50 protein-coding genes and 1 riboswitch (2 of these 51 cut by a window edge) are annotated in these 56335 nt (G+C 73.9%); of the genes, 29 read left to right on the top strand and 21 right to left on the bottom strand.

Features of this window, described 5'->3' with window-relative positions:
• Together ACFUK0_RS04490 and ACFUK0_RS04485 are read left to right on the top strand one after the other, a co-directional pair.
• Window positions 1-26, top strand: partial view of an aminotransferase class I/II-fold pyridoxal phosphate-dependent enzyme gene (locus ACFUK0_RS04490; RefSeq protein ID WP_380246540.1) — the 3' portion only. The gene continues 1327 nt to the left of window position 1, outside the view; only the last 26 of its 1353 coding nucleotides appear in the window; its start codon lies beyond the left edge, outside the window; its stop codon occupies window positions 24-26.
• 236 nt (window positions 27-262) lie between these two features.
• Window positions 263-1402, top strand: a complete 1140-nt coding sequence (locus tag ACFUK0_RS04485) for a GDSL-type esterase/lipase family protein (protein WP_380246539.1) — start codon at window positions 263-265, stop codon at window positions 1400-1402.
• 54 nt (window positions 1403-1456) lie between these two features.
• Here the strand turns inward: ACFUK0_RS04485 and ACFUK0_RS04480 are convergent, their stop codons facing one another.
• Entirely contained in the window at window positions 1457-2815 is a 1359-nt protein-coding gene (locus tag ACFUK0_RS04480; protein ID WP_380246538.1) for an NAD(P)/FAD-dependent oxidoreductase, read from the bottom strand.
• Window positions 2816-2956: 141 nt separating this feature from the next.
• Here ACFUK0_RS04480 and ACFUK0_RS04475 point away from each other — a divergent pair, with 141 nt between their 5' ends.
• The 4 genes from ACFUK0_RS04475 (at window position 2957) to purB (ending at window position 6193) form a co-directional block, all read left to right on the top strand.
• Window positions 2957-3712 carry a HipA family kinase gene (locus ACFUK0_RS04475; RefSeq protein WP_380246537.1) on the top strand — a complete coding sequence of 252 codons (756 nt, stop codon included), beginning with the start codon at window positions 2957-2959 and terminating at the stop codon, window positions 3710-3712.
• On the top strand, window positions 3709-4116 hold the full coding sequence (locus ACFUK0_RS04470; protein ID WP_380246536.1) for a DUF3037 domain-containing protein: 408 nt from the start codon (window positions 3709-3711) through the stop codon (window positions 4114-4116). Before ACFUK0_RS04475 ends, ACFUK0_RS04470 begins: the two co-directional genes overlap by 4 nt.
• Before the next feature lie 116 nt (window positions 4117-4232).
• Window positions 4233-4682, top strand: a complete 450-nt coding sequence (locus ACFUK0_RS04465; protein ID WP_380246535.1) for a MarR family winged helix-turn-helix transcriptional regulator — start codon at window positions 4233-4235, stop codon at window positions 4680-4682.
• An 80-nt stretch (window positions 4683-4762) separates the two neighbouring features.
• Entirely contained in the window at window positions 4763-6193 is a 1431-nt protein-coding gene (gene purB / locus ACFUK0_RS04460) for an adenylosuccinate lyase (protein ID WP_380246534.1), read from the top strand.
• A gap of 18 nt (window positions 6194-6211) precedes the next feature.
• On the opposite strand, the gene ACFUK0_RS04455 is transcribed toward purB, so the two are convergent.
• Window positions 6212-7750, bottom strand: a complete 1539-nt coding sequence (locus ACFUK0_RS04455) for an MFS transporter (protein WP_380246533.1) — start codon at window positions 7748-7750, stop codon at window positions 6212-6214.
• Window positions 7751-8053: 303 nt separating this feature from the next.
• Window positions 8054-8230: riboswitch (cyclic di-AMP (ydaO/yuaA leader) on the top strand.
• Window positions 8231-8233: 3 nt separating this feature from the next.
• On the opposite strand from ACFUK0_RS04455, the gene ACFUK0_RS04450 reads away from it, so the two are divergent.
• Window positions 8234-9265: a peptidoglycan DD-metalloendopeptidase family protein gene (locus ACFUK0_RS04450; protein WP_380246532.1), complete on the top strand. Its 1032-nt coding sequence runs from the start codon at window positions 8234-8236 to the stop codon at window positions 9263-9265.
• A 131-nt stretch (window positions 9266-9396) separates the two neighbouring features.
• On the opposite strand, the gene ACFUK0_RS04445 is transcribed toward ACFUK0_RS04450, so the two are convergent.
• The 4 genes from ACFUK0_RS04445 to ACFUK0_RS04430 all read right to left on the bottom strand — a co-directional run bounded on the left by ACFUK0_RS04445 (window position 9397) and on the right by ACFUK0_RS04430 (window position 14138).
• Window positions 9397-11517 (bottom strand): MDR family MFS transporter, encoded by a 2121-nt coding sequence (locus ACFUK0_RS04445; RefSeq protein ID WP_380246565.1) that lies wholly within the window; start codon window positions 11515-11517, stop codon window positions 9397-9399.
• 144 nt (window positions 11518-11661) lie between these two features.
• Window positions 11662-12150: a RidA family protein gene (locus tag ACFUK0_RS04440; RefSeq protein WP_380246531.1), complete on the bottom strand. Its 489-nt coding sequence runs from the start codon at window positions 12148-12150 to the stop codon at window positions 11662-11664.
• Between the two features lie 117 nt (window positions 12151-12267).
• On the bottom strand, window positions 12268-13029 hold the full coding sequence (locus tag ACFUK0_RS04435; RefSeq protein ID WP_380246530.1) for an IclR family transcriptional regulator: 762 nt from the start codon (window positions 13027-13029) through the stop codon (window positions 12268-12270).
• Complete coding sequence (locus ACFUK0_RS04430; RefSeq protein WP_380246529.1) at window positions 13026-14138, bottom strand: sugar kinase; 1113 nt, start codon at window positions 14136-14138, stop codon at window positions 13026-13028. The genes ACFUK0_RS04435 and ACFUK0_RS04430 overlap by 4 nt, the downstream gene beginning before the upstream one ends.
• Window positions 14139-14359: 221 nt before the next feature.
• On the opposite strand from ACFUK0_RS04430, the gene ACFUK0_RS04425 reads away from it, so the two are divergent.
• The 4 genes from ACFUK0_RS04425 (at window position 14360) to ACFUK0_RS04410 (ending at window position 19644) form a co-directional block, all read left to right on the top strand.
• The gene (locus ACFUK0_RS04425; RefSeq protein WP_380246528.1) at window positions 14360-15676 is read left to right on the top strand and encodes an alanine racemase; all 1317 of its coding nucleotides are present in this window, start codon (window positions 14360-14362) and stop codon (window positions 15674-15676) included.
• Entirely contained in the window at window positions 15676-17286 is a 1611-nt protein-coding gene (locus ACFUK0_RS04420; protein ID WP_380246527.1) for an amidohydrolase family protein, read from the top strand. Before ACFUK0_RS04425 ends, ACFUK0_RS04420 begins: the two co-directional genes overlap by 1 nt.
• A complete protein-coding gene (locus ACFUK0_RS04415; protein ID WP_380246526.1) occupies window positions 17283-17927 on the top strand; it encodes a bifunctional 4-hydroxy-2-oxoglutarate aldolase/2-dehydro-3-deoxy-phosphogluconate aldolase in 645 nt (214 codons plus the stop codon). Before ACFUK0_RS04420 ends, ACFUK0_RS04415 begins: the two co-directional genes overlap by 4 nt.
• Window positions 17928-18060: 133 nt before the next feature.
• The gene (locus ACFUK0_RS04410) at window positions 18061-19644 is read left to right on the top strand and encodes an alpha-amylase family glycosyl hydrolase (RefSeq protein WP_380246525.1); all 1584 of its coding nucleotides are present in this window, start codon (window positions 18061-18063) and stop codon (window positions 19642-19644) included.
• A gap of 126 nt (window positions 19645-19770) precedes the next feature.
• Here the strand turns inward: ACFUK0_RS04410 and ACFUK0_RS04405 are convergent, their stop codons facing one another.
• The gene (locus tag ACFUK0_RS04405) at window positions 19771-21351 is read right to left on the bottom strand and encodes a collagen-binding domain-containing protein (protein WP_380246524.1); all 1581 of its coding nucleotides are present in this window, start codon (window positions 21349-21351) and stop codon (window positions 19771-19773) included.
• 199 nt (window positions 21352-21550) lie between these two features.
• Here ACFUK0_RS04405 and ACFUK0_RS04400 point away from each other — a divergent pair, with 199 nt between their 5' ends.
• A complete protein-coding gene (locus tag ACFUK0_RS04400) occupies window positions 21551-22591 on the top strand; it encodes a hypothetical protein (protein WP_380246523.1) in 1041 nt (346 codons plus the stop codon).
• A gap of 3 nt (window positions 22592-22594) precedes the next feature.
• Here the strand turns inward: ACFUK0_RS04400 and ACFUK0_RS04395 are convergent, their stop codons facing one another.
• Window positions 22595-23503: a LysR substrate-binding domain-containing protein gene (locus ACFUK0_RS04395; protein ID WP_380246522.1), complete on the bottom strand. Its 909-nt coding sequence runs from the start codon at window positions 23501-23503 to the stop codon at window positions 22595-22597.
• A gap of 223 nt (window positions 23504-23726) precedes the next feature.
• Here ACFUK0_RS04395 and ACFUK0_RS04390 point away from each other — a divergent pair, with 223 nt between their 5' ends.
• Window positions 23727-24224, top strand: a complete 498-nt coding sequence (locus ACFUK0_RS04390) for a cupin domain-containing protein (RefSeq protein ID WP_380246521.1) — start codon at window positions 23727-23729, stop codon at window positions 24222-24224.
• Window positions 24225-24296: 72 nt separating this feature from the next.
• Here ACFUK0_RS04390 and ACFUK0_RS04385 read toward each other — a convergent pair whose 3' ends face one another.
• From ACFUK0_RS04385 to ACFUK0_RS04375, 3 genes are all read right to left on the bottom strand, one after another.
• Entirely contained in the window at window positions 24297-25304 is a 1008-nt protein-coding gene (locus ACFUK0_RS04385; RefSeq protein WP_380246520.1) for a Gfo/Idh/MocA family protein, read from the bottom strand.
• Between the two features lie 209 nt (window positions 25305-25513).
• Complete coding sequence (locus tag ACFUK0_RS04380; RefSeq protein WP_380246519.1) at window positions 25514-25951, bottom strand: nitroreductase family deazaflavin-dependent oxidoreductase; 438 nt, start codon at window positions 25949-25951, stop codon at window positions 25514-25516.
• Window positions 25952-26037: 86 nt separating this feature from the next.
• A complete protein-coding gene (locus ACFUK0_RS04375) occupies window positions 26038-27117 on the bottom strand; it encodes an endonuclease/exonuclease/phosphatase family protein (protein ID WP_380246518.1) in 1080 nt (359 codons plus the stop codon).
• Window positions 27118-27277: 160 nt separating this feature from the next.
• Between ACFUK0_RS04375 and ACFUK0_RS04370 the strand changes: the two genes are divergently transcribed.
• Both ACFUK0_RS04370 and ACFUK0_RS04365 read left to right on the top strand, forming a co-directional pair.
• Complete coding sequence (locus ACFUK0_RS04370; protein WP_380246517.1) at window positions 27278-27973, top strand: response regulator transcription factor; 696 nt, start codon at window positions 27278-27280, stop codon at window positions 27971-27973.
• A 10-nt stretch (window positions 27974-27983) separates the two neighbouring features.
• Window positions 27984-29084, top strand: coding sequence for a sensor histidine kinase (locus tag ACFUK0_RS04365; protein WP_380246516.1), 1101 nt, complete (start codon window positions 27984-27986; stop codon window positions 29082-29084).
• Between the two features lie 28 nt (window positions 29085-29112).
• Here ACFUK0_RS04365 and ACFUK0_RS04360 read toward each other — a convergent pair whose 3' ends face one another.
• Both ACFUK0_RS04360 and polX read right to left on the bottom strand, forming a co-directional pair.
• Window positions 29113-29871, bottom strand: coding sequence for a (2Fe-2S)-binding protein (locus ACFUK0_RS04360; protein WP_380246515.1), 759 nt, complete (start codon window positions 29869-29871; stop codon window positions 29113-29115).
• Between the two features lie 302 nt (window positions 29872-30173).
• The gene (gene polX / locus ACFUK0_RS04355; protein ID WP_380246514.1) at window positions 30174-31952 is read right to left on the bottom strand and encodes a DNA polymerase/3'-5' exonuclease PolX; all 1779 of its coding nucleotides are present in this window, start codon (window positions 31950-31952) and stop codon (window positions 30174-30176) included.
• A gap of 263 nt (window positions 31953-32215) precedes the next feature.
• On the opposite strand from polX, the gene ACFUK0_RS04350 reads away from it, so the two are divergent.
• Window positions 32216-32713 (top strand): hypothetical protein, encoded by a 498-nt coding sequence (locus ACFUK0_RS04350; protein ID WP_380246513.1) that lies wholly within the window; start codon window positions 32216-32218, stop codon window positions 32711-32713.
• A 55-nt stretch (window positions 32714-32768) separates the two neighbouring features.
• Here the strand turns inward: ACFUK0_RS04350 and ACFUK0_RS04345 are convergent, their stop codons facing one another.
• Window positions 32769-33605, bottom strand: coding sequence for an SAM-dependent methyltransferase (locus ACFUK0_RS04345; protein WP_380246512.1), 837 nt, complete (start codon window positions 33603-33605; stop codon window positions 32769-32771).
• A 169-nt stretch (window positions 33606-33774) separates the two neighbouring features.
• Window positions 33775-34953 (bottom strand): FHA domain-containing protein, encoded by a 1179-nt coding sequence (locus ACFUK0_RS04340; protein WP_380246511.1) that lies wholly within the window; start codon window positions 34951-34953, stop codon window positions 33775-33777.
• A 172-nt stretch (window positions 34954-35125) separates the two neighbouring features.
• Here ACFUK0_RS04340 and ACFUK0_RS04335 point away from each other — a divergent pair, with 172 nt between their 5' ends.
• A complete protein-coding gene (locus ACFUK0_RS04335; RefSeq protein WP_380246510.1) occupies window positions 35126-36565 on the top strand; it encodes a phytoene desaturase family protein in 1440 nt (479 codons plus the stop codon).
• On the opposite strand, the gene ACFUK0_RS04330 is transcribed toward ACFUK0_RS04335, so the two are convergent.
• A complete protein-coding gene (locus ACFUK0_RS04330; RefSeq protein WP_380246509.1) occupies window positions 36516-37211 on the bottom strand; it encodes a DUF6629 family protein in 696 nt (231 codons plus the stop codon). The two genes, ACFUK0_RS04335 and ACFUK0_RS04330, sit on opposite strands and share 50 nt — an antisense overlap.
• 103 nt (window positions 37212-37314) lie before the next feature.
• A complete protein-coding gene (locus ACFUK0_RS04325) occupies window positions 37315-38202 on the bottom strand; it encodes a DMT family transporter (RefSeq protein ID WP_380246508.1) in 888 nt (295 codons plus the stop codon).
• Window positions 38203-38433: 231 nt separating this feature from the next.
• Between ACFUK0_RS04325 and ACFUK0_RS04320 the strand changes: the two genes are divergently transcribed.
• The gene (locus ACFUK0_RS04320) at window positions 38434-38697 is read left to right on the top strand and encodes a dsRBD fold-containing protein (protein ID WP_380246507.1); all 264 of its coding nucleotides are present in this window, start codon (window positions 38434-38436) and stop codon (window positions 38695-38697) included.
• Window positions 38698-38786: 89 nt separating this feature from the next.
• Here the strand turns inward: ACFUK0_RS04320 and ACFUK0_RS04315 are convergent, their stop codons facing one another.
• The 3 genes from ACFUK0_RS04315 to ACFUK0_RS04305 all read right to left on the bottom strand — a co-directional run bounded on the left by ACFUK0_RS04315 (window position 38787) and on the right by ACFUK0_RS04305 (window position 42603).
• Window positions 38787-40790, bottom strand: a complete 2004-nt coding sequence (locus ACFUK0_RS04315; protein ID WP_380246506.1) for a fructose-specific PTS transporter subunit EIIC — start codon at window positions 40788-40790, stop codon at window positions 38787-38789.
• Window positions 40791-40900: 110 nt separating this feature from the next.
• A complete protein-coding gene (gene pfkB / locus ACFUK0_RS04310) occupies window positions 40901-41845 on the bottom strand; it encodes a 1-phosphofructokinase (protein ID WP_380246505.1) in 945 nt (314 codons plus the stop codon).
• Complete coding sequence (locus tag ACFUK0_RS04305; protein WP_380246504.1) at window positions 41842-42603, bottom strand: DeoR/GlpR family DNA-binding transcription regulator; 762 nt, start codon at window positions 42601-42603, stop codon at window positions 41842-41844. Before ACFUK0_RS04305 ends, pfkB begins: the two co-directional genes overlap by 4 nt.
• 286 nt (window positions 42604-42889) lie before the next feature.
• Between ACFUK0_RS04305 and ACFUK0_RS04300 the strand changes: the two genes are divergently transcribed.
• Both ACFUK0_RS04300 and ACFUK0_RS04295 read left to right on the top strand, forming a co-directional pair.
• Window positions 42890-43201 (top strand): HPr family phosphocarrier protein, encoded by a 312-nt coding sequence (locus tag ACFUK0_RS04300; RefSeq protein ID WP_380246503.1) that lies wholly within the window; start codon window positions 42890-42892, stop codon window positions 43199-43201.
• Complete coding sequence (locus ACFUK0_RS04295) at window positions 43198-44883, top strand: phosphoenolpyruvate--protein phosphotransferase (RefSeq protein ID WP_380246502.1); 1686 nt, start codon at window positions 43198-43200, stop codon at window positions 44881-44883. Before ACFUK0_RS04300 ends, ACFUK0_RS04295 begins: the two co-directional genes overlap by 4 nt.
• Before the next feature lie 151 nt (window positions 44884-45034).
• Here the strand turns inward: ACFUK0_RS04295 and ACFUK0_RS04290 are convergent, their stop codons facing one another.
• Window positions 45035-45529, bottom strand: coding sequence for an N-acetyltransferase (locus ACFUK0_RS04290; RefSeq protein ID WP_380246501.1), 495 nt, complete (start codon window positions 45527-45529; stop codon window positions 45035-45037).
• A gap of 103 nt (window positions 45530-45632) precedes the next feature.
• On the opposite strand from ACFUK0_RS04290, the gene ACFUK0_RS04285 reads away from it, so the two are divergent.
• The 9 genes from ACFUK0_RS04285 to araA form a co-directional block, all read left to right on the top strand.
• Window positions 45633-46100: an HD domain-containing protein gene (locus tag ACFUK0_RS04285; protein ID WP_380246500.1), complete on the top strand. Its 468-nt coding sequence runs from the start codon at window positions 45633-45635 to the stop codon at window positions 46098-46100.
• A gap of 143 nt (window positions 46101-46243) precedes the next feature.
• Window positions 46244-47233, top strand: coding sequence for a LacI family DNA-binding transcriptional regulator (locus tag ACFUK0_RS04280; protein WP_380246564.1), 990 nt, complete (start codon window positions 46244-46246; stop codon window positions 47231-47233).
• 407 nt (window positions 47234-47640) lie between these two features.
• On the top strand, window positions 47641-48630 hold the full coding sequence (locus tag ACFUK0_RS04275) for an ABC transporter substrate-binding protein (RefSeq protein WP_380246499.1): 990 nt from the start codon (window positions 47641-47643) through the stop codon (window positions 48628-48630).
• Window positions 48631-48719: 89 nt separating this feature from the next.
• Window positions 48720-50240 carry a sugar ABC transporter ATP-binding protein gene (locus tag ACFUK0_RS04270; RefSeq protein ID WP_380246498.1) on the top strand — a complete coding sequence of 507 codons (1521 nt, stop codon included), beginning with the start codon at window positions 48720-48722 and terminating at the stop codon, window positions 50238-50240.
• A complete protein-coding gene (locus ACFUK0_RS04265; RefSeq protein ID WP_380246497.1) occupies window positions 50237-51283 on the top strand; it encodes an ABC transporter permease in 1047 nt (348 codons plus the stop codon). The genes ACFUK0_RS04270 and ACFUK0_RS04265 overlap by 4 nt, the downstream gene beginning before the upstream one ends.
• Window positions 51280-52269 (top strand): galactofuranose ABC transporter, permease protein YjfF, encoded by a 990-nt coding sequence (yjfF, locus tag ACFUK0_RS04260; RefSeq protein ID WP_380246496.1) that lies wholly within the window; start codon window positions 51280-51282, stop codon window positions 52267-52269. The genes ACFUK0_RS04265 and yjfF overlap by 4 nt, the downstream gene beginning before the upstream one ends.
• Window positions 52270-52796: 527 nt before the next feature.
• Window positions 52797-54506, top strand: a complete 1710-nt coding sequence (locus ACFUK0_RS04255; RefSeq protein WP_380246495.1) for a ribulokinase — start codon at window positions 52797-52799, stop codon at window positions 54504-54506.
• Window positions 54507-54512: 6 nt separating this feature from the next.
• Window positions 54513-55184, top strand: coding sequence for an L-ribulose-5-phosphate 4-epimerase (locus ACFUK0_RS04250; protein ID WP_380246494.1), 672 nt, complete (start codon window positions 54513-54515; stop codon window positions 55182-55184).
• Window positions 55185-55195: 11 nt separating this feature from the next.
• On the top strand, window positions 55196-56335 hold the 5' portion of the coding sequence (gene araA, locus ACFUK0_RS04245; RefSeq protein WP_380246493.1) for an L-arabinose isomerase. The gene runs 366 nt beyond the window's last position; only the first 1140 of its 1506 coding nucleotides appear in the window; the start codon lies at window positions 55196-55198; its stop codon lies off the right edge, out of view.

The following is a 56335-nucleotide window of genomic DNA, read 5'->3' as shown; positions in this document are numbered from 1 at the left end:
GCGGCGGCGACTCGCGGCCGGCCTGACGGGGGGCGGCGCGGTCACCCGGTGAACGGACCGGTGACGGAGCGCGAAAGGTGCTGCAGATACCTAGCGGTAACAAGCGCGGGCATGTCATGTTCTCTGCGCCACCGGCCGGCGGCCCACCCTCACCCGCGCGTCCCCCTGCCCCCACAGCGCAGGCGGGACCGACCGCAGGAGTTCCGCCGTGCCCGAGAGTTGTCACCGCCCCACGAGAACGCCCCGCAGAACCGCCCGCGGAGTGCGACGGCTGCTGGCCGCGCTCCTGTCCCTGCCGCTCGCCGCCACCGGACTGCTGGCCGTCGCGGCCCCGGCCCGTGCGGCCGCCGGCCCGACCGCCAGTGTCACGATGGGCGACAGCTACATCTCCGGCGAGGCCGGCCGATGGGCCGGCAACAGCGACACCGCCGCCGGCAGCCGGGCCGGCACCGACCGGGCCTGGACGGGCAGCGGCTACGACCCGGCCCGGGTGTACCGCGCCACCTACGCGAGCGGGTGCGACCGCTCGGACTCCGCCGAGGTCGACAGCGCCCCCGGCATCGCGCAGACCCGGATCAACCTGGCCTGCTCCGGCGCCACCACCGCCAACGTCTTCCGGACCGGCCACGGCGGGCAGCCGTACAAGGGCGAGGCCCCGCAGGCCGACCGGCTCGCCGCCGTCGCGGCCGCGAACGACGTCAAGCTGATCACGCTGTCGATCGGCGGCAACGACCTCGGCTTCTCGGACGTCATCACCACCTGCGTCAAGGACTACCTGGTCTGGTACTCCTACTGCAACGACGACCAGCAGGCGGTGATCGACGCCCGGATGCCGGCCGCGACGGCGGGCGTCGGCAAGGCGATCGACGAGATCCGGGCGGTGATGTCCGCGGCGGGGTACGCGGCCGGCGACTACCGGATCGTGCTGCAGTCCTACCCGTCGCCGGTCCCGCGCAGCAGCGAGATGCGCTACGCCGAGAGCGGCTGGTCGCGGGCGGACACCGGCGGCTGCCCGTTCTGGGACGGTGACGCCGACTGGGCCCGGGACTCGATGGTGCCGCAGATCTCCGGCGCGCTGGCGGCGGTGGCGGCAGGCCGGGGCGTGCAGTTCATGGACCTCTCCGACATGCTGCAGGGCCGCGAGGTCTGCGCCCGGGGCGCCGCACTCGCCACGCCGTCCGCTCCGCCGTCCGCCGCCACCAGCGAGTGGGCGCGGTTCGTGGACGCGGGCCTGAGCGCCTCGCAGGGCGCCGTCCAGGAGTCGATGCACCCGAACCACTACGGGCAGCTCGCCCTCGGCCGCTGCCTCACCCTGCTGTACGCAAGGCCCACCGGGAACTTCTCCTGCCGCAACACACCCGGCCGGGACGCGGGCGGGATGTACCTGACCGCGCGGTCCTGACGCACCGCCGCCCCCGCCCGGTGACCGGGCGGGGGCGGCGCACCTCGGCGCCGGTCAGCCCTTCGCGAGCAGCGCCTGGGCGTGCGCCTTGACCTGGTCCTTGGTCAGGTACGCGTCGGTGTACTCGAAGTCGCGCAGCCGGGCGGGCTGGCGGGCCAGGAAGCCCGTCCGGACGAAGTCGTCGCCGGCCGTCGCGTTGAGCAGCCAGTTCGCGCCGACCCGGAACTTCGCGGCATTGGTCCGCATCGCCATCAGGTGGTAGCCGCGCGCCACCACCTGGGCGGGCAGGCCCTCCAGTTCGACCCCGACCGGCTTGGACACCGCGTCCGTGCCGCCCAGATCCACCACCAGGCCCAGGTCCTTGTGGTAGTACGGCTCCAGCGGCTGGTTCCGGAGCGAGGCGATCAGGTTGTTCGCCACCACCTTGCCCTGCCGGGCGGAGTGCTGGGCGGTCGGCGGGCAGACCGCGCCGTCGCCCTTCGCGAGGTCCGGTACGGCCGCCGCGTCGCCGAGCGCGAAGACGCCCTCGAACTGCGGTACCCGCATCTCCGCGGTGACGGCCACCCGCCCGCGCACCGTCTCGGCGTCCAGCGTGCCGATCAGCGGGCTGGCGGCGACTCCGGCCGTCCAGATCAGCGTCCGGCTGGGGAGCACCCGGCCGTCGGTGAACTTGACGCTCTCGGCGCCGACCTCGGCCACCGAGACGCCGAGCGACACCTCGATGCCCCGCTTGCGCAGCACCTTGAGCGCGGTCTCGCCCAGGGTGTCGCCGAGTTCGGGCATCAGCTTCGGCGCGATGTCGATCAGGTGCCACTTGATCTGCCGGGCGTCCAGCCGGGGGTAGCGGCGGGCCGCGGCGGTGGTCAGCCGTTGCAGGCAGGCGGCCGTCTCGGTGCCCGCGTAGCCGCCGCCGACGACCACGAACTGCAGCCGCGACTCGCGCTCGCGCTGGTCCAGGCTGGCCGAGGCCAGGTCGAGTTGGGCGATCACGTGGTCGCGGACGTAGGTGGCCTCGGCGAGCGTCTTCATGCCGCGCGCGTAGTCCGTCAGGCCGGGGATGTCGAAGGTGCGGGTGACACTGCCGGGGGCGAGCACCAGGAAGTCGTAGCGTTCGGCGACCACCTCGTCGGTGATCTTCCGCACCACGCACACCTTGGAGCGCGGGTCCACACCGATCGCCCCGCCCGGGATGATGTGCGTGCGCCGCAGGGTGCGCCGCAGTGAGACGGCCACCGACTGCGGGGTCAGCACGCCGGCCGCGACGTGCGGCAGCAGCGGCAGGTACAGCTGGTAGCTGAACGGCGTGACCAGGGAGATCTCCGCCTCCGAGGGCGCCAGCTTGCGTTCCAGGCGGCGGGCGCATTCCAGTCCGGCGAAGCCGCCGCCCACGATCAGGATCCGAGGACGTTCCATCGTTCATCCTTACAGTGCTGGTCCGAGCCGTACCAGGACAACTGTTCGCCACACTCGCACGGTCCAACGCGCATTGCCACCGCTACGGGCGCGCGGCCGGACCTGCGCCGGGCGGACCTGACAGATCGGTAGGCTGTCCGAGTGCTCTCCCAGGTGACGGCGGTCCGGTATGTGACGCCACTACGTGAAGGCGGCTCGATGCCGGGCCTGGTCGAGGCCGACGACCACCGGCTCTACGCGCTCAAGTGGGCCGGGGCCGCGCAGGGCCGCAAGGCGCTGGTGGCCGAGGTGCTGGCCGGTGAGCTGGGCCGCCGGCTCGGCCTGCCGGTGCCCCGGCTGGTCACCGTGGACCTCGACCCGGTGCTCGCCCGCAGTGAGCCCGACCCGCAGGTGCAGGGCCAGATGCGCGCCAGCGGCGGCCTCAACCTCGGCATGGCCTTCGTCAGCGGGGCGCTCAACTTCGACCCGCTCTGCTTCGACGTGGAGCCGGAACTCGCCGGGCAGGTGCTCTGGTTCGACGCGCTGATCGGCAACGTCGACCGCTCCTGGCGCAACCCCAACCTGCTGGTCGCCACCGGGGGCCTGCGGCTGATCGACCACGGGGCCAGCCTGATCTTCCACCACCAGTGGACGGGCGCGGCTGGCTGGACCCGCCGCCCGTACGACGCGGCGGACCACGCGCTGCTGCGCGCCCGGCCGGACGTCGCCGCCGCCGACAAGGTCCTCGCTCCGCTGGCGGCCGACGCGCTGGCCGGCGCCGTGGCGCAGATCCCCGACGTCTGGCTGACCGACGAACCGGGCTTCGACTCGCCCGAGGCGGTGCGCGAGGCGTACCGCGCGCAGCTCACCGCACGGCTCGCGGGCCCCCGCGACTGGCTCCCGGAGGTGTCCGCGTGAGCGGTACGCACGCTGTCCCGCAGGACGCTCTGCACGACTACGAGTACGCGGTGATCCGTGCCGTGCCCCGGGTCGAGCGGGGGGAGTGCGTCAACGTCGGCGTGCTGCTCTACTGCCGGCAGAGCGCCCATCTGGGCGCCCGCACCCACCTGGACCAGGGGCGGCTGCTGGCCCTCGACCCGGTGGCCGACGTCGCCGGCGTCCGGCGGGCGCTGCACGGCATCGAGGCGGTCTGCGCGGGCGGGCCCGAGGCGGGGCCGGCCGCGGCCGACAACCCGGGGCAGCGCTTCCGCTGGCTGACCGCGCCGCGCAGCGCCGTCGTCCAGCCGGGGCCGGTGCACACCGGGCTGACCGCCGACCCGGAGGCCGAGCTGCGCCGGCTGTTCGACCAGCTGGTGCTGTGAAGCCGCTGTGACGGTCTCCGGTACCGCCCTGACCTGGGGTGCTGCGGTTGTGCGGAAAGTCCTTTGCCGTGCTTGAAGCTGGAGTTGCTGAACCTTTTATGCGTACCCTTACGACCATGGGTTCGACACCGGCGACGACCGCCAACGCACCGACCACCGCCGAGCTGATGGAGGCCGTGGCGGCCGTCGGAGCGGCGTACTTCCAGGACTTCGCGGGTGCGGCGGCCAGGCACGGTCTCTCCTCCTCCCAGGCCAAGGCGCTCGGCGCCGTGCACGAGCCCGTCCCGATGCGGGCGCTGGCCGGGCGGCTGGGCTGCGACGCCTCCAACGTGACCGGCATCGTCGACCGGCTGGAGGCCCTCGGGCTGGCCCACCGGGAGGCCGCCGCGGGCGACCGCCGGGTGAAGATCGTCGTGATCACCGAGCAGGGCCGCGTGATCCTGGATCTGGTCCGGGCCGAGATGGCCCGCACCCACCAGGCCTTCGACGCGATGAGCGAGGAGCAGCGGATCGCCCTGAACTCGATCTGCCGCCAGGTGCTGCCGGTGCTCTCCGGCCGGGTCTGACCGCGCTCCCCGGCCGGCTCCGTCGGCTACCGGCCGGGCGCCGACGAATCGGCTGACCTCGGCTGTTAGGCTTGCGAAGCGTGAGCGCGAAGCCCCAGATCCCCAATGTCCTGGCCTCCCGGTACGCTTCGGCGACCCTGGCCCAGCTGTGGTCCCCCGAGCACAAGGTGGTCCTTGAGCGCCACCTGTGGCTCGCCGTCCTGAAGGCCCAGCAGGACCTCGGTGTCGAGGTGCCCGCCACCGCCGTCGCCGACTACGAGCGGGTCCTCGACCAGGTCGACCTCGAATCCATCGCCGCGCGTGAGCGCGTCACCCGACACGACGTGAAGGCCCGGATCGAGGAGTTCAGCGACCTCGCCGGCCACGAGCAGATCCACAAGGGCATGACCTCCCGGGATCTGACCGAGAACGTCGAGCAGCTGCAGATCCGGCAGTCCCTGCAGCACGTCCGCGACCGTACGGTGGCGGTCCTGGTGCGCCTGGGCCGGCTCGCCGCCCAGCACTCCGAGCTGGTGATGGCCGGCCGTTCGCACAACGTCGCCGCCCAGGCGACCACCCTCGGCAAGCGGTTCGCGACCGTGGCCGACGAGCTGCTGGTGGCGTTCAGCCGCCTGGAGGAGCTGATCACCCGGTACCCGCTGCGCGGGATCAAGGGCCCGGTCGGCACCGCCCAGGACATGCTGGACCTGCTCGGTGGTGACACCGACAAGCTCGCCGAGCTGGAGCAGCGGGTCGCCGGCCACCTCGGCTTCGACAACGTGCTGACCAGCGTCGGCCAGGTCTACCCCCGTTCGCTGGACTTCGAGGTGCTGTCCGCACTCGTCCAGCTCTCCGCGGCGCCGTCCAGCCTGGCCAAGACCATCCGGCTGATGGCCGGCCACGAGCTGGTCACCGAGGGTTTCAAGGAGGGCCAGGTCGGCTCCTCCGCGATGCCGCACAAGATGAACACCCGCTCCTGCGAGCGCGTCAACGGCCTGGCCGTCATCCTGCGCGGGTACGCCTCGATGACCGCCGAGCTCGGCGGCGACCAGTGGAACGAGGGCGACGTCTCCTGCTCGGTGGTGCGCCGGGTCGCGCTGCCGGACGCGTTCTTCGCCTTCGACGGCCTGCTGGAGACCTTCCTGACGGTGCTCGACGAGTTCGGGGCCTTCCCCGCCGTGATCGAGGCCGAGCTCGACCGCTACCTGCCGTTCCTGGCGACCACCAAGGTCCTGATGGGCGCGGTGCGGGCCGGGGTCGGCCGGGAGACCGGGCACGAGATCATCAAGGAGCACGCCGTCGCGTCCGCGCTGGCGATGCGCGCCGGTGCCCGTGAGAACGAGCTGCTGGACCGCCTGGCCGCCGACGAGCGGATGCCGCTCGACCGGGCCGGGCTGGACGCGCTGCTCGCCGACCGGCTCTCCTTCACCGGTGCGGCGGGGGCGCAGGTCGCCGAGGTCGTGCGACGCATCGAGGCCGTCGCGGCCGCTCACCCGGAGGCCGCCAAGTACGCTCCGGGCGACATCCTCTGACGTTCCGTCAGGCCATGCTCAGGGTCCTGTCACCGTTCCGGTGGCGGGGCCCTGCGGCGTCTCGGGCCCTTCGTGCGCCGGGTGCCCCGGGTCGAGCGGAGGGGCGCCGGCCGTGCAGGCCCACTTCGCGTCGGGCTCGGACACCGGGTGGTCCGGCGCCAGGACGTTGCCGCGCACCGTGGCCAGCGCGATCAGCGAGCCGCCGGCCAGCAGGCCCGCGCAGATCAGCATCGCGGTGCGGAACGCCGAGTCCACCGCGGCGGGCACCCGGTAGGCGTCGCCGCTGAGGCCGGCCAGTGCGGGCAGCGCCGCCACGGCCAGCAGACCGGCCGCCCGGGCGGCCGCGTTGTTGACGCCGCTGGCGATCCCGGCCCGGCGGACCTCCACCGCCGCGAGCACGGTCGCCGTGAGCGGTGCCACCAGCAGGACCATCCCGCAGCCCATCACCGTGGTCGCGGGCAGCACGTCCGTCCAGTAGGAGGCGTCGGCGCCGATCCGCAGCATCAGCAGCACGCCGCAGGCGCAGAGCAGCGGCCCGACGGTGAGCGGCAGCCGGGGGCCGATCCGCTTGCCGAGCCGGCCGGCCCGGGCGGACAGCGCGAGCATCAGCACGGTGATCGGCAGCAGCGCGAGGCCGGAGGTCAGCGGGGTGAAGCCGGAGACCGTCTGGAGCTGCACCACCAGCAGGAAGAAGACGCCGCTGAACGCCGCGTACACGCAGAGCGTGACCAGGTTCACCGCCGTGAAGAGGCGGGAGGCGAACAGCTCCAGCGGCAGCATCGGCGCCGGGTGGCGGCGCTCGGTGGCGATGAACGCGGCGCCGAGCAGCAGCCCGGCGGCGCCCGACACCCAGACCCCGGGGGAGAGCCCTTCACCGGCCGCCGTCAGCGCGTACGTCACCCCGCCGAGCGCGAGCGCGGCCAGGACGGCGCCGCGGACGTCGAAGCTGCCGGTGGCGCTCTCGTCCCGGCTCTCCGGAACGTGCCGGCCGGCGACCGCCAGCACCACGGCGGCCAGCGGGACGTTCAGCAGGAAGATCCACCGCCAGCCGGGCCCGTCCACCAGCCAGCCGCCCAGGAACGGGCCGACCGCCGCCGCCACCCCGCCGAGGCCGGACCACAGGCCGACCGCCGCCGAGCGGTCGTCGGGCCGGAAGGTCGCCTGGAGCATCGCCAGCGAGCCGGGTGTGAGGAGTGCGCCGCCGATGCCCTGCAGCGCGCGCGCCGCGATGAGCACCCCGACGTTCGGCGCCGCGGCGCACAGGGCGGAGGCGGCGGCGAACCAGCAGACGCCGATCAGGAAGACCCGGCGCCGCCCGTAGCGGTCGCCCAGGGCGCCGCCGAGCAGGATCAGGCCGGCCAGGGTGAGCAGATAGGCGTTCAGGGTCCACTGCAGGGCGGCCAGCGAGGCGCCGAGATCCGCGCCGATCCTGGGCAGTGCGACGTTGACGACGGTGCCGTCGAGCATCGCCATGCTGGAGCCCAGGACGGTCGCCAGGATCACCCAGCGCCCCTGTGCGGTGCCGAGTGCCAAGGTGCCCGCGTCGTCGGTTCTCACGGCTCGATCCTGCGCCGGAGCGGGTGAAGTGACAAGGGTCACCGGCGGCGCGTCGGGGTGGTGGCTGAGCGTGCCGGGATATCCACGCAGGGCCGAGAAAGTGACCGGAGGGGGGTCGGCCGGTCGCTCAGCGGAGTTGATCCGTGCACATACTGCACAGCCGATCATTCGGAGAGTCACGGAATTCGATGGGATTCCCGTGAAATTCCGGGGCTAAACGTGATCGACATTGATTTGCCCGGCTTCATCAGCTTTGCTTCAGCGACTGCCCGGCCATGGTCCGGGTGGGCCCGCCGGGTGGAACGCCTAGTCCTGCCGCTGCCCGGAGGCTTCGAACAACTCTGTACGGCAGGAGTGGGGGACCCACAGGTAAGTCGCCGTCCCGGTCACCGGGACGGCTTGGGGTGAAGCCGCGCTTGCGGCCGGGCAACTCCAGCCCGAACCCGACAGCTCACCTCGCAGGCGTCGGAGAGGAAATACCCCATGTCCGCAATCACGAACCGTCTGCCGCGTCTGGCCCGTATCGGCATCGCCACCGGTGTGACCGGCGCCGTGCTCGCCCTTCCCCTGGTGACCGCCGTCAGCGCCCAGGCCCACACGGTGCCGGCCGCCAAGTCGCACTCGGCCGCCGTGACCGGCGCCACCAGCGTCGACGCCATCGCGGTGACCCAGAAGACCGCCGCCGTGGAGGCCGCCCCGGCCGCCCCGGCCGCCGCCCCCGCCGCTGCCGCGGTGGAGAGCTACAAGGTCCACGGCGGGGACACCCTGTCGAAGATCGCGGCCTCGCAGAACGTCACCGGCGGCTGGCACGCGCTGTACGACAACAACCGTGAGGTCATCGGCTCCAACCCGAACCTCATCTTCCCCGGCCAGAAGCTCGCGCTCGGCGCCAAGGCCGCCGCCCCGGCCGCCGAGGCCCCGAAGCCCGCCGCGCCGAAGACCTCCTCCGACTCCGCGCCGGCCAAGAAGGCCGCCCCGAGCGCCAAGGCGTCCGTGGCCCCGAAGGCCGCCGAGACCGCCAAGCCGGCCGCCCCCGCGACGAAGGCCCCGGCCGCCGCCGCGACCACCGCCGCCGCCGCGCCGAAGCCCGCCGCCGTGGCCAGCACCTCCGGCTACACCGCGCCGATCGCCGGCGTGAAGCTCGGCACCGCCTACGGCGTGGCCGGCTCCATGTGGTCCAGCGGCCACCACACCGGTGCCGACTTCGTCGCCGCCACCGGCACCCCGCTGAAGGCCATCGCCAACGGCACCGTGGTCAAGGCCGGCAACGGCGGCGCCTACGGCAACGAGGTCGAGATCAAGCTCGCCGACGGCAAGTACGCCCAGTACGCGCACCTGTCCTCGATCGGCGTCAAGGTCGGCCAGACCGTGACCGTCGGTCAGCAGATCGGCCTCTCCGGTGCGACCGGCAACGTGACCGGCCCGCACCTGCACTTCGAGGTCCGCACCGGCTCGGAGTACGGCTCGGACATCGACCCGATCGCGTACCTGCGCGCCCACGGTGTCAGCATCTGACACCTGGTCCCCCCACGTGACGGGCTGACCGTCGCACGGTGACCACGGCAGTACCTGCGGAAAACACCGGCCGGGCCGGCAGCGAACGCTCATCGCTGCGGGCCCGGCCAGTTTTGCGTTCCGTCCCGCCGTCAGACGGGCACCTTGTCCCGGTACGGTGCCTGGTCGTCCTCGAAGAGGCGGGCCGCGATGGACTCGACGGCGCGGTCGAGGCGGGCCCGGTCACCCGGATCGGTGACGTCCCAGTCGTCGAGGTGGCCGTCGATCCAGCGGCGCCACGCCTCGGCGAGCCGGTCGACCTCCTGCTGCCCGGCGGCCGTGAGACCGAGCCGCCCGCCGTCGCTCTCGGCGTAGCCGGCGCCGAGGGTCCGGTCGGCGGCGGGTTGCAGGACCTCGGGCGGCATGTGGTGCGCGGCGGCGATGGCGGCGAGCGAGGCCCCGCCCTGGAGGCGGTTGCGCCAGTAGATCTGACCGAGCATCCAGGCCTGGTCCGGCGTCACGGTGCTGCCGGAGTCGGCCAGCAGCTGCCGCCCGATCTCGGGCCGCCCCTTCGTGCGGCGCAGCACGTTGGCGAGGGCCCGCTCCAACTGCTTGTCGGCGTCCGCGCTGTCCGGTGCGCCGAAGCCCTCGCCCATGTCCGCGGCGCCGGCCCGGGCGCTGTCGCGCAGCGGCACCTCCTTGAGGAACCAGGCGACCACGAAGCCGACGACGGCGACCGGCACCACCCACTGGAAGACGTAGTTGATGGTGTCGGCGTACGCGTGGACGAACGGCAGGGCCGCCTCCTCGGGCAGCGCCTGCAGGCCGGCCGGGCTCTGGACCGCGGCCGGCGGGACGCCGGGCGACTGGGCGAAGGCCGCCTCCAGGTTCGGCCCGAGCTGGTTGTTGAACAGGGTGCCGAACACGGCCGTGCCGAAGGCGCTGCCGAGGGTGCGGAAGAAGGTCACGCCCGAGGTCGCGGTGCCCAGTTCGTGGTACGGGACGGTGTTCTGCACGGCGATGGTGAGCACCTGCATCGCCAGCCCGATCCCGAGGCCGAGGATGAACATGTAGAGCGACTCCAGCCACGCTCCGGTCGAGGGGCCCATCGTCGACATCAGGTAGAGGCCCACCGCCATCACCGCGGTGCCGAGGATCGGGAAGATCCGGTACCGCCCGGTGCGGCTGACCACGATGCCCGACAGCATCGATGTGCCGAGCAGGCCGACCACCATCGGCAGTGTCCGCACGCCCGAACCGGTGGCCGAGACGCCGTCCACGAACTGGAGGTACGTCGGCAGGTACGTCATCGCGCCGAGCATCGCGAAGCCGACGATGAAACTGAGGATCGAACAGACCGTGAAGACCGAGTTGCGGAAGAGGTGCATCGGCAGCATCGGCTCCGGCGCCCGCAGCTCCACGAGGACGAACGCCGTCAGCAGCACGGCCGACCCGACGAACAGGCCGATGATCGTCGCCGAACCCCAGGCGTACTCGTTGCCGCCCCACTCCAGCCCGAGCACCAGGCCGCACGCGCCGAGCGCGACCAGCACGATGCCGAGGTAGTCGATCACCGGCCGGACGGCCGCCTTCACCGCCGGGATCGAACGGGCCGCCATCACGATCATCACGGCCGCGATCGGGATGTTGACGTAGAAGCACCAGCGCCAGGACGCGTGGTCGGTGAACAGGCCGCCGAGCGTCGGGCCGACCACCGTGGTGACGCCGAACACGGCGCCCAGCGCGCCCTGGTACTTGCCGCGCTCGCGCAGCGGGATGACGTCGGCGATCAGCGCCATCGCGGTGACCATCAGCCCGCCGCCGCCGACCCCCTGGATCGCCCGGCCGATGATCAGCACCGTCATGCCGTTGGCCGCGCCGGAGACCACCGAGCCGACGATGAAGACGACCGCGCTGACCTGGAAGACGATCTTCCGGCCGAACAGGTCGCCGAACTTGCCGACCAGCACGGTGGCCACGGTCTCGGCCAGCAGATAGGCCGTCACCACCCAGGCCATGTGCCCGGCGCCGCCCAGGTCGGCGACGATCGTCGGCAGTGCGGTGGAGACGATCGTCTGGTCCAGGGCGGCCATCAGCATGCCGAGCACGATCGTGATGAACACGACGTTGGTCTGGCGGCGGCTCAGCGAGGGCGCTCCGGGCGCGGCGGGCGCGGTCACGGTGGTATCGGTCATGGGCCGGGCCTCCGGAGCAGGGTGCAGGTCGGTCCCAGCCTTCGGCCCGTGCGGCGGGTCCGCCACCGCTGGCGGCATCCGGGTGGCGGGCCGGACCAGGCGATGGACGTGCATGCGGACGTGGACGCGGACGACGCCGTGGACTCCGTCCAGCGCCCCGGGCCCGGCCGGACGGCCCCACAGCCGTCCGACCGGGCCCGTTGCCGGGGCCGTCGCCCGCCGTCAGCCGATGACGGCCTGGGCGTCGATCTCCACCAGCATCGGCTCCTGCGGCAGCTCGCAGAAGATCGTGGTGCGGCACGGCTTCACGCCGCCGGGCTTGATGTTCTCGTCGATGAACGCGGCGTACACCTCGTTCATCAGCGCGAAGTCGGAGCGCTTGGTGAGGTAGACGCGGAACATCACCACGTCCTCGACGGTGGCGCCGCCGGCCTCGACGATGGCCTTGACGTTCTCCAGCGTCCGCCGGGTCTGCGCCTTCACGTCGCCCGGGTACAGGTACTCGGCGGTCGCCGGGTCCTGCGGGCCCTGGCCGGACACCTGCAGGATCGGGCCCTTGCGGACGCCCTGGGAGAACATCCAGGCGGGGGCGGGGGCGCCGTCGGTGCGGATCTCGGCCTTGTCACTCATGTCGGGGTACTCGCTCATCTCGTCGTCGGTCGTGCAGGTCGTCGGGCAGAAAGGGTGATGGTGGTCGAGGGTGACGGCCATCAAAGGTGACGGTCGCCAAGGGTAGTGACCGTCAAATGTGGTGATTATCAAGAATTGCGGTCATCAAAGGCGGTAAATGGCGGAAGCTTCAAAGGCGGTAATGGCGGAAGGTGGTGGTCAATGGCGGGGGAGGTCGGTCGGCGGCAGGCCGCAGTCGGCCGAGACGGCCCGGGCGGTCGCCAGCAGTTGCGGCAGCAGCTCCAGCACGCGCTCGTACGGGAGCACGACGTCCGGCACCGATATCGAGGCGGCCGCGACCACCCGCCCGGTCGCGTCCCGGATCGGTGCGGCGACGCAGTTGATGAAGGACTCGTGCTCGGCGTGGTCCTGCGCCCAGCCCCGGACGGCGACCGTGTCCAGCTCGGCCAGCAGGGCCTCCGGCGTGGTCAGCGTGTTCGCCGTGTACGGGACGAAGTCGATCCCCGCCACCACCCGGCGCCGCTCGGGCGCCGGCAGGTCCGCGAGCAGCACCTTGGACACCGCGGCGCAGTGCAGTGCCGCCCGCAGGCCGATCCGCGAGTACATCCTGACCGGGTGCCGGGAGTCGTACTTGTCGATGTAGACCACCTCGCCGCCCTCGTAGGCGGCCAGATGGACGGTCTGCCCGGTCGCCGAGTTCAGCGCGGCCAGGTGCGCCGCCGCCGCCCGGCGCACCCCGCGCTGCTCCAGCGCCAGGCTGGAGAGCGCGAACAGGCCGGCGCCGAGGTGGTAGCGGTAGGCGGCGTCCCGGTAGACGAAGCGCTCCTCCTCCAGGCTCTGGAGCAGGCGCAGCGCGGTCGTCTTGTGCACGCCGAGCAGTTCGGCGAGCTGGTCGAGGGAGCGTTCGCCCTCGCCCAGCTCGGCGAGCAGGCGCAGGGCACGGGTGACGGTCTGGCTCATCTCGCTCCAAGCACGGGGGACGCGTCCTGCCGGGGCGGGATCGCGGGGAGTACCGGTGACACGATGCCATCCGCCGACACCCGGGTCGCAGCCCAGGCCCCCGCCGGGGCGTCGAGCAGGGCCTCGACCACCGCTGCGGGCGGCAGCTCGCCCTGGTCCCCGGGGGCGGTCAGGGCGCAGGCGGCGCTGAGGTGGCCGAGCCGCAGGCGGCGGCGCTGGTCGAGGCCGCGCAGGGTGCCGGCCAGGTAGCCGGCGGCGAAGGCGTCGCCGGCGCCGGTCACCTCGACCACGTCGACGTTCAACGCGCTCTCGCTGACCGCGCGGCCGTCCCGGTCGAGCGCCGTGACCAGTCGGTCGGCGTCCTTGACCACGACGGTCGCGGGGGAGGGGAAGCGCTCGCGCAGCGCCCGCGGGTCGCCGGTGCCGAGGACGGCCTCGGCCTCGTCCGCGCCGAGCAGCAGCAGGTCGGCGGCGTCCAGCAGGGCGGGCAGCACGCCGGCGTCGCGCCGGTGCCAGAGGGCGGGGCGCCAGTTCAGGTCGAAGCTGATCAGCTGGTCGCGGCGCCGGCCGAGCAGGGCGCGGACCAGGGCCAGGCAGTCGTCCGAGAGCGCCGGGGTGATCCCGGACAGGTGCAGCAGGCGCGCGCCGGCCAGCAGCCGGGCCGCCGCCGGGTCGTCCAGCAGCGCGGGGGAGAGCGCGGAGGCGGCGGAGCCGGCCCGGTAGTAGTGCAGCCGGCTGCGGCCGTGCCCGAGGTCGTACGGCTCGCCGGTGGAGCCCCCGACCTCCTTGAGGTACATGCCGGTGGGGCGGGTGGGGTCGACGGCGACCGCCGAGACGTCCACACCGCGGCCGGCCAGTTCGGCGGTGAGCCGCCGGCCGAAGCCGTCGTCGCCGACCCGGCTGATCCAGGCGCTGTGCACGCCGAGCGCGGCCAGCGCGCCCGCGACGTTGGACTCCGCGCCGCCCACGGAGAGCCGGAAGCCGTCGGCCTGCTCCAGCGGGCCCGGCCGTTCGGGCAGCAGCACCGCCATCGACTCGCCCAGGCACACCGCCTCCGGGAGGCGTGGCGCCTCCTGGTACCCGGCGGCTGCGGTGTGCTGTCCTGCCATCTGGTGCGCTCCCTCGCCTCGTGCGCGGCCGTCGGCCTGCGTGACTGCCGGCCTGTGCGGCCGTCGGTCGGCATGACCGTTGACCTCTGTCCCGCGCTGATGCTAGAACCGGTTCATCAACATATGCAATAGTCGTTGCACATGTTGCAACCTCGCGGCCGGGGAAGGCGCGGGAACGACCGGGACCCGAGCAGGCCCGGGGAACGACCGGAGGCACACGGGTGAACCAGACGTACGCAAGCAGCGCCGACGGCACGGGCATCGACGCCGCCAAGGTGGCCGCCCTCGCCGACGAACCCCTCGACTGGCGGTTCAAGGCACTGCCCCCCGCCGCCTGGGGCCTCACCGTCGGCCAGTACCTGGCCACCCGCCCCGCCCTCGCCGACCTCGGCACCCCGTTGCTCACCCTCGACGCCGGCGCCCTCGACCACAACCTGCGCACCATGGCCGCCTGGTGCGAGGCGGCGGGCGTCGCCCTCGCCCCGCACGGCAAGACCACCATGGCCCCCGCCCTCTGGCAGGCCCAGATCGAGGCCGGCGCCCACGGCATCACCCTCGCCAACCTCCCGCAGCTGCGGGTCGCCCGCGCCTTCGGCGTCGACCGCATCCAGCTCGCCAACACCCTGCTCGACCCGGCCGGCCTCGGCTGGCTCGCCGCCGAACTCGACGCCGACCCCGGCTTCGCCTTCACCTCCTGGGTCGACTCCGCCGAGAGCGTCCGGCTGATGGACGACGCGCTGCGCGCCGCCGGCGCCGGCCGCCCGGTCGAGGTACTGGTCGAACTCGGCGGCCCGGCCGGGCGCACCGGCGCCCGAACGGTGGCCGAGGCCGTCGAGGTGGCCGAGGCCGTCCGCCGGGCCCCCACGCTGCGGCTGGCCGGCATCGGCGGCTACGAGGGCGCCCTCGCCCACGACGCGAGCGAGGGCGGCCTCGCCGCCGTCCGCCACTACCTGCACCAGCTCGAAGCCCTCCACCTGGCGCTCGCCGGCCGGTACGAGAGCGAGCAGCCCGTCGTCACCGCAGGCGGCAGCGCCTACTTCGACACCGTCGCCGACGTGCTGCGGCCGTTCGCCGACGCCAAGGTGATCATCCGGGCCGGCGCCTACCTCGCCCACGACGACGGGTTCTACCGCGGGATCTCCCCGCTCTCGCGCGGCGCCGGCACCCCGCTGCGCTCCGCCATGCACGGCTGGGCCCGGGTCGTCTCGCACCCCGAGCCGGACCTCGCCCTGCTCGACGCCGGCAAGCGCGACCTCCCGTACGACGAGGGCATGCCCGAACCGCAGAACGTCCGCACCGGGGCCGGGGCCGGGGCCGGGGCCAAGAGCCTGGCCGGTACCGGCGCCCGGATCAGCAGGCTCAACGACCAGCACGCCTTCCTGCACGGGGCCGGCGACCTCGCGCCCGTCGGCGCCGTCCTGCGGCTCGGCCTCTCGCACCCCTGCACGGCCTTCGACAAGTGGGCGCTGATCCCCGTCCTGGACGACGTGGACGGCCCCGCTCCGCGCGTCGTCGACCTCGTCCGGACGTACTTCTGATGCCCGACCTGCTCTTCCGCGGCGCCACCGTCGTCGACGGCAGCGGCGCCGACCGCTACCGCGCCGACGTCCGGGTGGCCGACGGGGTGATCGCCGAGATCGGCCACGGCCTCATCGGCCCCGCCGCAGGTCGGACGATCGACGCCGACGGGCTCGTCCTGGCCCCCGGCTTCATCGACATGCACGTCCACTCCGACCTGCGGCTGCTGGTCGAACCCGCCCACCCCTCCCGGGTCACCCAGGGCGTCACCTGCGAAGTCCTCGGCCAGGACGGCCTGTCGTACGCACCCGTCGACGACACCACGCTCGCCGCGCTGCGCCGCCAGATCGCCGGCTGGAACGGCGACCCGGAGGGCTTCGACTGGAGCTGGCGCACCGTCGGCCAGTACCTGGACCGCATCGACCGGGGCACCGCCGTCAACGCCTGCTACCTGGTGCCGCACGGCTCCGTTCGGATGCTCGCGATGGGCTGGGACAACCGCCCCCCGACAGCGGACGAACTCGACCGGATGCGCGAACTCCTCGCCCAGGGGCTGGCGGAGGGCGCCGTCGGGATGTCCAGCGGGCTCACCTACACCCCCGGGATGTACGCCGGCACCGCCGAACTGGTCGCGCTCTGCGAGGTCGTCGCCGCGTACGGAGGCTTCCACGCACCGCACCAACGCTCCTACGGCGCCGGTGCGTTGGAGGGCTACGCGGAGATGGTGGAGATCGCCCGGCGCTCCGGCTGCCCGCTGCACCTCACGCACGCCACGATGAACTTCGGGGTCAACCAGGGCCGGGCCGGCGAGTTCCTCGCGCTCGTCGACCGGGCGCTCGCGGACGGCTGCGACCTCACTCTCGACAGCTACCCCTACCTGCCCGGATCCACCACCCTGTCCGCCCTGCTGCCGAGTTGGGCCGCCGAGGGCGGGCCGGAGCAGACCCTGGCCCGGCTCGACGACCCCGAGGTGCGGGAGCGGATCCGCGTCGAGGTGGAGGAGAAGGGCAGCGACGGCTGCCACGGAGTCGTCACCGACTGGGCCACCATCCAGATCTCCGGCGTGCAGCACGAGCAGCTCGCCGGCGTGGTCGGCCGGACCGTCGCCGAACTCGGGGCGGAACAGGGGCGCAGCGGCACCGAGGTCTTCTTCGACCTGCTGCGCGAGGACCGGCTCGCCACCGGCATCCTCCAGCACGTCGGCCACGAGGAGAACGTCCGGGCGATCATGCGCCACCCCGCCCACACCGTCGGCAGTGACGGACTGCTGGTCGGCGCCCGGCCGCACCCCCGGGCCTGGGGCACCTTCCCCCGCCTTCTCGCCCGCTACGGGCGCGAGTTGGGCGTCCTCACGCTGGAGGGGGCGATCGCCCGGATGACCGGCCGCCCGGCCCGCCGGCTGCGGCTCGACCGGCGCGGCCTGATCCGCCCCGGCCACCACGCCGACCTGGTGCTCCTCGACCCCGACACCGTCCAGGACACCGCCACCTTCGAGCGGCCCCGGCTGCCCGCGGCCGGCATCGAGTACGTCTACGTCAACGGCACCGCCGTGATCGAGCAGGGCCGCACCACCGGGGCACTGCCCGGCCGCGCCCTGCGCCGCACCGACCAAGGAACCCGAGCCCTATGAACCTCCCCAGCACCGTCGCGACCACCGCCCGGGCCGCCCTCGCCGCCGACCCGGTGATCGCCGTCGTCCGCGCCCCCCGGATACCGGATGCCGCCGCACTCTGCGAGGCGCTCGCGGCCGGCGGCATCAACTGGGTCGAATTCACCTACACGACACCCGATGTGACGGAGCATCTGAAGAAGGCGGCCGACGCGGGTTGGCGGGTCGGGGTGGGCACCGTGCTCACCGCCGAGCAGGCGACCCGCGGCATCGGCGCCGGCGCCGGGTTCCTCGTGACGCCCGGCTGCCGTCCCGAGGTGGCCGGGGCGGCCCACGCGGCGGGCGTACCCGTGGTGCTCGGTGCGCTCACCCCCACCGAGGTCGCGCTCGCGGTCGACCTCGGCGCCGCCGCCGTGAAGATCTTCCCGGCCAAGGCCTTCGGCCCCGGCTACTTCAAGGACCTGCACGGCCCCTACCCCGACGTACCGCTGGTCGCCTCGGGCGGCGTCAACGCCGGGAACGCCGCCGAGTTCCTCGCGGCCGGTGCGCTCGCCGTCTGCGCCGGCACGGACGTCGTGCCGCCCGCCGTCGTCGCCGCCGGCGACTGGGCGGAGATCACCCGGCGGGCGCTGGCTTTCACCGCCGCCTGCGGACGGGGATAGCCGCGTCGGCAGGGGTGGCCGGGAGCCGCCGTGGTGGCGCACGATGGGCGGGAGTCCGGCACCGCCCGTACGGCGGCGCCGGCCCGGCAGCACCCGCACGGCACATCCGGCCCCGGCAGGAGGACCACCGCGCATGACCTCGACCCGACCCGGCCCCCGTTGGCTCACCGACGCCGTCCTGTACCAGATCTACCCGCAGACCTTCGCGGACTCCGACGGCGACGGCATCGGCGACTTCGCCGGCATCACCGCCCACCTCGACCACCTCGCCTGGCTCGGCATCGACGCGCTCTGGCTCAACCCCTGCTTCGCGTCCCCGTTCCGGGACGCCGGCTACGACATCGCCGACTACCTCGCCACGGCCCCCAGGTACGGCACCGCCGACGACCTCGCCGCCCTGGTCGAGGCGGCCCGCGTCCGGGGCATCCGGGTCCTGCTCGACCTGGTGGCCGGGCACACCTCGGACCAGCACCCCTGGTTCCTGGCCGCCGCCGAGGACGCCGGCGACCACCGGTACATCTGGTCCGACCGCCCGGCCGCGGGCTTCGTCGCCTCGCCCGGCAGCCGGGCCGGCTGGTACCTGCCCAACTTCTTCGACTGCCAGCCCGCGCTCAACTTCGGCTACGCGCGCAGCGATCCCGCCGAACCCTGGCGGCAGGGCGTCGACGCCCCGGGCCCGCAGGCCAACCGCGCGGCGCTGCGCGAGATCATGGCGCACTGGCTCGACCTGGGCGTGGCCGGGTTCCGGGTCGACATGGCCTCGTCGCTGGTCAAGGACGACCCCGGGCGGGTCGAGACCGCCAAACTCTGGACCGAACTGCGCGACTGGCTCGACCGCACCCACCCCGAGGCAGCGCTCCTCGCCGAGTGGGGCGACCCGGCGGTGGCCGTCGCGGCCGGCTTCCACGCCGACTTCCTGCTCCAGTTCGGCGGCCCGGACAACGGCCTCCCGCTGCGCTCGCTCTGGAACAACAACGCGGGCACCGTGGACGAGGGCTGGCAGCAGGGCCCCTGCTACTTCGACGCGGAGGGCCAGGGCTCGCCGCAGACCTTCCTCGACGCCTGGCGCGCCGCCGCCGCGCTGACCGAGGGCGCCGGGCACATCGCACTCCCCTCCGCCAACCACGACTTCTCCCGGCTCAGCGCCGGTCCGCGTACCCGCGACCAGCTCGGCCCGGCGTTCGCGTTCCAGTTCACCTGGCCGACCCTGCCCGCCGTCTACTACGGCGACGAGATCGGCATGCGGTACGTGCCCGGCCTGCCCGACACCGAGGGCAGCGTGCTCGGCCCGCGCTACAACCGGGCCGGTTCCCGCACGCCGATGCAGTGGGACGCGAGCCCTGGCGCGGGCTTCTCCACCGCCCCGGCCGACCGGTTCTACCTCCCGCTCGACCCGGACCGGGACCGCCCCGACGTCGCGTCCCAACTCGTCGACCCGGAATCCCTGTTGCACCTGGTGCGGCGGCTGATCGCGCTGCGCCGGGCGCACCCCGCGCTGGGCGCCCACGGCGGCGTGGAGGTGCTGCACGCCGGATACCCCCTGGTCTACGTGCGCGGCGGCCGCTACCTGGTCGCGGTCAACCCCCGCCGGGAGCCCGCGCAGCTGCCGCTGGCGGGGCTCGACGGCGCCCGGCTGCTGGAGGGCCGGGGAGTGGAGTGCGCGGACGGCACGCTGCGGGCGGCCGGGTTCGGCTACGGGATCCTCGAACTACGCTGATCCGTAGGACTGTTGCCCGGGCCGGTGGTGTCCCGTCGGCGGGATGCGGGATGCGGGATGCGGGATGCGGGATGCGGGATACGGCGGCCGGGCGGCCCGGAGGACCGCCCGGCTGTTGTCGCGCGGTCAGCTGTGCCGGCCGCTGCGGCGCTTGAGGACGATACCCGTGCCGGTCAGCAGGACGCCGAGCACGGATGTGAGCCAGACGGCCGCGGAGGTGCCGGTGTCCGGGAGACCGCCGGAGCCACCGGGAGGCGGCTGCTGACCGTCACCCGGGCCGCCGGGACCCGGCCGGGAGGGCGAGGGCTTGCCGGTCGGGTGGGGTGAGCCGCCGGGGCTGTGGCTGTGGTCCCCGCCCGGGTGCCTGCTCGGGCTGTGGGACGCCGACGGCGAGGGGCTGGTGGACGGTGACGGCTTCGGGCTGGGCGAGGGCGATGGCTTCGGGCTGTGGCTGGGTGAAGGCTTCGGGCTGTGACTGGGGCTGGGGCTGGGTGACGGTGACGGCGACGGGCTGGGCGAGGGCGAGGGGCTTGGGCTGGGACTGGGCGAGGGGCTGGGTGACGGCGACGGGCTTGGGCTGGGGCTGGGTGACGGGCTCGGGCTCGACGCCGAGCAGCTCAGGTCCGCCGCGAACGGGAAGTAGTGCAGTTCGCCGCCGTTGACCGGGTCCGCACCGCTGGTCCCGAGCGGCCCGTGCACGAAGGACTTCGCGACCACGGTGCCTTCGAGGTTGGCCGGGTCGATGTCCGTGAGGGCGGCGCTCGGGGCGTAGACGGTGCCCTCGATGCTGTCGCCGGTGGCGATGGTGACGTTGGTGGCGTCGGGGAAGTCCCACAGGATGAACGGCGCCTGGGGGCCCGAGATGCCGGCGAGGTTCGGCACGTCCCAGATGAGTGCGCCGCCGGTGGCGGTGGTGTCCACGACGATCAGCAGGGGAGTGGTCGCGGAGGGGTGGTTGGTGAAGGTGAACACGCTGAGGCTGTTCAGGTCGGAGCCGGTGATGTGCAGGACGTTGGTGACGTTGGGAGTGAGCGTCACGTAGGCGTTCGTTCCGGGCGGCAGGTTCTGCTGGGAGGGGAGCGGGGTGCCGTCGGCGTTCCGCAGGATGACCGTGTTGGGACACTGGGCCATCTCGGCGGCGCGGGTGCGGAAGGCCGGGAACAGCCCGGCGACGTCGAAGCCGGATGGGGCACCGACCGATGCGGGTGGCTGGTGGATCGTCAGCTCGATGCGCGGGGTGGAGTTGTGGCCCGCGCCTGCGGCGACGACCTGGGTGTCGACCTGTGCGTTGTTGATGTCGGTGTCCACCACGTCGGCGCCCGTGAGGTTGCCGACCTTGACGTACCCGTCGCTCAGGACCTTGAGCACGCCGGTGGGCGTGCTGCCGACGAAGTCGATGCGTCCGTTGACGAGCAGTGCGGTGGGTTGGGTGTCCCCGGTGGCGGTGAAGGTGCCGGGCGTGTGGAGAGCGACGTTGTATCCCGCTCCGAAGGTGAGGTTGCCGCCGACGGCGATCGGGCCCTCGGCCTCGGTGCTGCCCAAAACGGCGTTGCCCTCGACGAGCGCGCCGAAGCCGTTGGCCCCCTGGAGCGGGTTGCCGCCGACGGCCCTGTTGCCGGGTGCCGCGTTCGCGCCTGCGGTGAGGACGGGCAGCGCGGCGGCGAGGCAGGCGCAGGACGCCACCGCGAGCGCTGGGATCTTGTTCATGGTCATACCGTCACTCTATGTATCTATATGGTCTCACTGTGCAACAAGCCGCGCCGGGGTGGTTGTCCATCGTGCCCCGTTGGTCCAGGGGGGTCCTGTGGCGCCATGGCTCGGGGTGGCGGCCCGGGAGGTCAAGGTTGGCTGTAGACTGCATCCATAGAAGTTGTACTTGCCAACTATGTGGAGAGTTGCCCGCACCATGGCCGCCATCCCGACCCCAGCACTGGGGCCCTCCCTCAAGCACCTCGCCGTCCACCTGCTCACCCCGCTGCTGATGTGCCTGGGCATGGCCCTCGCCTACCAGGGGGCGTTCCACCAACCCGAACCGCACCACCTCAAGGTCGCGGTGGTCGGCACCACCGAGCAGACGCAGAGCCTGGCCCGGGCGGTACAGGCCAGTGGTGGCAGCGCGCTCGACGTCACCACCCTGCCCACCCGCGACGCGGCCGAGCGGCAGCTCCGCGACCGGCAGTTGATCGGCGCCTTCGTCCCCGACGCCGGGAGCCCCGAACTGCTCGTCGCCACGGCCAACTCCGACACCTCGGCGATGGCGGCCGAAGCCGTCTTCCGGACGGTGACCGCGCACCAGGGCGTGCCGCTCGCCGTGACCGACGTCGCGGCCACCGGCGAGGGCGATCCGACCGGCCAGGGGCTGTTCTTCCTGCTCGTCGCGCTCAGCATCGGCTCGTACGGCAGCGTCGCCGTGATCGGCGCGGCCGGGGCCGCCCTGAGCATGCGGGTGCGCACGCTGGTGGGCCTGGCGACCTCACTGGTGGTGAGCGTGATCGGGATCGTCACCGCCGGGCCGGTGTTCCACGTGGTGGACCACGATCCGGCGGCGGTCTGGGCGATGGGCTGGATCTACTCGGCGGGCATCGTCGCGATCGGCGTCGGACTCCACACCTTCCTCAAGCGGTGGACCACGCTCGCCCTGATGGTGCTGTTCGTGATGCTCAACTTCACCACCTCCGGCGGCGTCTACCGGCCCGAGCTGCAGAACGGTTTCTTCGGTGCCCTGCACTCGTTCTGGAACGGCGCCGGCTTCCTGGAGGGCGCCCGTGACGTGCTCTACTTCGGCGGCGGCGCGGGCCTCGGTGGCCGGCTGCTGGCGCTGGCGCTCTGGCTGCTCGCTGGCCTGGCGGTGCTCGCCGCCGCCGGCGGGCACGAGCGGCGGCTGCGGCCGGCGGCCCCGGTGGAGACGCCGGCCGAGGAGGAGATGGAGGAGGCCGTGGCCGTCTGACCCTTACCTCCCCGCCTCAAGCCCTGCTCCCACCACTCCGGCCCCGGCTGTCGCCAGCGCGTCGAGCAGGCCGCGCACCGCAACGGACGGCGGCCCCGGGCGGACGGCGAGGGAGGTGGTCGCGGCGGGCCCGGCCAGCGGGCGGAAGGCGACCCGCCGGGCCTGCGGCAGAGCGCCCACCGGGTAGAACACCGTCCAGGACGCGGCGGCGCCAGGCAGGTCGAGCAGGGTCTCCTGGAGGCCGGTGAACTCCGGGCCGGGCAGCCACTCCACCCCGGCATCCCGCAGCGCCGTCGTGATCAGGTCGTGGAACGCGGGGTTGCTGTCCCGCCGTGCGAGGCGCAGCGGGAGGCCGGCGAGGTCCGCCAGCCGCAGTTCGGCGAGTGCCGCCAGCGGGTGCCCGGCCGGCAGGGCGACGACCAGCGGCTCGGTCCACAGCGGCAGCAGCTCCAGCCCGGGGGCGGACCGCACCGTCCGGGCCAGGGCGGCGTCCAGCTCCCCGGACCGTACGGCGGCGAGCCGGGCGGCCTGGCCCGCCCGGTGGAGCCGTACGCGCAGCTGCGGCAGGGTCTCGGCGAGGGCGTCCAGTGCGGGGTAGACCCGATCGGCGAAGGCCCGGCTGGTGCCCAGCCGCAGGACGCCCTCGGTGCCGGCGGTGATGCCGGCCGCGACCTCCCGCACCCGCCCGGCCGCAGCCAGGGCCGCCCGGGCCTCCGGCAGCAGCCGCTCCCCGGCCGCCGTCGGCCGGACCTGCCGGGTGGAGCGGTCGAACAGTCTTACGCCCAGCTCGCGTTCCAGCCGGCCGATCTGCTGGCTGACAGCGGCCTGCACGATGTGCAGCCGCTGCGCCGCGCGGCCGAAGCCCTGCTCCTCGGCGACCGCGACGAAGTACTCCAGCTGCCGAAGCTCCACCCCTGCTGCCCCACTTCCGCCGCCCCGCCCGTGACCACCCATGACCACCCATCACCGGAAGTGATCCCAGTGCAGGGGAACCGCTTCTTGGTCGCGGCTTCTTCCCGGGGTGGACTGGAACTCCGGGAAACCGGACGAGCGGAACATCCGACGAGCAGATCTGTCGGATAAGCAGAGCAGCCGGACGAGCAGAACACCCGACGAGCCGAACAGTGGAGCGCCCATGTCATCGATCCCCGTCCACCCGCAACCGCCCCTGGTCGTCCGGGAACGCGACGCGGAGCTGGTGGAGCTGCCCTCGGGCGGCGTTTTCCGGCTGCTGGCCGACGCCAGCGCGACGGGGCAGGTGCTCGGCGCCAACCGGCTGCTGCTGCCCGAGGGAGTGGACGGCGCGAAGCCGCACCTGCACACCCGCTCGACGGAGTTCTTCTACGTGCTCGACGGAGAGCTGGAGGTGATGCTCGGCGAGGAGGTGACGACGGCGGGCCGGGGCGACCTGATCGTGGTGCCGCCCGGCCTGCCGCACGCCTTCGGCGCCGCCCGCCGCACGGTCGCCGACCTGATCGCCGTCATCACCCCCGGCGTCGAGCGCTTCGGCTACTTCCGCCACCTTCAGCGGATCGCACTCGGCCAGGACACCTGGGACAGCCTGGAACCCCTGCAGGACCAGTACGACGTGCACTTCCTGGCGAGCCCGCGCTGGCAGGAGGCGCGGGCCTGAGCAGGACCCGGCGCGCCGGCCGCGTTACCCGGGCCGGTACGCCGAGGGGGCGTCCCCGTCCGGCCGGGCCGATCAGGCGGGCTCGCCCGGGTACCGCAGGCCGATCCGGCGGCGCGCGGTGTCGAGGGTCGCCATCACCGCGAGCGTCCCGTCCAGCGGCACGAGAGGGGACTCGGTCTCGCCTGCGCGCAGGCAGCGCATCACCTCCGCGGCCTCGTGCGTGTAGCCGTGCCCGGGGCCCCTCGGCAGCCGGAACTCCTCCGGCTCGTGGCCCTGGCGGTGCAGGACGAAGGACTCCGGCCGGTAGAAGTCCCGGGGGATCTCGATCCGGCCGCGCGTCCCGCTGATCTCCGCCCGCTGCGCCATGTCGGAGACGATCGAGCAGGACAGGACGGCCTGCGCCCCGCCGGGGTGCCCGAGCAGGATGCTGGTGCTGTCGTCCACGCCGTCCCCGGCCACCCGGCCCAGGGCGAGGACGGTGTCGGGAGTGCCCAGCAGCAGCTGGGCGAAGGCCACCGGGTACACGCCGACGTCCAGCAGCGCGCCGCCGCCGGCGGCCGGATCGCGCAGCCGGCCCGGCGGGCCGGGCGGTGCGGCGAAGCCGAACTCGGCGTGCACGGACCGCACGTCACCGATCGCGCCGTCGGCGATCAGCCCGGTCAGCCGGCGGACGGCCGGGTCGAGGTACGTCCACATCGCCTCCATCAGGAACACCCCGCGCTCGCGGGCCAGCCCGACCAGGCGCTGTGCCTCGGCCAGGTTGAGGGTCAGCGGCTTCTCGCAGAGCACCGGCTTTCCGGCGGCCAGCAGGAGCGCGGCGGCGGCGTGGTGCTGGGCGTGCGGTGTGGCGACGTAGACGACGTCGACCTCCGGGTCCTGCGCCAGCTGCTCCCAGCCGCCGTACGCGCGGGGGATCCCGTGCCGGTCGGCGAACCGCCGCGCGGACTCCTCCGTGCGGGAGGCGACGGCGGTGAGGCGGGCGTCGGGCAGCAGGGCGAGGTCGTCGGCGAAGGAGTGCGCGATGGCGCCGGTGGCGAGGATGCCCCAGCGGACGGGTGGGTGATCGGTGGGGGCGGTCATGGCGGCCGTTCTGTTCCGGGCCGGCGGCTCGGTCCGGCCGGCTGGGTTCTGACTCGCAGCATAGGCGAACGGATTGGGAGCGCTCCCACGCTCCCGTGCCCCACTGCCGCAGTGCCCCAGTGCTCCCGTTGCCCTTGTGCCCGGAACCGCGCCGCCCCGCTGTGCCCCGACCGGCCGGGGCACAGCGGGGCAGCGTCGGAAGGCGCGGCCTAGCCCTCCGTGCGGGTCAGGCGGACGACCGGGATGTCCCGCTGCGTTTTGGCCTGGTAGCCCGCGTAGGGGGCGAACACCTCGACCAGGCCCGGCCAGACGCGGGCCTTCTCCTCGGCCGGCAGGGTCTCGGCGCGGGCGGTGAAGCGCTCGGGGCCGACCCGCAGCCGGACGTCCGGGTTCGCCGTCAGGTTGAGGTACCAGAGCGGGTGGTGGTCGGAGCCGCCGAGTGAGGCGACGATCAGGTAGTCCTCGCCGTCGCGCCCGTAGATCAGCACCGTCCGCCGCCACCGGCCGCTCTGCCGTCCGAGCGTGTCCAGCAGCAGGCAGGGGGCGCCCTGTATGGTCGCGCCCACGGTGCCCCCCGACTCCTCGTAGCGGCGGGCCTGTTCGGCCACCCAGCCGGTCGGGCTGGCGGTGGCCTCATGGTCGGTCACGGGGGCTCCTCGTGGGTGCGGCGTCCGGGTCATCCTAGGTTCCGCACCACCGTTCGCGGCGGGTGGAGCGCCGACGCCCACGGTGTTCACCAGCTGATGGCGGCCGTCACCGCCCGGTGGTCGCTGCCGTTGGCGGGGAGCACCGAGGAGCTGTCCGGCTTCACGCCGCGGACCAGAATCTGGTCGATCCGCGCCATCGGGAACCCTGCCGGCCAGGAGAAGCCGAAGCCGTCCCCGGCCACGTCCTGGGCCGACCGCAGCTGCGAGGTGAGGCCGGCGAACGCGCGGTCGTCCATGGTGCCGTTCAGGTCGCCGAGCAGCACCACCCGCTCACCCGGAGCAGCGGCGACGGCCTTCCCGAGTGCCTGTACGCCGATGTCCCGCGAGCCCGTCCAGAAGCCCGCCCGGGGGTTCACCCGTACCGACCCGAGGTGGGCGACGAACACCGTCAGCGGCCCGTGGTCGGTCGCCACCGTGGTGCGCAGCGCCCGGTTCGAAGGCATCTCCCGGTCGCCCGCTCTGGTGTCCGCCAGCGGACCGTAGTTCATGACGTCGATCGGCTGGGTGTCCGTCAGCGGAAGCTTGCTCCACAGCCCCACCGTGCCCTGCACCGCGTGGTAGGGGTAGGCCTTCGCCAGCTCCTTCTCGTAGGTGTCCGTGGCCTGCGTGGTCAGCTCCACCAGCGCCAGCACGTCCGTGCCGGTGGCGGCCAGGTCGCGGGCGGTGGCGGCCGGGTCGGGATTGTCGGCGTCGACGTTCTGCTCGGCCACGGTGAGGTCGCCGCCCGGGTGGGACCTGTCGCCGAGCAGGCCGCCGAAGAGGTTCAGCCACACGGCGACCGGCAGCAGCAGCGCCACCGGCACGGACGCGGAGCGGCGCCACAGTGCCCCGGCCAGAAGTACCGGCACGCACAGGCCCGACCACGGCAGGAAGGTCTCCAGCAGGCTGCCGAGGTTTCCGGTGCCCCGGTTCGGAATCCTCGCGTGCAGCAGCATGAGCAGGCCGAGCAGCAGTGCCGTCGCCGCGAGCAGCGGGCCGCGCCTCCAGGGGGCCGGCCGCAGGGCGGCGCGCAGTGTCCGGCGGACGCGTCTGCGCCAGGTCCCGCCGCCGCTCGCCCGGCGCCCGGTGCCGTCCTGCCCGGCCGGCGCTCCGTCCACCTGTGTCATCGTCCGTCCCTGCGCACTGCCGGTCACTGCTGCATCCTTGCGTCCCGGGGCCGGCACACCCGCCCGGGCAGCCGCCGCCAGTCAACGCGGCGCGGTGTTGCCGGCGCGTATGGGGTTTTCGATACGCCGACGATATGTGCCGGCTCGTAGCATCAGGGGCATGCGCGTGCTGATCGTCGAGGACGAGCCCTTTCTGGCCGAAGCCGTCCGCGACGGCCTGCGGCTGGAAGCGATCGCGGCCGACATCGCCGGTGACGGCGACACCGCTCTGGAACTGCTGGGCCTCAACACCTACGACATCGCCGTCCTCGACCGGGACGTCCCCGGACCGTCCGGTGACGAGATCGCCCGGCGCATCATCGCCGCCGGTACCGGCATGCCGATCCTCATGCTCACCGCGGCCGACCGTCTGGACGACAAGGCGTCCGGGTTCGAACTCGGCGCCGACGACTACCTCACGAAGCCGTTCGAACTCCAGGAACTCGCGCTCAGGCTCAGGGCACTGGACCGCCGGCGCGCCCACAACCGGCCGCCGGTGCGGGAGATCGGGGGTCTGCGGCTGGACCCGTTCCGCCGCGAGGTCTACCGGGACGGTCGCTACGTCGCGCTCACCCGCAAGCAGTTCGCCGTGCTCGAAGTCCTCGTCGCCGCCGAGGGGGGTGTCGTCAGCGCCGAGAAGCTCCTGGAACGCGCGTGGGACGAGAACGCCGACCCCTTCACCAACGCCGTGCGCATCACGGTCTCGGCCCTGCGCAAGCGTCTGGGCGAACCCTGGATCATCGCCACCGTGCCGGGCGTCGGCTACCGCATCGGCACGCCACCGGAGGCCGGTCACGGGGGCGGGGAGCGTGGATAGGGCATCCGGGTTGAGCGTTCGCCTCAGACTCACCCTCAGCTACGCCGGGTTCCTGATGCTGGCCGGCGTGCTGCTGCTCGCGGCGGTGTGGGTCTTCCTCCTGCGCTACGTGCCCGACCGTGCGCTCCTCGTCCCCAGCGGCACCGGCACCCTCACCAATGGCGGGGTCTTTCCCGTCCGGTCCAACCTCCTGCACGTCTTCGCTCCGAGGGCCGCCGCGGTGCTGGCGTTCCTGCTGGTGTTCGGCCTGGTGGGAGGATGGATCCTGGCCGGCCGCATGCTCGCCCCGCTGACCCGCATCACCGAAGCCACCCGCCTGGCCACGACCGGATCGCTCTCGCACCGGATCCGGCTGCCGGGCCGCAGGGACGAGTTCCGGGAACTCGCCGACGCCTTCGACGCGATGCTGGAGCGGCTGGAGGCGGACGTCGCCGAACAGCGGAGGTTCGCCGCCAACGCCTCGCACGAGCTGCGCACCCCGCTGGCGGTCTCGAAGGCGCTCCTCGACGTGGCCCGCACCGATCCGGACCACGACGTGGGCGAGGTCATCGCCCGGCTGCACGCCGTCAACACCCGGGCGATCGAGCTCACCGAGGCGCTGCTCCTGCTCAGCCGTGCCGAGCAGCGGGCCTTCGCCCGGGAAGCCGTCGACCTGTCGCTCCTGGCGGAGGAGGCCACCGAGACCTTCCTGCCCCTCGCGGAAAGGCACGGCGTCACCATCGAGACCCGCGGCGACGTCACCCGCGCGCTCGGATCGCACGCCCTCCTCCTGCAGCTGACCATGAACCTCGTGCAGAACGCGGTCCTCCACAATCTCCCCGGGCCGGGCATGGTGTGGGTGAACACTGTCGTCCGCGCCGGCCGTGCGGTGCTCACTGTCGAGAACACCGGCGAGCGGCTCTCCCCGCAGCTGGTCGCCACCCTCACCGAACGGTTCCGGCGCGGCACCGAACGAATCCGCACCGGCCACGCGGGCGTCGGCCTAGGCCTGTCGATCGTCAAGACCATCACCCGCGCACACGACGGGACGCTCACCCTCACGCCGCGCCCGGCCGGCGGGCTCCTCGTCACGGTGGAACTGCCCGCGACCGGCCCGCGCGCGGACAGGTGACGGGAACGACGGGCCGCCGGATGCTGCTTCAGCCCGCCTGCTCGTCGCCGCCGCCCGCCTCCGGGCGGCGCGGGGGCGCGTCGAACACGCAGTCGCCGCAGATGCCCGCGCCGGGTCCGATCCGGTAGTAGAGGCAGCAGCTGGTGCGCCGGAAGGCGGGTGTGGCGGACGGCCCCGCGCAGGTCAGCAGGCCGGTGCCGGCCAGCGGGTCGAGGGCGAGCAGGTCGTCGGCGAGCCGGCGGGCGGTGCGGGCCACCTCGGGCCGCGCGGCCCGGACGTGCCCGTGCAGCACCCGCAGTGAGCCGGCCAGGGCGGACGCGGCGTTGCCCCGCAGCAGCCCCTCCGACACCGGGGCGACCGCGCGCACCGCCGCCGAGAGCGGCAGCAGGTTGTCGGTCACGACGGCCCGGCGCAGCAGTGCGGCCGTGGCGGGCCGCGGCTGGGGGCCGGGCGGCGGCAGCCAGAGGTCGATCGGCCCCTGGGGCGGGAGGACGGCGTGCACCCGGTCGGGGTGCAGGTCGGGCACGGCTCCGCCGAGGGCGGCGGCGCCGAGCGCCACGGACCACAGCCGGGCCGCCAGGCCCAGGTGCAGGATGGAGGCAGCCACCCGCGCCTCCGCGCCGCCCAGCCGGTGCGCGACGGCCGGGATCCGCTCGGCCAGGGTGCTGCCCGGCCCGACGGCGTACAGCTCCCGGAGCGGCCGGAAACCGGCCGGTGGCGGTTCGCCCGGGGCCCCGGAGCGGACGGCGAAGTACGGGCCGACGGCGGCGAGTTCGCTCTCGATCACGACGGGCGTCCCCTGGCAGGCCGGTGGAGTGCGGACGGACCGATCCTAAGGGGCGCACATCCCAGGGGGCGCACAGCGGTGAAGGTGCCTGCGGGCAGCGGTGAACCTGCGAGGTGGAGGGTGGCCTCCGGACTCTCAACCAACGTCCTCCGGCCGCTCGGTTCGATCGTCGACCGAGGTACCAGCGGCAGACGCTCGGTCTGTCACCACTGCCTCCTGCGGTCGAACTTGGCCCTCGACGCCTCGCAGGTTCTCTTCCATGATGCGCCTCCGGTGCGCCGCACACCAGGGGTGTGCACGAACTAATCGGACTGGTCCGGCGTCGCCGGTGCCTTGCGCAGGAACCGCTCCAGCCGTTGCCACGGCCAGGTGTTGATCACGTCCTCCGGGGTGAGCCCGGCGCGCTGGGCCGTGCCGATGCCGTACCTGGGGTAGCCGAGCTGGCCGGGGGAGTGCGCGTCACTGTCGACGGCGAAACGGACGCCGAAGGCCTTCGCCCGCAGGACGTGTTCGTCGCGCAGGTCCAGCCGGTGCGGCGAGCCGTTGACCTCCATCGCGGTGCCCGTGCGGGCGCAGGCCCGGAACACCTCGTCGAGGTCGACGTCGATCGGGGCGCGGCGGCCGATCAGCCGGGTGGTGGGGTGGCCGATCACGTGGACGTGCGGGTTCTCGCAGGCGCGGACCAGGCGCCGGGTCTGGGCCGCCCGGTCGAGACCGAAGTGCGAGTGGACGGACGCCACGCAGACGTCGAACCCGGCCAGGAACCCGGCCGGCCAGTCGACCCCGCCGTCCGGGCCGATGTTCAGCTCGGTGCCGTGCAGCAGCCGCATCCGCCCGTACCGGCCCGCCAGTTCGCGCAGCCGCGCGCGCTGGGCGAGCATCTTCTCGTCGGTCATCCGCTGCATGACCAGGTCCGGCGCGTGATCGGTGACGGCGACGTACGCGTACCCGCGGGCCGCCGCCGCGGCGAGCATCTCCTCCAGCGGCGCGACCCCGTCGGTGAGATCGGTGTGGGTGTGCAGGTCGCCGCGCAGGTCCTGTTCCGTGACGACCTGCGGCAGCTCGCCGCGCAGGGCCGCCTCGATCTCGCCGCGGTCCTCGCGCAGCGGCGGCGGGATCCACGGCAGCCCGAGCGCCGCGTACACCTCCTCCTCCGACGCGGACGCGATCCTGGCGCCGTCCCCCGCCCCGTGTCCGGCTCCGTCTCCCGCCCCGTCCCCGGCCCGGAACAGCCCGTACTCCGAGAGCTTCAGCCCGGCCTTCACGGCCATCGTGCGCAGCCGGATGTTGTGCGCCTTGGAGCCGGTGAAGTACACCAGCGCCGCGCCCCAGTCCTCCGGCGGTACGACCCGCAGGTCCACCTGGAGCCCCTTGGTGGTGCGCACCGAGGTCTTGGTCGGGCCGCTCGCGAGGACGTCGGTGACGTACGGCAGCGCGACGAGGGCCGCCATCAGCGGGGCCGAGTCCTCGGCGGTGGCCAGCACGTCGACGTCGCCGATGGTCTCCCGCATCCGCCGCAGCGACCCGGCGTGCGCGCACCGGACGCAGCCGGGGACGGCCGACAGCGCGGCGACGACCTCCTCCGCGAGCGCGGTGGCCACGTCGATCCCGGCCCGTCCGCCGGAGGCCCGGCGCAGCTCGATGCCCTGCAGGATCCGCTCCGCGCTGCGGTCGCCGAACCCGGCGACGTCGTGCAGGCGGTCGGCCCGGATCGCGTCGGCGAGTTCGTCCACCGAGCCGATGCCGAGCTCGCGGTAGAGCGTCAGGGCCTTCTTCGGCCCGACGGTGGGGATGCCCATCACCTCGCGCACACCGGAGGGGATCTTCGCCCGTAAGTCCTCCAGGGCGCCGATGCGGCCGGTGCGCAGGTACTCGGCGATCTTCTCCGCGGTGGACTTTCCGACGCCCGGGATCTGCTGCAGGCCCTTCACGTCGAGCTGCGCGATGTCCTGCGGATGGCCGCCGGCCGCCCGGGCGGCCTTCTCGTAGGCGCGGGCCCGGAAGGCGTCCCCGCCGGTGAGCGAGAGGAGGTCGGCGTACTCCTGGAGCAGCGCCTGGACCTCGTCGTTGAGCCGGGCCATGGGGCCAGTCTAGGACCGGTGGCTGCACCCGGCCGGGTGGACCGGCGGCGGCCGTACCCCGCCGGTCGGCGGGTCGGCACGGGACCACGGCCTGATGCCCCGAGGGTGGGATTCACCGAGAGTAGGTCCGTGGGCCACCCGCCGTTGAGGTCCGCGCACCCCGCGGCGGGTGGACTTCCGACCCCGGACCGGGCAGGTCGCGGCGCGTCCGGCGCCCGGTCGCCGCCGGTGGGACGCCCAGTCGCAAGAGAAGGAGCCCGGTTATGGCACCGGAGACACAGTGGGCCACCGGGGTGGCCGACGTCCGCGCCGCCGTGGCGGCGGCCGTCCGCTCGGCCACCGGCCCGGCGGCCGTTGGAGCGGAGGGAGCCGGTGGAGCAGAGGGGAGCTGGGGAGCCTGGGTGCACGCCGTACGCCTGCAGCTTCCGCAGGGCCTGCCACCGGTCGCGGCCGGGGAGCCGGAACTGGGCCTGGCAGTGGCGGCGCTCGTCGGGCACGCCGTGCGCCGCAGCCGGCCGGGGGCGCGGGTGCTGGTCCGCGCGGTGCTGGCGTCCGGCCCGGACGGGCGGCCCGGACGCGTGGAGGTCCGGGTGGCTGACCGCGGCGCGAGCGTGCCGGGCGAGGCGGCGTACTGGGCGTCGGGCGGGGTCCGCGACCGCGGGGCGGTGGACGCCCTGGTGCGGGCCGGCGGGGCCCGCTTCGGCGTCGAGGCGACCCCGGGCGGCGGGCTGACGGCCGTCCTGGCGCTGCCGCTCGCCTGAGCACGGGCGGGCGCGTCAGCACGCGCCCGCCCACGGCGGCGGTTGCCCTGCCGGATCAGGCCTTGCGGGCGACCGCCCCGTACCCGGGGGCCCAGGCCTCGGCCGCCTCCGCGTCCTCCGGACGCCACTTCGGCACGGCGACCACCCCGGGCTCCAGCAGCTCCAGGCCCTCGAAGAAGCGCAGCACCTCCGGGTGCGAGCGCGGGCTGACCTGCGCGGCCGCCTTCTGGTACGCGGCCTTGCCGGCCGCCGAGTGCTCCGGCGGGTCGAAGTCGCCGGTGGCGTGCGAGAGGATCAGGTAGCTGCCGGGGACGAGGGCGTCGAGCAGCGTCTTGACCAGGCCGTACGGGTCCTGCTCGTCGTCGACGAAGTGCAGGACGGCCACCAGCATGAGGGCGACCGGCTGCCCGAAGTCGATCGCCTCGCGGACCCGGGGGTCGGCGAGGATGGCCGCCGGATCGCGCAGGTCCGCCTGCAGCACGGTGGTCGCGCCGTGCCCCGGGCCCGCCATCAGGGCCCGGGCGTGGGCCAGCACGATCGGGTCGTTGTCGATGTAGACGACCTTCACCGCGGGGTCGACCTGCTGGGCCACCTCGTGGGTGTTGCCCGCGGTCGGGATGCCGGTGCCGATGTCCAGGAACTGGGTGATCCCCTCGCCCGCCACGTACCGGACGGCGCGCTGCAGGAAGGCGCGGTTCGCGCGGGCCGCGGACGGCGTGGCCGGAGCGAAGGCGAGCACCTTCTCGGCCGCCTCCCGGTCGGCGGGGAAGTGGTCCTTGCCGCCGAGGAAGTAGTTGTATATCCGGGCGGGGTGCGGGATTTCGGGGTGGAGATCGCTCGGCGGCCGGAACCCCTCCGTCGTCTGGTCCATCCACGAGGTGTTCTCGGCCATGACTGCCCCTCTGCGTTCCTTGATCGTCCCCGGTCGGGGACCAGGATAGGCGGGCCGGGCCCCGGGCGCGACGGTCCGTCCCAGCCCTTGGCGCCACTAACCGTCCACGGGTACAACCGGTGTGACGGCCAGTCGGTTCCCGGCGGGCCCGCGGACACCCGGGGAGGGCTCAGGGCAGCCGCTCGCCCGACAGCCGGGTGGTGGCGGAGGCGTGTGCGGGCGCCGGGGTGCGGCCGGCCGCGGCGCGCCAGGTGTCCGACAGCTCGGCGGGGAACAGCCGCCCGCTGCGCACCAGGACCACCCCCGGTGCGAGTTCGACCTCGTCGCCCGGCCTGAAGCCCTGCTCGGCCCGGGGCACGAGCGGTGCCCAGAGCCCGGGCCGCCCGCGCCGGTCGGCCCGCCGGAGCCGGGTGCCGTAGCTGCTGACGTCCTGCACGAGGACCGTCCCCCGGCGGACCGACACGCTGACGTGCTGCCGGCTGACCAGCCCGGCGCGCTCCGGCGGGAGCAGCGCGTGCAGGGCGATGCCGTCGGCGCCGGGGCTGCGCCCGACGAAGGTCGTCGAGCCCTCGTCCAGGGTGTAGCGGGCCGCGCAGACGCCGTCGACCACGGCCTTGAGCTGGGCGGCTCCCGTCCGCGGCCCGTCCGCCAGCAGCGGGGCGCCGTGCAACTCGCAGGTCGGAACGCCGCGCCGCATCCGGGGCAGCAGGATCCGGCCGCCGCTGCGGGTGTCGTAGAGCGAGCAGCGCCGCTCCGGGCACTTCCAGGACTGCCGGACCACCTCGCTGAGCGGGGTCCGGCCGGAATCCAGCAGCCCCTGCTTCTTGAGTACGGACAGCTCCAGCTTCCGGGAGATCTCCGTCGCGCTGCGGTGGCCCATGTCCAGCGGGACGAGCGTCACCCGGCCGGGCCCCGGCAGCGGGCCGTGGCGGAGCACGGGCCTGAGGAACTGCCAGGTGTTGCCCTGCAGCCAGGGGTGTTCCTCGCGGTAGGGGTCGTAGTGGTCGCCGGTGATCACCCGGGTGCCGGTCATCCCGGCGATCTCCAGGATCCGTTCGTCGGCGTCCCCGACCTCCTCGACCAGGCCCTCGGCGACCCACCCGCGCAGCCGTCCGACCTCCTGCGGGTCGCCGAACTCGCGGTGTCCGGCCAGCAGGCTGCGGTCGGCGACCAGGTAGAGCGAGACCCGGTGGTCGCCCGTCAGCGCGACCAGTGCCTCGGCCACCAGCGCCAGCCGCCGCAGCGAGCGCGGCGCGGCCCCGCCGAGCGCCGGGTCGCGCACGATGTTGGAGAGATCCACCAGGTAGTCGGCCCGGTCGGCCGCAGACGTCAGATTCCGCTCCAGCACGCCACTGCCCCCTTGTTGACGCAGCCTCAGCCCAGGCCCGGACGGGTGCGCCGCCCGCCGAGGCGCCACTGTACGCCGCCGCCGCCCGCCGGTCACCGGTGCGACCCGGCCCCGGCCGGCCGGCCCGGACCTGCCCCGGCCGGAGCCGGTTCGCTCTGGCACGATGTTTCGTATGGACGAGTCGCGGACGGACGAGGCGATCGTGGTCGGCTCCGGCCCCAACGGGCTGGCGGCCGCCGTCGCGCTGGCCCAGCAGGGGGTCGCGGTCACGGTGCTGGAGGCGGCGGCGGAGATCGGCGGCGGGACGCGGACGAGCGAGCTGACCGTCCCCGGCGTGCTGCACGACCACTGCTCGGCGGTTCATCCGCTCGGCGTCGGCTCGCCGTTCCTGCGCTCGCTCGGGCTGGACCGGCACGGGCTGCGCTGGCGCTGGCCCGAGATCGATCTCGCGCACCCGCTGGAGTCGGGGCCGGCCGCGGTGCTGGTCCGCTCGGTCGCCGCGACCGCCGACGGGCTCGGCGCGGACGGCCCGGCCTGGCAGCGGCTGTTCGGGCCGCTGGCCGCCGGGTTCGACGAACTGGCCGAGGACGTCCTGCAACCGGTGCTGCGGGTGCCGGGCCATCCGCTGCGACTCACCCGCTTCGGCGTGCGGGCCGTGCAGCCCGCCACCGTGCTGGCCCGCCGCTGGCGCACCGAGCAGGCCCGGGCGCTGTTCGCGGGCGCCGCCGCGCACGCCCTGCACCCGCTGGACCGGCCGATGACCTCGGCGTTCGGGCTGATGCTGATCGCCTCCGGGCACCGGTTCGGCTGGCCGGTCGCCGAGGGCGGATCCCGGGCCGTCACCGACGCGCTGGCCGCGAGACTCCGGGAGCTGGGCGGCCGGATCGAGACCGGGGTGCGGGTCGACTCGCTCGACGCGCTGCCGCCGGCCGCGACGGTCCTGCTCGACGTGGCCCCCGGCGCCGCCGCCGACATCTGCGGCGACCGCCTGCCGGCGCGCGTGCGGCGCGCGTACCGGCGCTGGCAGCACGGGCCCGGCGCGTTCAAGGTGGACCTCGCCGTCGAGGGCGGCGTGCCGTGGACCGACGAGGCCTGCCGACGGGCCGGCACCGTGCACCTCGGCGGCACCCTGGCCGAGATCGTGCACGCCGAGCGGGAGATCCACCGCGGCCGGATGCCGGAGCGCCCGTTCGTCCTGGTCTCCCAGCAGTACCTGGCCGACCCCGGCCGCTCGGCCGGGAACATCCACCCCGTCTGGGCGTACGCGCACGTCCCGCACGGCTACCCGGGCGACGCGACGGAGGCGGTGCTCGACCGGATCGAACAGTTCGCGCCGGGCCTGCGGGAGCGGATCGTCGGCCGGGCCGTGCGCTCCACCGCGGAGCTGACCCGCCACAACGCCAACTACGTCGGCGGCGACATCGCGACCGGTGCCAACACCCTCCGGCAGACGCTGCTCCGCCCCCGGGCGGCGCTCGACCCCTACAGCACCGGCATCCCCGGCGTCTTCCTCTGCTCGGCGGCCACCCCGCCCGGCGGCGGGGTGCACGGGATGTGCGGCTTCAACGCGGCCCGCTCCGCCCTGCGTGCCCCGGGGCGCGCCGGAAGCTGAGTGCCGGTGCGCCCGGACGGCCGTCGCGGCGCACCCACCCCAGCACGACGACGCTGACCAGCGCCGCCAGCGCGCACCAGGCCGAGGCGAAGGCCAGCCGCCACAGCAGCGCGCCGGCCACGGCCGCCGCGCCCACCAGCGCGCCGAGCAGCCGCAGCACCCGGTCGCCGCTCGCGAGCAGCGAGCCGACCGTCGCCAGCAGGTAGCCCGCCAGCAGCAGCGGCGCGTACGGGACGCCGATCCCGTACGTCAGCGCGTGCGCGTGCGCCTCGGCGGTCACCGGCCGGCCGGCGACGGCCACCGCCAGCGGCACCGCGACGGCGAACCCGAGGACGACGAAGGCGGCCCGCCGCGCGCGCCCGCGCGAGGTGCGGACGGCGCACCAGACGCCCAGCGGTACCAGGGCGGGCAGCAGCGGCAGGGCGATCACCGCCCACACCGTCCGGGCCCACTGTGCGGGGCCGGGGCCGAGCCGGCCGTCCACCCCCAGCCAGACCGCCGCCTCGACCAGCTGGTGGACGCCGAGGACGAGGGGCAGCGCGGCCAGCGGCAGCTGCCCGGGGCGGCGCACCAGGGCCAGGCAGGCCAGGCCGACGCCGCTGACGACCATGCCCGCCGCCAGGTCCGCCTCGGCACTCCAGCACATCCGGGTCTCCTGCCGCCGCCGGGCCCGCAGCGGCGGTCGTCGTGCGGCCACGATAGGGCGGGCGCCGCGGCCCGGCGCGTGCGAACCGCCGTCGTGCGGCCAGTCAGGGCGGTGGTTTCTCCCGGCCCGCTCCGGCACCCGGTCCGGCACCGGGCATCGCCGGGTGGCGGCCCAGCATGACCACGCCGGCCACGATGCACAGCAGCCCCACCGCCTGCCAGGCCAGTGCGCCGGGGGTCACCCGTAACCGGTCGCCGAGCAGCGCCACCGCGCAGACGATGCCGGTCAGCGGCTGGGCCGCGGTCAGCGCGGGCAGCGACATCCGCAGCGGCGCGGCCTCGAAGGCACTCTGGACCAGCAGCAGCCCCACCACCCCCGCGGCCAGCACGGCGTACGGCTCCCAGCTGCGCAGGACGACGCCGAGCCCGTCCGTGTCGAGCCGCTGGGCGACCGTCCGGGTGAGGGCGTCCTGCAAGCCGTACAGCAGGCCGGCGGCGAGGGCGAGCAGGGTCGCCTCCTCCAGCAGCGGCATCCGGCGGGCGGTGGAGACCAGCAGCAGGGTCAGTCCGACCACGATGCCGACCACCAGCCAGTACCGCAGCGCACCGGCCTGCGTCCCGCCGCCCTGTGGTCGCCCCGCCACGATGAAGGTGGTCACGCCCAGGGCGAGCAGCAGCACGCCGGCCCAGCCGGAGCGGCCGAGCGACTGCCGGGTCAGGATCCGGGCCAGGCCCATCGCGAAGAGCAGGTTGGTGGCCAGCAGGGGTTCGACCAGGGAGACCTCGCCCCGGTCCAGGGCGAGGGCGCTGAGCGCGAGGCCCGCGACCATGAACGCGGTGCCGAGCAGCCACTGCGGCATCCGCAGCAGGTCCAGCAGCAGCCGCCAGCGCAGCAGGTCGGAGCGCGGCGCCCGCTGCGCCGCCTGCTGCTGGAGGACGAACCCGAGGCCCAGGCAGCACGCTGCGCCGAGCGCCAGGAGGAAGACGGCCACGGAGGACCACCCAAACGTCTCGTGGCTGCGTCGCATCCGAGCCGGTCCGGCCGGTCCGGTGCCACGACGCGCTTCCGCCAGCCTACCGCCGGGTGCCCGGCGCGGCCGGTCCGCCGCAGGTGCGCACGGGTGGTGCTTCGCGCTCCCCGACGGGGGTTGCCGCCGGGCCCCGCGCGGGCGCACGCTGGTGGGAACAGAGGTGGCGAGGGGGTTGGCGCCAGGAGGTACGGCATGCACAACCAGTGGGACGTGGAGCTGAGTTTCGAGGAGGACGGCGTGCACACGCAGTGCGACGCGCGGCTGGTCGGAGCGCGTGCGCCGGGCCTGAACGGACACGGGGAGGCCGTCCGCAGCGCGGACGACCGGCCGCTGGCCAGGATCGGCGAGGAGATGGCGGCGTCGCGGGCCCTGGAGGAACTCTCGCGCAAACTGCGCACGCAGGTCACCGGTGAGATCGACGACGAAGGGCACCGGCCCGCCTACCTGATCTACTGATCAGAAGGCTTGTCGGACGATCCGGCGGGGCCGGGGCGCGCACCCGCGAACCCGCGCGCCCCGGCCCCGCCGATGGATCGGACGGCGGATCAGACGGCGGCCGCCACCTGGTCCGTCCGGTCGGCGCCGGCGGCGGCGTCCGGCCTGCGCAGGCCCTTCAGCACCGTCACCAGCGCCGCCGTGATCACCGTGCCGACCGCGATCGCGAGCACGTACAGCAACGGGTTGCCGATCAGTGGCAGCACCCAGATGCCGCCGTGCGGCGCCCGCAGGGTGGAGCCGAAGGCCATCACCAGGCCGCCCGTGGTCATGCTGCCGGCCATGGCGGCCGGGATCACCCGCAGCGGGTCGGCGGCGGCGAACGGGATCGCGCCCTCGGTGATGAACGACGCCCCCAGCACCCAGGCCGCCTTGCCGTTCTCCCGCTCCTCACGGGTGAAGAGCCGCCCGCGCACGGTGGTCGCGAGCGCCATGCCCAGCGGCGGGGTCATACCGGCCGCCATCACGGCGGCCATCACCTTGAGGCTGCCGGCGTCCGGAGTGGAGCCGGCCGTGGTGAGCGCGCCGGCCGCGAAGGTGTACGCCACCTTGTTGAGCGGGCCGCCCATGTCGAAGGCCATCATCGCGCCCAGCAGCACGCCGAGCAGGATCGCGTTCGTCCCGGACAGGCTGTTCAGCCAGTCCGTCAGCCCGGACATCACCGAGGCGATCGGCGAGCCGACGACCACGAACATCAGGAAGTCGATCACCGCGACCGAGACCAGCGGGATCACCACCACCGGCATGATGCCCGCGACGGCCTTCGGCACCCGCCACCGCACCATCCACAGCACCAGGAAGCCCGAGAGCAGGCCGGACACCAGGCCGCCGAGGAATCCCGCGCCGACCACGACCGAGATCGCGCCGCCGACGATGCCCGGCGTCAGTGCGGGCCGGTCGGCGATCGCGTACGCGATGTAGCCGGAGAGGATCGGCACCAGGAAGCCGAAGGCCACCGCGCCCGCCTGGAACAGCATCGCGGCCCAGCTGTGCTGGGACGTCCAGTCGAAGTGGCCGACCACGGACGGTGCGGAGGAGATCCGGTACCCGCCGATGGCGAAGCCGAGCGCGATCAGCAGCCCGCCGGCGGCCACGAACGGGATCATGTAGCTGACGCCGGTCATCAGGTACTGCCGCAGCCGGTTGCCCCAGTGCTCCTGGCGGGCCGCCGGCTCGGCGGCGGACGGTTCGTCGCCGGCCGTGCCGACGCCGGCGGCCCCCGCAGCGGCCCCGGCCGCCCGGGTCGCCCGCGCGATCAGCTCGTCCGCCCGGTTGACGCCCGCCTTCACGCCGACGTCCACGGTCGGCTTGCCCGCGAACCGGGCCCGGTCGCGGACCTCCACGTCGTGCGCGAGGATCACCGCGTCGGCCGCCGCGATCACCGCGGGGGCGAGCGGGGTGGAGCCGGCCGAACCCTGGGTCTCCACCTGGATCTCGGCGCCCGCCCGGGCCGCCGCCTGTTCCAGGGCCTGGGCCGCCATGTAGGTGTGCGCGATGCCGGTCGGGCAGGACGTGACGGCGACCAGGCGCAGCGGCCTGCCGCCGGGCGCCGCGGCGGGTGCGGGCGCCGCAGGGGCGGCGGGTACGGGGGCCGCCGGTGCTTCCTCGCCGTTGACCAGGGCGGCCACGGCGGACGGGTCGGTGGCGGCCCGCAGGGCGCCGGTGAACGCCGGGTCCATCAGCCGGCGGGCCAGCGCGGCGAGGATCTGCAGGTGGGCGTCGTCGGCGCCGTCCGGAGCGGCGATCATGAAGACGAGGTCGGCGGTGCTGCCGTCCGAGGCGTCGAAGTCCAGGCCCCGCGCGCTGCGTCCGAACGCGAGGCTGGGCCGGGTGACGTGGGCCGAGCGGCAGTGCGGGATGCCGATGCCGTCGCCCATCCCGGTCGGCGCCTGGGCCTCCCGGGCGGCGATGTCGGCGAGGAAGCCGTCGAGGTCGGTGACCCGGCCCTCGGCGGTGAGGCGCTGGGCGAGCGCGCGCAGGGCCTCGGCCTTGTCGGCGGGCGCGAGGTAGAGGTCGACGAGAGCGGGTGTGATCAGTCTGCCGGAGTCGTGCATGGTCGGTCGTCCTTCAGCCGTCGGTTCCTGGTGGTTCCCGTTGCCCCCGGGGTCCGTGTCGGCCGCGGTACGGGTGCGGCCGGAGTCGATGGGCGCGCTTCGGCGCGCGGTCAGCCCTGCAGCGGCCGCCCCAGCGGGAGGTCGGTGGAGACCGTGACCGCGGCCGGGTCGAGGTCGGCGGGCGTCGGCATCGCGCTGCCCGGGAGCTGGACGGCCGCCGCGCCGTGCGCCAGGGCGGCCGCGAGGGCCTGCGGCCCGGTGCCGCCCGCGCCGAGGAAGCCGGCCAGCGAGGCGTCGCCCGCGCCGACGTCGCTGCGGACGGCCCGCACCGGTGCGGTGCCGAACCAGCTGCCCTCCGCGGAGACCAGCAGCATGCCGTCCGCGCCGAGGCTGGCGAGGACCTGCTGGGCGCCCTTCGTCAGCAGCAGGCGGGCCGCGTCGACGGCGTCGCCGACGGTGGCCAGCGGGCGGCCGGCCGCCTCGGCGAGCTCCTCGCGGTTGGGCTTGACCACGTCGGGGCGGGCCGCGAGCGCGGCCAGCAGTGCCGGGCCGGAGGTGTCCAGGGCGATCCGGGCGCCGCCGGAGTGGACCTGGCCGACCAGGTCGGCGTACCACTCGGGGGCCAGGCCGCGCGGCAGGCTGCCGCAGCAGGCGAGCCAGTCCACATGGGCGCCGACGAAGTCGCCGCGGACGGTGGCGAGCAGCGCGGCCGACTCCTGCCCGCTCAGTTCGGGGCCGAGCGAGTTGATCTTCGTGAGCACGTGGTCGCCCTCCACGATGCTCACGTTCGTCCGGGTCTCGCCCCGTACGGGCACGGTCGCCACGTCGATGCCCTGGCGCAGCAGCAGGTCCGACAGCAGCAGCCCGGAGAACCCGCCGAGCGGCAGGACGGCGGTCGTCCGGTGCCCGGCGGCGGTGAGTGCGCGGGCCACGTTGACGCCCTTGCCGCCCGGGTCCACCCGGTCGCTCAGGGCGCGGTTGACCTCGCCGCGGGACAGCTGGGGCAGCTCGTACGTCCGGTCCAGGCTGGGGTTCGGGGTGATGGTGACGATCATGCGCGGATCACTTCCGGTCCTAGGTTCTCGATCTCTTCGGCCTGCTCGTCGGTGAGGCCGGTGTCCGTCACCAGCACGTCGACCTGGTCGAGCGAGGCGAAGCGGGCGAAGTGCCGGGCGCCGTACTTGGCCGAGTCCGCGACCAGCACCACCCGGCGGGCCGCCGCCACCATCGCGCGCTTGACCGCGGCCTCCGCGAGGTCCGGGGTGCTGAGCCCGCCCTCGGGGGAGAAGCCGTTGGTGGCGATCACGGCCACGTCGGCGTGGATGTCGGCGAGGTCGCGCAGGGCCCAGGTGTCGACGGCGGCCTGGGTACGGTGCCGCAGGCGCCCGCCCACCAGGTGCAGGGTGAGGTCGGGGTGGTCGGCGAGCCGGGCGGCCACCGGGAGCGCGTTGGTGACCACGCTCAGGGTGCTGTCCAGCGGGAGCAGCGCGGCGAGCCGGGAGACGGTGGTGCCGGCGTCCAGCAGCACGCTGCCCTGGACGGGGAGCAGGGCCAGCGCGGCCTTGGCGATCCGCTCCTTCTCGCCGGGGGCGGTGCTGTCGCGCTCGGCCAGCCCGGGCTCCAGGTGCAGGCCGCCCGCGGGCAGCGCCCCGCCGTGGACCCGGCGCAGCAGCCCGGCCCGGTCCAGCGCGCTCAGGTCGCGGCGGACGGTCTCCTGGGTGACGCCGAACTCCTCGGCGAGGGAGGGGACGTCGACGCGTCCGCGCTCCTGGGCGAGGAGCAGGATCTGCTGCTGCCGCTCCGCTGCATACATGTGGGATTGGGTCCGTTTCATGTCCGGTTACGCCTGATTAACCCAGACGATACGCGCGGAGGATCGAAAAGCAAAGAGATTCGGGCCGTCTCAGAAATGCCCGAATGTGTTGACACTCGCCGCGATCCGGGCGTAGAACCAATCGCAACACGCCTCTGACGGGCGTGAAACCACATTCGGTCCGGACCGGTGCCGTGCCCCCGAGCCACCGGTCCGGACGCCCCGCCCCCGGTACACCGCCCCGTTCGGCGTACCCCCCACGCAGTCGGACCCAGAAGGAAGCGCCATGCCCCGACTCCTTGTCACCGTAGGTTCGCGGAGCGGCCTGCACGCCCGGCCCGCCTCGCTGTTCGTCCGGGCCGCCGCCCGCCAGCCGGTCAGGGTGAGCGTCTCCCGCCCCGGCCGGCCGCCGGTGGACGCCCGCAGCCTCCTCTCGGTGCTCACCCTCGCCGCCTGCCACGGCGACACCCTGGAACTCACCGCCGACGGCGAGCAGGCCCAGGGTGCACTGGACGAACTCGCCCGCCTGCTCGGCAGCGACCTCGACGACCCCGGCCCCGACCAGCTCGACGGCCCCGGTGCCGGGGACGCCCGGTGACCGCGCACTCCGAAGCCGCCCCGGGCGGCCAGGCCGTGCTGCACGGCATCGGCGTCGGCGCGGGCAGCGCGGCCGGGCCGGTCGCCCGGATGGCGGGCACCCCGGCCCTCCCGCCGCCCCGCACCGTGACCGACCCCGCCGCGGAGAGCGCCGCCGTCCGCCGCGCCGTCGCCGCCGTGGTGGCCGACCTGGACGAGCGCGCCACCCGCGCCTCCGGCGTGGCCGCCGAAGTCCTGGCCGCGCAGGCGATGATGGCCGCCGACCCCGTACTGGCCGACCGCGCCGTCGAACTCGTCGGCCTCGGCGCGGACGGCGCCCACGCGCTCACCGCCGCCTACGGCGAGTTCCGGGCGGGCCTCGCAGCGGCCGGCGGCTACTTCGCCGAACGCACCGCCGACCTGGACGACCTGCGCGACCGCTCGGTCGCCCGGCTGCTCGGCCTGCCCGCACCCGGCCTGCCCGACCCCGGCCACCCCTATGTCCTGGTCGCCGGGGACCTCGCCCCCGCCGACACCGCCCTGCTCGACCCGGCCCGCGTGCTGGCCCTGGTCACCGAGCGCGGCGGTCCCACCAGCCACACCGCCATCCTGGCCAAGGCGCTCGGCCTGCCCGCCGTCGTCGGCTGCCCGGCGGCCGCGGGCCTCACCGACGGGCAGAGCGTCCTGGTGGACGGCGCGGCCGGCACGGTCGAACCCGGCCCGTCGCCCGAGGCCGTACGGCGCGCGGCGGCGCGCGACCGGCTCCGCCGTGCGCAGGCCGACGCCGTCAGCGGCCCCGGCCGGACGGCCGACGGGCACCCCGTCGCCCTGCTGGTCAACCTCGGCGCGCCGCACGAACTCACCCGCGCGGCGGCGGCCGACGCCGAGGGCGTCGGCCTCTTCCGCACCGAGTTCCTCTACCTCGACCGCGCGCAGGCGCCCGGCCTCGACGAGCAGAGCGCCGCGTACGGACAGGTCTTCGACGCCTTCGCCGGCCGCCGGGTCGTCGTCCGCACGCTGGACGCCGGGGCGGACAAGCCGCTCCCGTTCGTTACCGCCCCCGACGAGGAGAACCCGGCCCTCGGCATCCGCGGGCTGCGCACCGCCACCCGGGATCCGCAGCTGCTGGCGACCCAGCTCGCGGCGGTCGCCGCCGCCGCCCGCGGCCGCTCCGCGGACGTCTGGGTGATGGCGCCGATGGTCTCCCTCCCGCGCGAGGCCGAGGAGTTCGCCGCCCTGGTCCGCTCCCACGGCCTGCCGGTGGCCGGCGCCATGGTCGAGGTGCCGGCGGCGGCGCTGCGGGCCGGGCAGCTGGCGGACGTCTGCGACTTCCTCAGCATCGGCACCAACGACCTCGCCCAGTACGCCTTCGCCGCCGACCGCACGCTCGGTTCGCTGGCCGAGCTGCTCGACCCGTGGCAGCCGGCCCTGCTCGACCTGGTCGCGGCCACCGCCCGGGCCGGGCGCGAGCGCGGCAGGCCGGTCGGGGTCTGCGGCGAGGCCGCGGCCGATCCGGCCCTGGCACTCGTCCTGGTCGGGCTCGGCGTCACCAGCCTCTCCGCCGCGCCGTCCTGCCTGGGCACCCTGCGGGCCGCGCTCGCCGTCCACACCCTGGAGGACTGCGCCGGCCTCGCGGCCCTCGCGCTCGCCGCCCCGGACGCCGCCACCGGGCGGGCCGCCGTCCTGGGGAGCCTGCGGGGCTGAGCCGGAGCCGCCGAGGAGCCGGGCCGGTCACGGTGCCGGCCGGTCACCGGGTGCCGTCCGGTCCGGGTGGCGACTGGTCCGGGTGCCGACGACGAGCGCCCGGCCTCACGGGCAGCGGATCACGGCGACGCCGGCCGGCCCGGACGCCGGGTCAGCCGTGGTCCGGGAGGGCCAGCCAGTCCGCCCAGGAGAGGTCGCGCCCGACGTGGCGCGGACGCTCGAACGGCCAGTCCTCGGCGATCCAGCGGGGGACGAGCGCGTCCAGGTCGTGCTGGAGCGCGGTGCCGACCCGGTCGTCCACCACCCACCAGGAGATCTCGGCGTCCGCCCCGGCCTTCTCCGGCGGGTCGATGTACACGCAGCCGAGCAGGGCGGTGCCCGCGTCGTCGAACAGCGCGTAGTTGAACGACTGGTGGGCCGCGATCTCCCGCTCGTGCCGCACCAGGTCGTCGAAGTCCTGCTGGTAGGTCATGCTGGCCGGCGGCCAGCCCCAGGCCTCGCCGTAGACCGACCACAGGCGCTCCCGCGAACCCATCACGGCCGGATAGTCGAGCTCGGTGTCACTGCCCGCGATCGGGCGCAGGTGGTACCCGCCGGGAAGCGGCACGCGGAGCGGGTGGACGAAGTCAGCGGGCAGCCAGGTCATGGCCCGGAGGCTAGCCGACGGTCCGACGGGCCGCACCTGATTACGGACCCGCTGGTGCACCGGCGGGTCCGGCCCCCGCCGGCGGCCTGGCTAGCATGACCGGATGGGACACCTGAGCCTGACCGACGTGGAGACGATCGCCCGCCGTGCGCATGAGGGGCAGGTCGACAAGGCGGGGCGCCCGTACGCGGAGCACCTGGCCGCCGTGGCGCGCGGAGTGCGCGAGCGCGGGGGCAGCGAGGAGCAGATCGCCGCCGCCTGGCTGCACGACGCCGTCGAGGACGAGGCGCTGTCCGAGCAGTGGCTGGCGGCGGCGCCGCTCCCCGGGCAGGTCAAGGCGATCGTGGCGGCCGTCACCAAGCGTGCAGGGGAGGCGCCGGAGCAGTACGCGGCCCGGATCCTGGCGACGCCGGGTGCGCTGCTGGTGAAGCAGGCGGACCTCGCGCACAACGCCGATCCGGCCCGGCTCGCCGTGCTCGACGCGGGGACGGCGGCCCGGCTGACCGCGAAGTACGCGCGGATGCGGGCCCTGCTGGGGCTGGACGGCCCGGAGGCACGCGAGCGCCCCTGACAGGCCGGCCCAGCAGCACCTTGTCCTGTGAACGTGAACAAATACACTCTCGTGAGCACACATGAGAGAGTCGTGGTGCCGAGCCGACAAGGGGGCCACGAGTGGCAACAGGAAGCACCGAGCCGGAGCTGCGCCAGCCCGTGATGGCCGACGTGGCCAGGGTGGCCGGGGTGTCCCACCAGACGGTGTCCCGAGTGCTCAACGGCGCACCGCACGTACGGCCCGACACCCGGGAGCGGGTGCTCGCCGCGATCCGCGAACTGGACTACCGCCCGAACTCGGCGGCCCGCGCGCTGGTCACCAGACGTTCGCAGACGCTCGGCGTGGTGAGCTTCGCCAGCGCGCTGTACGGGCCCGCCTCGATGCTCGACGGGATCGAGCAGGCGGCCAGGAGCGCGGGGTACTTCGTCAGCGTCGCCAGCCTGCGCTCGCTCGACAGCCGCTCCCTCCAGGAGGCCGTGGACCGGCTGCGGGACCAGGGCGTGGAGGGGATCGTCGTGATCGCCCCGCAGATCTCGGCGGTGAGTGCGGTGGCGAAGCTGTCCAGCGCCGTGCCGGTGGTCGCGGTCGGTTCGGGCAGCCAGTCGCGGGTGCCGATGGTGGCGGTGGACAACGAGGCGGGGGCGCTGGCCGCCACCCGGCACCTGCTGGACCTCGGGCACGCGACGGTCCACCATGTGGCCGGTCCGGCCGGCTGGTTGGAGACGCAGAACCGGCAGACCGGCTGGCGCCGGGCGCTGGAGGCGGTCGGCGCGCTGGTCCCGCCGGTGCAGAGCGGCGACTGGAGTTCCCGCTCCGGGTACGAGGCGGGGCTGCGGATCGCGAAGGACGCCCAGGTCAGCGCGGTGTTCTGCGCGAACGACCACATGGCGCTGGGCCTGCTGCGGGCGTTGCACGAATCCGGCCGGGCGATCCCGGGCGACATCAGCGTGGTCGGCTTCGACGACATCCCCGAGGCCGCGTACTTCACCCCGCCGCTCACCACGGTGCGCCAGGATTTCGGCGAACTGGGCCGGCGTGCACTGGAGTTGCTGGTGGAGGAGCTGGCAGGGGTCGGGCACGCCCGCAGCCACGTGCTGGTCTCGCCCGAGATGGTGCTGCGCCGCAGCGCCGGACCGGTGACCGGGCGCTGAGCGCTGCCGACGTCCGGCCGGTGACCGGCCGCTGAGCGCTGCCGACGTCCGGCCGCTGACCGGCCGCTGAGCGTGGCCGGCGCCCCGCCGGTGACCCAACTCGTGCCCTGCCGAGTGCAGTCGACGGACCGGCACCGACGAGGTCAAGTTTGCATAACGCCCGACCGGGCTCTTGACCGGCAAATTGTTAGCGCTAACAATCTCATCCAGACGAAGCCGGAAACGGCGGCGCCATCTCCAGAACACACGAATCCCCCCGGAGTGCGGACGGCCCCACCCAGCGCCGTCCCGCTGCTCCGTCCTGCCTCCACCCGGCCGCGCCCCGCCCCGGCGCCGGCCGATCTCCCCGCCATCCGGCCCGCGAGCTGCGCGACCGTCGGCGGGCCCCACCCGAGAGGATCCCCAAGATGTCCAAGAGAGCTGCGGCGGCCCTGGTCGCCGGCGCGATGGCCGTTGTCCTTACCGGCTGTGCGAGCGGCGGGAGTTCGAGCGACGGCAAGGCCGACGGCGGTTCGGGCGGCAAGCTGGTCGTGGGCTTCTCGCAGGTCGGCGCGGAGAGCGGCTGGCGCACGGCGAACACCAAGTCCGTGCAGGACGCGGCGAAGAAGGCCGGCGTCACGCTGAAGTTCTCCGACGCCCAGCAGAAGCAGGAGAACCAGATCAAGGCGATCCGCTCGTTCATCCAGCAGAAGGTCGACGTCATCGCCTTCTCGCCGGTGGTCGAGTCGGGTTGGGACACCGTGCTGAAGGAGGCCAAGGACGCGCACATCCCGGTGGTGCTGACCGACCGCGCGGTGGACTCCAAGGACGAGTCGCTCTACGCGACCTTCCTGGGCTCGGACTTCGTCGAGGAGGGCAAGAAGGCCGGCGACTGGCTGACGAAGGAGTACACCGGCAAGACCGACCCGGTGAACATCGTCGAGCTCCAGGGCACCACCGGCTCCGCCCCGGCCAACGACCGCAAGTCCGGCTTCGCCGACGTCATCAAGGGCGACCCGAAGTTCAAGGTGGTGGCCTCGCAGACCGGTGACTTCACCCGGGCGAAGGGCAAGGAGGTCATGCAGGCCTTCCTGAAGTCCCAGCCGAAGATCGACGTGCTGTACGCGCACAACGACGACATGGCGCTCGGGGCGATCCAGGCGATCGAGGAGGCCGGGAAGAAGCCCGGCACCGACATCAAGATCATCTCGGTGGACGGGGTCAAGGACGCCTTCACCGCGATGAGCGAGGGCAAGATCAACGTCGACGTGGAGTGCAACCCCCTCCTCGGCGACCAGCTGATGGAGCTCGTGAAGAAGGTCAAGGCGGGTGAGCAGGTGCCGCGCCGGATCAAGACCGAGGAGGGCGTCTTCACCCAGGACCAGGCCGCCGCCGCGCTGCCGTCCCGCCAGTACTGACCGGCCCGGTGACCGGGGGCCCCACGCCGCGTCGGCAGCTGCCCGCCGGCGCGGCGGGCCCCCGGTCCCGACCACGAGAGGAGGAGCGGATGCGAGAGCGACCGGTCCTGGAAGTACACGGGCTCCGCAAGGAGTTCCCCGGCGTGCTGGCGCTGGACGGGGTCGACTTCAGGCTCTTCCCCGGCGAGGTGCACGCCCTGATGGGCGAGAACGGCGCCGGCAAGTCGACCCTGATCAAGGTCCTCACCGGCGTCTACGAGTCGGACGGCGGATCGGTGCGGCTGGACGGCCGCGAGGTGTTCATCTCCGGCCCGCTCCAGGCGCAGCAGGCCGGGATCAGCACGGTCTACCAGGAGGTGAACCTCTGCCCGAACCTGTCGGTCGCGGAGAACATCTTCATCGGCCGCGAACCGCGCCGGTTCGGCCTCGTCCACTGGGCCGAACTGCGCCGCCGGGCCGCCGAGCTGGTGGCCGGCATCGACCTGGACGTCGACGTCACCGCGCCGCTCGGCAGCTACTCGATCGCCGTCCAGCAACTGGTCGCGATCGTCCGGGCGGTGGACGTCTCGGCCAAGGTGCTGATCCTGGACGAGCCGACCTCCAGCCTCGACCGCGACGAGGTCCGCCAGCTGTTCACCGTGATGCGGCGGCTGCGCGACCAGGGGGTGGCGATCCTCTTCGTCTCGCACTTCCTCGACCAGATCTACGAGATCTGCGACCGGATGACCATCCTGCGCGGCGGCCGGCTGGAGGGCGAGTACCTGACCCGCGGGCTGAGCCAGGTCGAGCTGGTCTCGCGCATGATCGGCGGCGAGCTGGCGAGCCTGGACGAGCTGTCCGCGACCGCCCGCCGCAAGCGTCCGGCGCCGTCCGGCGCGCCCTTCCTGGAGGCCGAGGGCCTGGCCCGGAACGGCGCGATCGAGCCGTACGACCTGACCGTCCGGCCCGGTGAGGTGATCGGCCTGGCCGGCCTGCTCGGCTCCGGCCGGACGGAGGCCGCCCGGCTGCTGTTCGGCGCGGACGGCAACGACGCCGGCACCGTGCGGATCGAGGGCGCGCCGGCCGCCCTGCGCACCCCGCGGGCGGCGATCTCGCACGGCATCGCGTTCTGCTCGGAGAACCGCAAGACCGAGGGCCTGGTCGGCGAGCTGACCGTCCGGGAGAACATCGTCCTGGCGATGCAGGCCGCCCGCGGCTGGACCCGGCCGCTCTCGCGCGCCCGGCAGGACGAGCTGGCGCTGCGCTGGATCCGGGCCCTGCAGATCCGCCCGGACAACCCCGAAGCGCTGGTCCGCAACCTCAGCGGCGGCAACCAGCAGAAGGTGCTGCTGGCCCGCTGGCTGATCACCGACCCCAAGCTGCTCATCCTGGACGAGCCGACCCGGGGGATCGACATCGGCGCGAAGGCCGAGATCCAGCGCCTGGTGGCGCGGCTCGCGGAGGAGGGCATGTCGGTCGTGTTCATCTCGGCCGAGCTGGAGGAGGTGCTGCGGCTCAGCCACCGGGTGGCCGTGCTGCGCGACCACCGGCTGGTGGCCGAGCTGGCCAACGACGGCTCGCTCACCCCCGAGCGGATCATGGCGACGATCGCGAGCGGAGCTCAGTCATGACGAAACACCGCCTCTTCTGGCCCGTGGCGGTACTCGCCGCGCTGCTGCTGGCCAACCTGGCGTTCACCCCGGACTTCTTCGCGGTCCGGGTCAAGGACGGGCACCTGTACGGGAGCCTGGTCGACATCCTGCACTTCGGGGCGCCGCTGATCCTGGTGGCGCTCGGCATGACCCTGGTGATCGCGACCGGCGGCATCGACCTGTCGGTCGGCTCCACCGTCGCCATCGCCGGTGCGCTGGCCTGCCTGCACATCAGCGAGGCGGCCGACCCGGCGAGTTTCGGCGCGGTGGCCGGCGCGATCGGCATCGCGTTGGCGGTGGCCCTGCTGCTCGGCCTGGCGAACGGCCTGCTGGTGGCGAGGGCGGGGGTGCAGCCGATCATCGCCACGCTGATCCTGATGGTCGCCGGTCGCGGGGTCGCCCAGCTGGTCACCGACGGTCAGATCATCACGATCACCAGTGATCCGTACAAGATGATCGGCGGCGGCTACTGGCTGACCATGCCGTTCGCGATCCTGCTGGCGGGCGCCGTCGTCCTGCTGACCTCGCTGCTGACCAGGCGCACCGCGCTGGGGCTGCTGCTGGAGTCGGTCGGCGGCAACCCGGTGGCGAGCCGGCTGGTCGGCATCCGGGCGATGGGCCTGATCGGCCTGGTGTACGTCTTCAGCGCGCTGTGCGCGGGTGTCGCCGGTCTGATGATCAGCTCGAACGTCTCGGCTGCCGACGGCAACAACGCCGGGCTCTGGATCGAACTGGACGCCATCCTCGCCGTCGTGGTCGGCGGGACCTCGCTGACCGGCGGGCGGTTCTCGCTCGGCGGCACCGTGATCGGCGCGCTGGTGATCCAGACCCTCTCCACCACCGTCTACACCATCGGCATCCCGCCGGAGACCACCCTGGTGTTCAAGGCCGTCGTGGTGATCACGGTCTGCCTGATCCAGTCACCCGTCTTCCGCGCCAAGCTGGCCCGGCGCCGGGCCCGGCCCGCGACCCGCCTGCGGCCGGAGCCGGTGGCGCCCACCAACCTGGAGGCCGGCGCATGAGTGCCAACGCCCTGACCGCCCGGCCCGTCCGCCGGGAGTACATTCCGCTGGTGGTCACCTCGGTGCTGCTGGTCTCGCTGTTCGTGGCCGGGTCGGTGAGTTACGAGAGCTTCTTCTCCGGGCAGGTGCTGCTCAACCTGCTGATCGACAACGCCTTCCTGCTGGTGGTCGCGGTCGGGATGACCTTCGTGGTGCTGACCGGCGGGATCGACCTGTCCGTCGGCGCCGTGGTGGCGCTCTCCACGATGCTCTGCGCCTGGCTGGTGGAGTCGCACGGCTGGCCGCCGCTGCTGGTGATCCCGCTCGTGCTCGCGGTCGGTGCGGGCGGCGGGTTCGTGATGGGGTGGGTGATCCACACCTTCGAGATCCAGCCGTTCATCGTCACCCTGGCGGGCATGTTCCTGGCCCGGGGTCTCTGCTACACCATCAGCATCGACTCGATCTCGATCACCGACCCCACCTTCACCGCCTTCGCGCAGACCCGGATCCCGCTGCCCGGCGGCCTGTTCGTCTCGCCGAGCGTCGTGATCGCGGTGCTGGTGCTGGCGGCGGCGTTCGTCGTCCTGCACCACACCCGGTTGGGCCGCAACGTGTACGCGCTCGGCGGCAGCGAGCAGTCCGCGCTGCTGATGGGCCTGCCGGTGGCCCGGACGAAGATCACCGTGTACGCGGTCAGCGGGTTCTGCTCGGCGCTCGGCGGGGTGCTGCTGACCTTCTACATGCTCTCGGGCTACGGCCTGCACGCCGTGGGCCTGGAACTGGACGCGATAGCCGCCGTGGTGATCGGCGGGACCCTGCTCACCGGCGGCTCCGGCTACCTGCTGGGCACCGCGCTGGGGGTGCTGGTGCTCGGGCTGATCCAGACCGTGATCAGTTTCCAGGGCACGCTCAGCTCCTGGTGGACCAGGATCGTGATCGGCGGCCTGCTGTTCGTCTTCATCCTGCTCCAGCGCCTGATCTCGGGCGCCGGCCGGCGCCGGGCCTGAGACCCGGCCGGGGCGGAGCGGGGTCTGCGCGACCCTGCGACGGGCCAGCGACGGACCTGCGACGGGCCTGCGGGCCCGGCCCGGCGGCCAGGGCGGTGGCTCCGGCGGCGAAGGGCCTGCGTCCCCGCGCCGCCGGGCCCGTGCTCTCGCGTCCGCCCGCCCCGGGCCCCACCTCGCCCGGGTCGGGACCTCGCCCACGCCCGCCTCGGGGCCCCACCTCCGCCCCGCCGTGGGCGGGTCTCTTGACAGGCAGATTGTTAACGCTAACAATCAGCTTGCACCCTGCTCCGGGCCACCGCAGCCCGCATCCGGCCGACGCCGGGAGCGGCCACTCGCTCCGCCGTACGGGCAGACACACCCGCTTCCGTCCGCCCGCCCGGCGGCCCCGTTCCACGGCCTTTCGAGGGTGAGGCCTGGAGCGGCGGCCGGCCGCCGGACCTCCGCAACGCCGCGCAGCCGTCCGGCGGCCGACACCCGACCAGAGCGACCACAACAGCCCCACTCCGTACGAAGGATGTGAACCGACCGTGACTCCACCACCCCGGGCCACCGAGACCTACGTCGTAGGTGTCGACTTCGGCACCCTCTCCGGCCGCGCCGTGGTGGTCCGCGTCCGCGACGGCGAGGAACTCGGCTGGGCCGTCCACGAGTACCCGCACGGCGTCATCGACCGCGAACTGCCCGGCACCGGCGCCGTGCTGCCCCCCGACTGGGCGCTCCAGCACCCCGAGGACTGGCGCGAGGTACTGCACACCGCCGTCCCCGCCGCGCTGGCCGCCGCAGGCGTCGAGGCGGCCGCAGTGATCGGCATCGCGACCGACTTCACCGCCTGCACCGTGCTGCCGACGACCGCCGACGGCACCCCGCTGGCCCAGACCGGCCTGGCGGGGCGCCCGCACGCCTGGCCCAAGCTCTGGAAGCACCACGCCGCGCAGGGGCAGGCCGACCGGATCAACGACCTCGCGCACGCCCGCGGCGAGAAGTGGATCTCCCGCTACGGCGGGAAGATCTCCGCCGAGTGGCAGTACGCCAAGGCCCTCCAGGTACTGGAGGAGGACCCGGCCGTCTACGCCGCCACCGAACGCTGGATCGAGGCCGCGGACTGGATCGTCTGGCAGCTCACCGGCACCGAGAGCCGCAACACCTGCACCGCCGGCTACAAGGGCATCCACCAGGACGGCCACTACCCGTCCGAGGAGTACCTGGGTGAGTTGAACCCCGTCTTCGCCGACTTCGCCCGCACCCGCCTGGAGCACCCGCTGGGGCACCCGCTGGCCCCGCTCGGCAGCCGGGCCGGCTCGCTCACCGCGCGGGCCGCCGCCTGGACCGGCCTGCCCGAGGGCATCGCGGTCGCCGCCGGGAACGTCGACGCCCACGTCGCCGCCCCCGCCGCGCAGGCCGTGGAGAACGGCCGGCTCCTCGCCATCATGGGCACCTCCACCTGCCACGTCGTCAACGGCGCCACCCTCGCCGACGTCCCCGGCATCTGCGGCGTCGTCGACGGCGGCATCGTGGCCGGCGCCTACGGCTACGAGGCCGGGCAGAGCGCGGTCGGCGACATCTTCGCCTGGTGGCTGAGCCAGGGCGTCCCCGCCGACTACCACGCCGAGGCCGCCGCGAACGGCGAGGACCTGCACCAGCTGCTCACCCGCAGGGCGGGCGGCCGCGCCGTCGGCGCCCACGGCCTGGTCGCGCTGGACTGGATGAACGGCAACCGCTCCACCCTCGTCGACCACCACCTCTCCGGCGTGATCGTCGGCCTCACCCTGGCCACCCGCCCCGAGGACGTCTACCTCGCCCTGCTGGAGTCCACCGCCTACGGCACCCGCACCATCGTCGACGCCCTCGAAGCGGGCGGCGTCCCCGTCACCGAGTTCATCGTCACCGGCGGACTCAAGAAGAACGCCCTGCTGATGCAGATCTACGCCGACGTGCTGCGCCGCCCGGTCTCGCTCGCCGAGTCCGCCCAGGGCCCGGCGCTGGGCTCCGCCATCCACGCGGCCGTCGCGGCCGGCGCCCACGCCGACGTGCGCGCCGCATCCGCCGCGATGGGCCGCGTCCAGCGCGGCGCCTACCTCCCCGACCCGGCCCGCGCGGACGCGTACGACGCCCTCTTCGCCGAGTACCGCCTCCTGCACGACCACTTCGGCACCGGCCCGGACAAGCAACTGCACCGCCTGCGCGCCATCCGCAACGCCGCCCTGACCACCGCCGGCACTCCGAGCAGCGAGGTCTGACCCGCCATGACGTCTCCGATCGACCTGCTCCGCCGCCAGGTCAGCGACCTGCACCAGGAACTCGTCCGCTACAACCTCGTCGTCTGGACGGCCGGCAACGTCTCGGCCCGCGTGCCCGGCGAGGACCTGCTGGTCATCAAGCCCAGCGGGGTCTCCTACGACGAGCTGACCCCCGAGAACATGATCCTCTGCGACCTGGACGGCAAGGTCGTCGAGGGCACGCACAGCCCCTCCTCCGACACCGCCGCCCACGCCTACGTCTACCGCCACCGCCCCGACGTCGGGGGAGTGGTGCACACCCACTCCACCTACGCCAGCGCCTGGGCCGCCCGCGGCGAGGCCGTCCCCTGCGTACTGACCGCGATGGCCGACGAGTTCGGCGCCGAGATCCCGGTCGGCCCGTTCGCCCTGATCGGGGACGACTCGATCGGCCGGGGCATCGTCGAGACCCTGGCCGGCCACCGCTCGCCCGCCGTCCTGATGAAGAGCCACGGCGTCTTCACCATCGGCAAGGACGCCAAGGCCGCCGTCAAGGCCGCCGTGATGTGCGAGGACGTCGCCCGCACCGTCCACATCTCCCGCCAGCTCGGCACCCCCCTGCCGATCGCGCAGGCCGACATCGACAGCCTCAACCACCGCTACCAGCACGTGTACGGCCAGCAGCCCGCAGGCCGGTAAGGAGAGTACCGATGAAGACCATCGAGGGCCGCGAGGTCTGGTTCCTGACCGGCAGCCAGGGTCTGTACGGCGAGGACACGCTGCGCCAGGTCGCCGAGCAGTCCCGGAGCATCGCCGAGACGCTGGACGACGGTACGGACATACCCGTCCGGGTGGTGTGGAAGCCCGTCCTCACCGACGCGGGCGCCATCCGGCGGATCTGCCTGGACGCCAACGCCGACGACACCTGCATCGGCCTGATCACCTGGATGCACACCTTCTCGCCCGCGAAGATGTGGATCGCCGGCCTGGACGCGCTGCGCAAGCCGCTGCTCCACCTGCACACCCAGGCGAACGTCGCGCTGCCCTGGTCGTCCATCGACATGGACTTCATGAACCTCAACCAGGCCGCCCACGGCGACCGGGAGTTCGGCTACATCCAGTCCCGGCTCGGGGTGGCCCGCAAGACCGTCGCCGGGCACGTCAGCGACCCCGTCGTCGCCGCCCGGATCGGCGCCTGGGCCCGCGCCGCCGCCGGCCGCGCCGAGCTCAGCAGCCTGCGCCTCGCCCGCTTCGGCGACAACATGCGCGACGTCGCCGTCACCGAGGGCGACAAGGTCGAGGCCCAGCTGCGCCTCGGCGTCTCGGTCAACACCTACGGCGTCAACGACCTGGTCGCCGCCGTCGACGCGAGCAGCGACGCCGACGTCACCGAACTGGTCAAGGAGTACGAGGACACCTACCGCCTCGCCCCCGAACTGCGGGCCGGCGCGGAGCGCCACGACGCCCTGCGCTACGCCGCCCGGATCGAACTCGGCCTGCGCGGATTCCTGGACGCCGGCGGCTTCAAGGCCTTCACCACCAACTTCGAGGACCTCGGCGGCCTGCGCCAGCTCCCCGGCCTCGCCGTCCAGCGGCTGATGGCCGACGGCTACGGCTTCGGCGGCGAGGGCGACTGGAAGACCTCCGTCCTGCTGCGCACCCTCAAGGTGATGGCCGCCGGCCGGCCCGGCGGCACCTCGTTCATGGAGGACTACACCTACCACCTGGAGCCCGGGCGGGAGTTGATCCTCGGCGCGCACATGCTGGAGGTCTGCCCGAGCATCGCCGCGGCCACCCCGTCCTGCGAGATCCACCCGCTGGGCATCGGCGGCCGGGAGGACCCGGTGCGC

The organism is Kitasatospora sp. NPDC057223 (assembly GCF_042669755.1).
Classification (GTDB): Bacteria; Actinomycetota; Actinomycetes; order Streptomycetales; family Streptomycetaceae; genus Kitasatospora.
The sequence above is the reverse complement of the archived record's forward strand: the minus strand, read 5'-3'. Positions and strand labels throughout refer to the sequence as shown.

Coding starts and splice junctions, on each gene's coding strand:
- ACFUK0_RS04480 (WP_380246538.1), bottom strand. CDS start 2,815: ATGGAACGTCCTCGGATCCTGATCGTGGGCGGCGGCTTCGCCGGACTG.
- ACFUK0_RS04465 (WP_380246535.1), top strand. CDS start 4,233: ATGGGTTCGACACCGGCGACGACCGCCAACGCACCGACCACCGCCGAG.
- ACFUK0_RS04450 (WP_380246532.1), top strand. CDS start 8,234: ATGTCCGCAATCACGAACCGTCTGCCGCGTCTGGCCCGTATCGGCATC.
- ACFUK0_RS04445 (WP_380246565.1), bottom strand. CDS start 11,517: ATGCCGCCAGCGGTGGCGGACCCGCCGCACGGGCCGAAGGCTGGGACC.
- ACFUK0_RS04440 (WP_380246531.1), bottom strand. CDS start 12,150: ATGGCCGTCACCCTCGACCACCATCACCCTTTCTGCCCGACGACCTGC.
- ACFUK0_RS04435 (WP_380246530.1), bottom strand. CDS start 13,029: ATGAGCCAGACCGTCACCCGTGCCCTGCGCCTGCTCGCCGAGCTGGGC.
- ACFUK0_RS04430 (WP_380246529.1), bottom strand. CDS start 14,138: ATGGCAGGACAGCACACCGCAGCCGCCGGGTACCAGGAGGCGCCACGC.
- ACFUK0_RS04420 (WP_380246527.1), top strand. CDS start 15,676: ATGCCCGACCTGCTCTTCCGCGGCGCCACCGTCGTCGACGGCAGCGGC.
- ACFUK0_RS04415 (WP_380246526.1), top strand. CDS start 17,283: ATGAACCTCCCCAGCACCGTCGCGACCACCGCCCGGGCCGCCCTCGCC.
- ACFUK0_RS04410 (WP_380246525.1), top strand. CDS start 18,061: ATGACCTCGACCCGACCCGGCCCCCGTTGGCTCACCGACGCCGTCCTG.
- ACFUK0_RS04405 (WP_380246524.1), bottom strand. CDS start 21,351: ATGAACAAGATCCCAGCGCTCGCGGTGGCGTCCTGCGCCTGCCTCGCC.
- ACFUK0_RS04400 (WP_380246523.1), top strand. CDS start 21,551: ATGGCCGCCATCCCGACCCCAGCACTGGGGCCCTCCCTCAAGCACCTC.
- ACFUK0_RS04390 (WP_380246521.1), top strand. CDS start 23,727: ATGTCATCGATCCCCGTCCACCCGCAACCGCCCCTGGTCGTCCGGGAA.
- ACFUK0_RS04385 (WP_380246520.1), bottom strand. CDS start 25,304: ATGACCGCCCCCACCGATCACCCACCCGTCCGCTGGGGCATCCTCGCC.
- ACFUK0_RS04375 (WP_380246518.1), bottom strand. CDS start 27,117: ATGACACAGGTGGACGGAGCGCCGGCCGGGCAGGACGGCACCGGGCGC.
- ACFUK0_RS04370 (WP_380246517.1), top strand. CDS start 27,278: ATGCGCGTGCTGATCGTCGAGGACGAGCCCTTTCTGGCCGAAGCCGTC.
- polX (WP_380246514.1), bottom strand. CDS start 31,952: ATGGCCCGGCTCAACGACGAGGTCCAGGCGCTGCTCCAGGAGTACGCC.
- ACFUK0_RS04350 (WP_380246513.1), top strand. CDS start 32,216: ATGGCACCGGAGACACAGTGGGCCACCGGGGTGGCCGACGTCCGCGCC.
- ACFUK0_RS04345 (WP_380246512.1), bottom strand. CDS start 33,605: ATGGCCGAGAACACCTCGTGGATGGACCAGACGACGGAGGGGTTCCGG.
- ACFUK0_RS04335 (WP_380246510.1), top strand. CDS start 35,126: ATGGACGAGTCGCGGACGGACGAGGCGATCGTGGTCGGCTCCGGCCCC.
- ACFUK0_RS04330 (WP_380246509.1), bottom strand. CDS start 37,211: ATGTGCTGGAGTGCCGAGGCGGACCTGGCGGCGGGCATGGTCGTCAGC.
- ACFUK0_RS04320 (WP_380246507.1), top strand. CDS start 38,434: ATGCACAACCAGTGGGACGTGGAGCTGAGTTTCGAGGAGGACGGCGTG.
- ACFUK0_RS04315 (WP_380246506.1), bottom strand. CDS start 40,790: ATGCACGACTCCGGCAGACTGATCACACCCGCTCTCGTCGACCTCTAC.
- pfkB (WP_380246505.1), bottom strand. CDS start 41,845: ATGATCGTCACCATCACCCCGAACCCCAGCCTGGACCGGACGTACGAG.
- ACFUK0_RS04305 (WP_380246504.1), bottom strand. CDS start 42,603: ATGTATGCAGCGGAGCGGCAGCAGCAGATCCTGCTCCTCGCCCAGGAG.
- ACFUK0_RS04300 (WP_380246503.1), top strand. CDS start 42,890: ATGCCCCGACTCCTTGTCACCGTAGGTTCGCGGAGCGGCCTGCACGCC.
- ACFUK0_RS04290 (WP_380246501.1), bottom strand. CDS start 45,529: ATGACCTGGCTGCCCGCTGACTTCGTCCACCCGCTCCGCGTGCCGCTT.
- ACFUK0_RS04285 (WP_380246500.1), top strand. CDS start 45,633: ATGGGACACCTGAGCCTGACCGACGTGGAGACGATCGCCCGCCGTGCG.
- ACFUK0_RS04280 (WP_380246564.1), top strand. CDS start 46,244: ATGGCCGACGTGGCCAGGGTGGCCGGGGTGTCCCACCAGACGGTGTCC.
- ACFUK0_RS04275 (WP_380246499.1), top strand. CDS start 47,641: ATGTCCAAGAGAGCTGCGGCGGCCCTGGTCGCCGGCGCGATGGCCGTT.
- ACFUK0_RS04270 (WP_380246498.1), top strand. CDS start 48,720: ATGCGAGAGCGACCGGTCCTGGAAGTACACGGGCTCCGCAAGGAGTTC.
- ACFUK0_RS04265 (WP_380246497.1), top strand. CDS start 50,237: ATGACGAAACACCGCCTCTTCTGGCCCGTGGCGGTACTCGCCGCGCTG.
- yjfF (WP_380246496.1), top strand. CDS start 51,280: ATGAGTGCCAACGCCCTGACCGCCCGGCCCGTCCGCCGGGAGTACATT.
- ACFUK0_RS04250 (WP_380246494.1), top strand. CDS start 54,513: ATGACGTCTCCGATCGACCTGCTCCGCCGCCAGGTCAGCGACCTGCAC.